Consider the following 57,210-nt stretch of genomic DNA (forward strand, 5'->3'; position numbering starts at 1 on the left):
GGTCGACATGCACTGCGGCGCGAACGCGAACCAGACCAGCAGCGACAGCGCGCTTGCCAACGAGAAATTGGCGGCGAGCGCGTGCCCGAGACTCACGATGTCGCCATCGCCGCCACTCACCGCGTAGACCGTGGCCAGCGTCGCAACGGCCGTTTCGCGTGCGGCGAAAGCCGGAATCAGCGAAAGACTGATCTGCCAGTTGAAGCCAAGCGGAGCAAAGAGGTATTGCAGGCCGCGGCCGATGTAGCCCGCGAACGAGTAATCGATGGCCGCCCCCGTGGCGCCCGCCGGCGGCGACGGAAACGTCGACAGAAACCACATCAGCACGGTCAGCGCGAGAATCACGCCGGTCAGCCGCTTGAGAAAGATCGAGCCGCGCTCCCACAGGCCGATCGCGATGTCACGCGGCTTCGGCAGACGATACGACGGCAGCTCCATCAGCAGCGCGTGTTCGACGTGATCGCGGCGCAGGCGCTTCAAGATCCAGCCGACCAGCATCGCGCCGCCAATTCCGGCCACATAGAGCGCGAACAGCACAAGGCCCTGCAGATTGAATACCCCGAATACGTGATGGATCGGAATGAACGCGCCGATCAACAGCGCGTAGACCGGCAGGCGTGCGGAGCAGGTCATGAGCGGCGCGACGAGGATCGTCGCGAGCCGGTCGCGCGGATCCGTGATGCTGCGCGTGCCCATCACGCCGGGAATCGCGCACGCGAAACTCGACAGCAACGGAATGAACGAGCGCCCCGTGAGCCCCACCGAGACCATGACACGGTCGAGCAGAAACGCCGCGCGCGGCAAGTAGCCCGATTCCTCCAGCAGCAGAATGAAGAGGAACAGCACGAGAATTTCCGGCAGAAATCCGAGCACGGTGCCAAGACCGCCGATCACGCCATCGGTCAGGAGGCTACGCAGCGGCCCGTCCGGCAGCCACGCGCCGACCTCGGTACCGAGCCACCCGAAGCCGTCGCCGATCGCATCGGTCATCGGCTTGCCCACCGAATAGACCGCCTGGAACACGAGAAACATCACGAGCGCCAGGATCATCAACCCGAACACCGGATGCAGCGCGACGCGATCGATCGCGTCGTCGCGCGCATCGGTCGCGCGCGGCATCGTGACGGCCGCCGCCAGGAGCGCACGGACTTCGGCGTGTAAATCGGCGTGGTCCTGCTGACCGCTCGAAGCCGGTGCGGACGACGGCTTCTCGAGCGGCCCCATTCGATCCATCGAATCGATCAGCGCGCCGGCGCCGCCGCGCCGCACGGCCACCGTCTCCACGACCTGCACGCCGAGCCGGCGTTGCAGCTCGGGCACGTCGATGACAATCCCGCGCCGGGTGGCGGCGTCCATCATGTTCAGCGCCAGCAGCACGGGCAGCCCGAGCCGTTTGACTTCGAGCACGAAACGCAGATGCAGACGCAGATTGGTCGCATCGGCGACACAGACGATCAGATCCGGCACCGCCTCGCCCGGATAGCGTCCGAGCAGGACGTCGCGGGTGATGCGCTCGTCGGGGCTGGTCGAGTCGAAACTGTAGGCGCCCGGCAGATCGAGCACTTGAACGTGGCGGCCGGAAGGCGTGGTGAACCGCCCTTCCTTGCGCTCCACGGTGACACCGGCATAGTTCGCGACCTTCTGGCGCCCGCCGGTGAGTTGATTGAACAGCGCGGTTTTGCCGCAGTTCGGATTGCCGACGAGGGCGATACGCAGGTTGGCCGCGCTCATACGCTCGATGCCTCCCGAACGCTCACGCGGCTGGCTTCGGCACGACGCAGCGCGAACCGCGTGGAGCCGATCTGGATCAGGATCGGATCGGCGCCCCACGGCCCGCGTGCGACCACCCGCACCGGTTCGCCGGAGACGAACCCGAGATCGCGCAGGCGCTGCGCAATCGAATCGGATGCATGAACATCCTGAACGTGCTCCACCACGGCGGGAGCACCCTTTGGCAAGTCGGACAGGCGCATCGGAATTTTTTGAATGGAAATAAGAACCGTTCTCATTATATAGAGTGATCGGTCCCGATGCATCCTAAATGTAAGGTCGGAAGGCGTCGCGCATCACGCTGCCGACCGGCAGCGTCGTCAGTGTTGCTCGAAGCGATCGAAACGCTTGTCGGTGTAGCGCTCCTCGCCCGCGAGATCGGTCACGCGGGCGGCCGGCGGCCCGCGCCGCAACCATTCGAGCATCAGGTCGACCTGATTGGCCGGACCTTGCAGCATCGCTTCGACCGAACCGTCGTCCAGATTCGCGACCCAGCCGGTGATGCCGAGCGCATGCGCTTGGCGCACCGTCGCGTGCCGAAAACCCACACCCTGAACGACACCGCGCACACGGACATAATAAGTTTCAATTCTTGTGTTTAAATCGGGCCCAGTCATACCCGCATCTCCTGCGTATCCATTCCGCCCGCATTTTAGTCGTGCCGCAGCGACCCTGCCGGAGGATGAGATAAAGCGAACGGCGCCATCAATGACGAGAACGCCGTTGAAACTGTCAGCGCGATTAATACAACGAAAGCAGCCGCATCCAGCCAATCAAGATCAAGAAAGACGCAAACGTAAAAGCAAAATTCATTTCGGCGAGCACTTAAGTAAATCAAAGCGGCGGTCGTAAACAGTTTACGCATCTTCTTTTCGATCGCGCGGGGGGACTTCACGGTGGCTGCACAAGACCACGCGGTAGGTGTCAGCCGCATCCGGATGGTCAAAAGCTGGTTCGAAGAACACAACACGACCATTCTGACGGTCGCGTTGTGCGCCATTGCCGTTGGGATGGTCGCGTTTGCCGCAAGCCAGATCTTCGCCGCGCGCGAAGTCGCGGACGCACAGTTGACGCAGGTGCTGCACGTGCGCGACGACGTCGAAGGGCTCGAATCGCTTTACGCGGAAGCCGATGCCGATTTTCTGCGCTTGCTCGACAACCCCGCATCGCACGCCGTGCCGTGGACAGTCGAGCGGCTCGAGCGCGCCACTCGCTATTTCAGCGATCTTTCCGACGCGTTCGCACAAGACCCGCAACGCGCGCGCGAAATCGACGCGCTGCGCGCAGCGACCAGCGAATGGCAACGCCAGCTCGCCCAGACGACGCTCACCGCGAGCACCCAAGGCGACACCGTCTCCCTCGAGCGGCAGGCGCTCGGCGAAGTCAACGAGACGCGGCACCGCCTCGCCGTCGGCGTCGCCTCGCTCGACCCGGCAAGCGAACTCTCCACCAGCGCCCGCGCGAGTCTTTCCGCGCGCCGCCTCGCCTCCGAGCGCACCGCGTTCGCGGCGGCCGCCGCGGCGGCGTTCGTGCTGCTCGTCTATGGCTTTCTCGCGAATCACCGTCTCGGGCTCGAGCGCGCACGCGTGCGCATCGTCGCCGAGGAAGGCGAGGCGCGCTTTCGCGAGTATTTCGAAGAGCATCCGCTGCCGATGCTGATCTACGACGTCGAGACGGCGACGATCGCGGCCGTCAACGATGCCGCCGTGCGCCTCTACGGCTATTCGCGCGACGAATTCGAGGGCCTCAGCATCGCCAGGCTGCGGCCCGCCGAAGACGTGGACAGATTCCTCGCGCGCTTCGCCACGTTCGTGGAGACGCCCGGCTCGGTCAGCGGCACGACCGGCGTGCGCTGCCACGTGAAAAAGGACGGCACGCGCTTTTTCGTCGAACCGACCTTCCACTTTCTCCATCACGCGAATCGCCGCGCGTGCTTCGTCGTCGCGGTCGACGTCACCGAAAAGGAACAGGCCAAGGAAGCGGTCCAGCAATCGAAGCAGATGCTCGAAGCGGTGATCGACAGCGTGCCGCAACGCATTTTCTGGAAGGACACGCGCTCTCACTACCTCGGCTGCAACCGCGCGTTCGCGGACGACGTCGGCATCGCCGACGCGTCGAAGATCACCGGTCTCACCGACTACGATCTGCCCTGGCAGAACTTCGCGTCGGTGGCGCGCATGCGCGACCGCGAAGTGATCACGAGCGGCAAGCCGTTGAATGCGTACGAGGAGTTCGCGCCGGCCGCGGGCGGCAACTGGCGCTGGTATCGAAAGACCAAGGTGCCGCTCAAGAACGCGCGCGACGAGGTCATCGGCCTGCTCGCGACTTACGAAGACATCACCGAGCGCAAGGATGTCGAACTGGCGCTGCGCCTGCGCAGCCGCGCGCTCGACGCGATCGTCAACGCCGTGCTGATCACGCGCGCGACCGACAAAGGCAATCTGATCGAATACGCGAACCCTGCGTTCGAGCGCATCACGGGCTACCGGACCGATGCGGTCATCGGCTCCGATTGCCGCTTCCTGCAGGGCAACGATCGCGACCAGCCGGGCATCGAATCGATCCGCCGCGCGCTCGCCGACGAGCGCGAAGTGACGACGCTCGTGCGCAATTACCGGCGCGACGGCACGCTGTTCTGGAATCAGCTCTATATCGCGCCGGTGCGCGACGAAAACGGACAGATCACGCATCACATCAGCGTCGTCAACGACGTCACCGAACTCGTGCAATCGCGCGACATGTTGCGCCATCAGGCGAATTTCGATGCGCTCACCGCGCTGCCGAACCGCTCGCTATTGAACGAGCGGCTCGCTCACGCGATCAAGCATGGCACCGCGCGCGGCACGCGCGTGTCGTTGATCTTCATGGACGTCGACCATTTCAAGGACGTCAACGACAGCCTCGGCCACGGCATCGGCGACGGGCTGCTGCGTGAGATCGCGCAACGCCTGGCCGACTGTGTCGGCACGTCGGATACCGTGGCGCGCTACGGCGGCGACGAGTTCGTGATGGTGATCGTCGAGCCAGGCGAGACCGATCGCCTGACCGACGTGCTCGCGCGCGTCTCGCACGCGTTCTCGCGGCCGGTGTGGATCGACGACACGGAGTTCTACGTCGAGACGAGCGTCGGCATCGCGAGCTTCCCGTCCGACGGCGCCGATGGCGAAACGCTGTTGCGCCGCGCGGACCTCGCGATGTACCGCGCGAAATCGAACGGACGCAATGCGGTGCACCGGTTCGAGCCGGAACTCGGCCGCGTCGCCGACGAACGCCTCGCGCTGTCGCGCCGCATGCGCGCCGCGCTCGCGAACGGCGAATTCCGGCTCGACTATCAGCCGCAAGTCGATTTGCAATCGAACCGCGTGACGGGCGTCGAAGCGCTCTTGCGCTGGCGCGATTCGGAGCTCGGTCCGGTGAGCCCCGCCACCTTCATTCCGATCGCCGAGGAAAACGGCCTGATCGTGCCGATCGGCGAATGGGTGATGCAGCAGGCGTGCTACCAGGCGCAAGCGTGGCAGTCGACGCTGCCGGGGTTGCGGATGTCGGTGAACATCTCGCCGCGGCAGTTCGCGCGCGGCGACATCCTGCGCGTGATCGAGCGCGCGCTGACGCGCGCGGACTTGTCGCCGTCGCTGCTCGAAGTCGAGATCACCGAGGGCGCGCTGATGGCCTACGGGTCGATCGAAATGCTGCGCGCGATACGCGCGACCGGCGTCGATATCGCCATCGACGATTTCGGCACCGGCTACTCGAGCCTGTCCTACATCCGCACGTTCCACGCGGACCGTCTGAAGCTCGACATGTCGTTCGTGCGCGGCATCGGCGTGCACCGCGAGGACGAAGTGATCACGCGCGCGATTCTGTCGCTCGGCCGCGCGCTGGGCTTCAAAGTCGTGGCCGAAGGCGTCGAGACCGACGAGCAGCTCGCGTTCCTGCGCCGCCACGGATGCAACCTCGTGCAAGGCTACCGGTTCGCGCGGCCGATGGTTGCGGCGGACGCGCATGCGTTTATTCAGAGCTTCAATGAAGGGGTGCTTGAATGTAGTTGATGGCGGCAACCGGCTCGCCGTCAAGATCGCTCCTATCGTTCAATCAGCTGCAACTGCCCCTGCCCGGTAAGCTGCGTCTCGCTGCGTACCCTGAGTGCCTCGGACGGCACCCGCGTTTCTATCTCGATCTGCGCGGTGAGATGCCGGCCCCGGGCCGGCCGGCCGTCCGTCACTAGGCCCACACCCTCGCCGGACTCGAATGTCTCGCTCATCTTCGCTGCCTGAGGCACCTGACCGGGTGCGCTGATGCGACCGAGCGCCACGGCGCTGCCGTCGAGGTGCGCCTCGCTGATCTTCATCACATAGTTGCCGCGCTCCGCGAACACGAAGGTGCCGGAAGCGGCCGACGGCGCGTCGAAGCGCAGCACCATCGTGGTGGGCTGCTCGCATGTGATGTTCAGCGTCGCCGTTCGCCTGCCGAGCGACACGCCACCCGCCTCGGGTTTCTGTGCGTCCAGTTCGGTGCGGCTCAGTTGACCGTAGTCGAACCTCGACGTGCTCATCTGCATCTCGCAGTTCGCCGCCTGCGCATGACCGGCCGCCGCCATCGCGATAACTGCGGCCACGCCCAGCGCCGCACGCCGCAACGTGTCCTGCTCCTTGTCTGTGTTCACCATGGCTATTGTCCTCATTGACTGTCCGTCAGGCGCGACACACGGCGCTCGCCTGCTCATAGAATGCTTCGTCATTGCCCTTCTCCGGCAGTTCGAGGGTAAGTTCGCATTGCCGGTCATCGGGCAGCGACACCTTCAGCGCCTCGCCGATCTGTCCGTTGGCCAGGAAAATCTGACCGTTGTCGACCACCGTCGTCACGAACGCATTGTCCGCACCGATCACCGACGACCCCTTGGGCAACGCCTTGCCCTGTTCGTCGGTGGCGCTGACCAGCACGCGGCGCGTGCGCACGACGTCGAACTCGACATTGTTCACCGACCCGCGGCCCGCCTCGACCATTCTGAAACCGTTGCGGATATCGACGTTGCGCGGGAGCGTCTTCGTGTCGAGTTCGATACGGCTGCTTTGGTACGCCGGCAGCTGCGGTATGACAGCCTGGCCGGACATGTCGGTCCAGACCGGCCCATACGGCGTGGACACCTTCACGCCGGAAATGTCGCCCACCGACAGGACGCCGAAGGTGTCCTGGATCGGATACGGCGATGCGGTGATACCCCCGCCGTGCAGCGCAACGCCACCGCGAATCTGGCCCGAGTAGTTCGTGCTCTGGTTGCCGTAGCGTCCCAAGCCCAGGTTGAGCTGCGTGTAGCGCGGCGTAAGCGCGACGTTTCCGGTCAGGTCGGCGCGACCGTCATGGCGTTCGGCCGCCACGCGATAGTTCACATAGTCGTTGACCTTCTCGCTGAGCGCTGCGCCCATCACCGTGCGGTTTTCGCGGCGATTGACGTAGGTGCGCACGTTGCGCTGTCCGAGCGGAATACTGACGTTCAGATAAAACGCGTTGTTCGCGCCGGCTCCGCGCCCGGCTCGATCACGGTCACCCGAGCCGCCCAGCGCGGTCTCAAAGCTGGCGTTAACCGTCGCATATTTGAACGTCTTGCCCCACGATGCGACGAGCCGGTCGGTGTTCGTGCCGTTGAACGGCCGCACCCCCGTGTACGCCAGGTTGATGCCGCCCAACACGGGATCGGACCAGTTGAGCGACGCCGTGTACTGGTTGCGGTAACGCGAATCGAGCCAGCCGCTGCTCGTGTCGATCGTGGTGTCCAGCAGATCGCGATAGCCCGACGTCTGCATGGTGGCCGATACGCTCGCGCTCAGACGCTCGGTCAGTCCGGAACTCAGCGATACGCTTGCCTGGGTGCCATGCGCGCCTTCGCGCGACGCGTTCGAAAACGTGTTGCGCACGCTCGCGGCGGTGTTCTGCCAGAACCGCGCGTCCAGTCCCCAGCCGAGCGCCTGGTAGTCCGTGGAGCCCATCAGACCCGCGCTCGTGACCATCTGCCGGCCCAGCGCCCAACTGCCGGCACCGGTGATCACCCATGGCGCCGGGTTCTTGACATCACCGAGATCGCGGATGCGCCCGGCGGCGAACGAGTAGCCGGGCGGCGCAAGCATGGCGCTGCCGAACGAGGCAGCCGGCACCACGAAGCGGTGCTCGGCGCCGTTCGCTTCCACAACCGTGACATCCAGGTCGGTACGCGAATTCAGCAGCGGAATGCCGGAGAGCGAGAAGGGGCCGGCCGGCACTTGCGTCGAATAGATGAGTGCCCCAGCCTGACGGATCTCCACGCGCGCCTCGGATTGGGCAATGCCTTCGACCCGCGGCCCGTCGTTGCCGCGGGTCGCCAATGCCGTTTCCGGCAGGACCTGCATGCCGGTGAGCGGGGCGCCCGCAAACAGCGGACTGGCGATGTTGATCTGGCCTGCCTGCAGCGTCGAACCATACTGTGCGAACGTACGCTGCGCGTACGCATACAGGTGGTTGAACTGGCCACGTCCGTCGTTGGACGTGTACAGCTGCCGACTACGGAGGACCCAATCGCCCACGTTGACGCCGACGTCGGTGGCGGTGTACAGGTATGTGTTTGCGTTGCCGCCCGTGTGCGAGGACATCGCCATGATGTCGTAGTTGACCAGACCCGCCGTACCGCCGGTGGCGAACCCGGACAGGTTCACCTCGGGAGCCCGGAACGCGTCGGTTGGCACCAGCAGCGAGACTTCCTCGCGCCCGGGCCTCAGGGTGACCTGCGTTTGCGGCCACGCCTCTATGAAGTCGTAACATTGCGTCGCATCGCCGGTCGCGCCCTCGTCGCCACGCGGTACCTGCAGCCCCGCCTTCTCGAGCAGCGCGGCGGTGAAACACAACCCGCCGTTCGCATCGAAGGTGGCGTCCACCAGCCCCGCCTTCATACCGTTGACCACCAGCGTCACGACGTGCGTACCCTCGCGAAAGCGCGGCGCCTCACGGAAATACTCGGCAAGTTTGGGGTCGATGCCGCGCGCGCGCAGCGTTTCGACATCGAACGTGGCGGACTGGCGCTTTTCTGTCCCGCCGTCCTCGCCTGCTGTCTCGCGGGCATCGGCATCGCCCGTCGCCAGACCCAGCCCCAGCGCAATCGCGGACAGGGCAGCGGCCAGAGGACGCAGGCGCGGTGCATCGCGCGGCGTTCGCCGCGTATCGGACGGTGAGCCGGTGTGCATGGCAGTAACCGGGGAACAGGGCAGCGGGAGGGATGCGCTCACGTCAGCGGCTCGCGGCGGCAAGCGGCGCGTCGTAACTATCGACCGAGTAGCCGTACACGGTGGCAGGATAGAGCGTGACCGTGCTGGCACCCGCGTTCGCGCCGGCGGCCGGCACTGAGAGCGATTCGCCCGGCAGGATATAGGTGCGCGGCAGCTCCACTTCGGTGTTGGCCGGCTTCAGGTGAACCTTCTGCGCGAGCCGCACCACGTACGGGCTATCGTTGGCGACCTTCAGTTCGCCACCCTCCGTCGACCACTTCAGCAGCGTCCAGGGCTCGCGGTTCTGCGCGAGTCCCTTCGGGTGGACGATCAGCGGCAGGTTCTGGCGCACCGTGACGTCGATCTTCGCGCCGCCACCCTCGCTCTGAGGAATGCCTTCGAACAGCACGCGCTTCAGGCGTTGCGTTTTGACCGGCTCCTTCGCCTGGCTGATGAAGCGCACGAGCTGTGTGTCGCCGGCCTCGACCCGGACCACCGGAGGGGTGAGCACCACCAGCGCCTCGGAGTCTTCCGGGATGTTTTCGATTGACGAGTACAGCAGGGCTGGCTTGGCGTCAGTGTTCTTCACATTCAGGCTGGTCTCGCCCTGCCCCTCGTCGAGCACGATGACCGACGTTTCCGGCTGCATGCCGGTGGCCGAGGCGGGCCCGGTCATGGTGAAGACCGAGATGGCCGCCAACAGGCCAAGCGTGAGCCGGGCGAGCGGAAGGTTCTTGAGCGGTATCATGTAGGACTCCTGTTATTTTTCGAGTCTGTGCCGCGTCAGAGGCGGCAATCAATCGGCAATAGGGCGCCATCCATTTGATACGGAACCCATATCAACTGGAGCAGTCCTGTTACCGGAAACCTGTCTTGACAGGCACTGGCTGGAAGCGGCTTCGGCGCCAGGTTGTCGCTTGAGTGGCCGGCACGATCGTCGCGGACCATGCCGGCCGGAGGGGGTAGAGGCTTTGCGCTGACGCCCCGGACGTCAGGCGGAGCCTGACGCACCTGCGAGACTTACAGGTAGACCAGCTCCAGCGTGGCCGAACCGTCCAGCCGCACATCGTTTTCCAGTGGCAGCTCCGAACCCTTGTTCAGTACTGTCGCTACGGTGACCGTGCCGGTAAGGTTCTTGTATGCTCCAGGCACGGTCTTGTTGTCCGTGGCAGCCCACGACGTCATGTGGGTGCCCCCAGGGAGCATCCAGGCGCCGGCCATCCATGTCTTGCCCGCGTCAGTGGAACGAACCGTGTCGACGCTCGTGCTGTCACCGGTAAATTCCCGGACCGACATCGTGTAAATGCCGACGTTCTTGCCCGACACCGCACCAAGCCCATGAGATCTCGAGTCGTCCCCGCCACCACCAGATGCTGCCTGCGCACCCGGCACAACAGTTTCCGGGCGGTTATCTGTGACACGAAGCCCGATCTTCATCGGCGAGTCGCAAGTGATCGATAGCGCGAGGTTTTTCTCCGATAGCACGTTAAACTCCGTCTGCTTCAGCGTCGATGCCTTTATGTCACCGTAGTCGACCACGCCGCCGCCGGCGAGGGTCGGCGTACACGCGGCGGGCTTGATCGTGCCGATCACCTTAACTTCGACCGATTGGGCGTGGGCCTGCGTGAACGACATCCCACCGATGGTCGCCAACAGTGTACAAAGAAGGGGGAATTTCATAGAAAGTACCTCCGGTTTTAGAAAAAAATAGCAGTCCGAAGCTGCACCGCAGCGGCGCCTGAATTCACGAAGCTGCAGAACACCCGGACTGCGCAGCCATTTTAATTTGTCAAGCCCGAACCTGATATGTGACAGAGCCAGGTAAAGGCGTGAATTCGCATAGTACTGGTCCGATAAATATCGTCCTGCCATTTCCGGAAACAGGGGTTTTTTTCAGCTTAGCTTGCAATTGCAATCTCCTCGGTATTAAAGAGGCACGACTTCAGAACCATCGCGCCCGACTCCGCCCGCGAACCACTAAGCTCAGCAAGCTGAAATCAGAAAGCCGACTATTTCCCCGAAACCTGCACCAAGCTCAACGCAAGTAAAATCCCGCAACATCCAAAACGGCACACGCGGTCCACACTGCGTGCCGTCGTAAGCCGCCATTCCGAGGAACCCATGGCAGATCAATCGCGAGACCTCGTTCTCGTCACCGGCGCGTCCGGCTTTGTCGGCTCGGCCGTCGCGCGCATCGCGCAACAAAAGGGCTTCGCCGTTCGCGTGCTGGTGCGCGCGACGAGCCCACGCAAGAACCTCGAAGACCTGAACGCGGAAGTCGCCGTCGGCGACATGCGCGACGAAGCCTCGATGCGCGCCGCCCTGCGCGGCGTGCGCTATCTGCTTCACGTCGCCGCCGACTATCGCCTGTGGGCCCCCGACCCCGCCGAGATCGAACGGGCGAACCTCGAAGGCACCGAAGCGACGATGCGCGCGGCGCTCGCCGAGGGCGTCGAGCGCATCGTCTACACGAGCAGCGTCGCAACACTCAAGGTCACGAGCTCCGGGAATTCCGCCGATGAAACCGCGCCGCTCACCGCTGAGAACGCGATCGGCGTCTACAAGCGCAGCAAGGTGCTCGCCGAGCGCGCGGTCGAGCGCATGATCGAGCGCGACCGGCTGCCCGCCGTGATCGTCAATCCGTCGACGCCGATCGGCCCGCGCGACGTGAAGCCGACGCCGACCGGCCGCATCATCGTCGAGGCCGCGCTCGGCAAGATTCCGGCGTTCGTCGATACGGGGCTGAACCTCGTGCACGTCGACGACGTCGCCGCCGGCCACTTCCTCGCGCTCGAACACGGACGCATCGGCGAGCGCTACATCCTCGGCGGCGAGAACCTGCCGCTGCAGCAGATGCTCGCCGACATCGCGGCGCTCACGGGCCGCAAGCCGCCGACGATCAGCCTGCCGCGCTGGCCGCTCTATCCGCTGGCGCTCGGCGCGGAGGCCGTCGCGAAGATCACGAAGCGCGAGCCGTTCGTGACCGTCGACGGCCTCAAGATGTCGAAGAACAAGATGTACTTCACGTCGGCGAAGGCGGAACGCGAGCTCGGCTATCGCGCGCGGCCGTATCGCGAGGGCTTGCGCGATGCGCTCGACTGGTTCCGGCAAGCGGGCTACTTGACGAAGTGAACACGTGAGGAAGACGTGACTCGGTGACGCGGCCGCCGCGCTTTGCGGCGGTCCGGCGTGGTCCGGCATGGCAAACGCACAGCGCGCCGAGCAATTTGTTACAACCTGTGTACGCCGCGCTGCGATCACAGCCCGCGCGCAGCGAGTAAAATCGCGAGTCTTACGTAGAGAAGCCTCGCATGAACCTCCAAGAACAGATCGGCGCGCTCGAAACGGGTGTCGATCAGCTCACCCAGCTCATTCAAACCGCGCTCGCTCAACAAGCGGCGCACGAAGCCTCGGCTGAGCGCGCGTCCGCGGCACCGGCCGCAGGCGCTGACTCCGGCGAAACGGCGCAAGCGGCAGCGGTAGCCGCCGAACCGGCTGCTGATCACGCGACCGCTCCCGCCGCCGACGCGCCGGTTGGCGAACCAGCGCATGCTGTCGAAACCGTCGACGAAAAACCCACGCTGCACGTCGCGCGCCCGGCGCAAAACGAGATCGTGCTGACGGTCGGCGGACAGTCGGTGTCGTTGCATCCGGACCAGGTGGGGGAGCTGATCGAAGAACTGGCGAACGCGCGCGCGTCGATGGTGCCGGAGCCGCCGACGGGCTTGGCGCCCGGCTGGCGTTTCGTGTCGACGAAGAATCCGGTGATGGCCGTGCAGAAGCAATCGAACGGCGATCGTCTCTTGGTGCTGCGCCACACGGGCCACGGCTGGGTGCCGTTCACGTTCTCGCCGGATATGGCGATTCAGCTCTATATGATGCTGACGCAGCGTTGATGGTGTTGAAACGGCGGCAGCGCAGTGCGCGCCGCCGCTATATCAGCCGCAAAACCCGTGCGGCGCTTGCGGCTTACCTCTCCTGCACCGGCGCCTGCACGCGCGCCTTCCACTGACCGCCCTTGCCGCGCCAATAGCGCACCGCGGACCCCACCGTCGCACCGACATAAAACAGCGCGACCAGCGGCAGCAGCGGCGCCCACAGCGGCGAACGCCCGTAGTAGCGCAGCATCGGCGCATACGCGCAGCACATCGCGGCCCATGCGACCCAAGCGGGCCATCCGTACGGACCGAGCACGAGCGCAGCGACCGGCGGCACCAGATAAATCAGCGTCATGCCGATCAGCGTGCCCAGCAGCAGCCACGGCGAATAGCGCAACTGCGTGAACGCGGTGCGCGCGATCATGTTCCAGATCTCGCGCCAGTTGTCGTACGGACGCAGCGACACGCTATGCGCCGCAACGTCGAGCCGTATCGGATGATGCCCTTCGCCGCGATGCTTGATCCGGCTCGCGAGGCTGCAATCGTCGATCAATTCGCCGCGAATCGATTCGATGCCGCCCGCTTCCTCGAGCGCCGCGCGCTTCACGAGCATGCAGCCGCCGGCCGCAGCGGCCGTCTTGTTGCGCGGATTGTTGACCCACGAGAACGGGTACAGCTTCGCGAAGAAGAACACGAACGCCGGGATCAGCGCTTTCTCCCAGAGCGAATCGCAGCGCAGCCGCACCATCAGCGAGACCAGATCGCGCTTCTCTTCGGTTGCGCGCGCAACGAGTTGCGCGACGGCGTCGGCAGGGTGTCCGATGTCGGCGTCGGTCAGCAGCAGGTAGTCGGCCGGCAGGCCGAGCGACTTTACCGCTTCGATACCCTGCGACTGCGCCCAGACCTTGCCCGACCAGCCGGCAGGCAGCGGCTTCGCGGTCAGCACCGTCAGCCGCTCGGGCCGCTGCAGCGACAGCGCGGCGGCACGCGCGGCATCGGCGGTGCCGTCGGTGCTGTGGTCGTCGACGACGATTACATGGAATGCGCCCGGATAGTTCTGCGAGATCAGCGTCGAGACCGCCTTGCCGATCACGTCCGCTTCGTTGCGCGCGGGCACGACGGCGGCGACGGCCGGCCACGCGTCGCGCGGCCCGATCGGCAGCGGCGGCGCCGGACGCGTACGCCAGAAACCGCCGCGGGCAAACAACAGCACACACCAGATCAGGAGCGATATGGCGGACAACAGAAACAGAATTGCGACGGTCATGCGTGGCCCTCGAACGAAAGTGCGCTTACGCCGACGCTGCCAAACAGACGCATTTTCGCCGTGCGCGCCGCGATGATGCACCAATCGAGCGTTTCCAGCACGGGACGTTGGCGAAACACGTCGTAATCGGCCTGCTCGATGCGCTCGAGAATGCGCAGGCCGCCTTGGACGACGCTGCACAGCTCGAGACCGAAGCGCCCCGGCAGACGCCGCGCGAGCGGCGCGCCGCGCACCATCAGCGAACGCGCGTAGGCGATCTCATGCGCCATCAGCGCACGCCAGGCGTCGTTGCACGTGCCGCGCGCGATCTGCGACTCGGTCACGCCAAAGCGCGCGAGATCGGCGAGCGGCAGATAGAGATGCCCGTTGTTCCAGTCGATCGCCACGTCCTGCCACAAGTGGACGAGTTGCAGCGATGTGCAGATCGCGTCGGAAGCGGCGAGGTTGGCGGGGGTGGCGGCGCCGATCAGATGCAGCAGCAAATGCCCGATCGGGTTCGCCGAGCGGTTGCAGTATTCGGCGAGCGCGGCGCGATTGCCGTAGCGGGTGGTGTCGATATCGTGTTCGAACGACGCGACGAGGTCGTAGAACGGCGCCAGCGGCACACCATGTTGCGCGGACACGACAGCCACTTTTTCGAACAAGAGCGGGTGCACGGCGGCGGCACGGCCGTTCGCGGCGGCATCGAGCCCGGCCCGGAAGTCGGCCAGACGGGCGCGGCGCCCGGCGGGACTTCCGCTGCTAACGTCGGCGATTTCGGCCGCGGTGCGCACAAAGTGGTAAATCACGCCGGCCGGCGCGCGCAGCGCCTTCGGGAGCAAAAAGCGCGCGACCGGATCGTGTTCGTAGGGATCGACTTCCATACTGCACATTCTGTAATGCAAGCGAAAGATTCGCTTTCGGCCCAATAGTTTACTGGGTTCCAGGGCACCGTTGCACGGGCGGAGACGACTGCTTGCAAATAGCCGACGACCCTATTAAAGCGCGCCGGACCCGATAGCGGTAGAATGCGCGTTTGGATTCGGTTTGCCGGGATTGCGCCCGCTTTCTTCATACCTGGATTCGGGGCGATACAGTCGTGGCTACCGGCTTGTTCGAGACCCCGCGTCAGTCGGAGTTCCCTAACATATGCGAGTCATCCTTGCTCAGCCCCGCGGCTTTTGTGCGGGGGTCGTCCGCGCGATCGAGATCGTGGATCGTGCGCTGCAACGACACGGTGCACCCGTTTATGTGCGCCATGAAATTGTTCACAATCGGCACGTCGTCGAAAACCTGCGCAGCAAAGGCGCCCGCTTTGTCGAAGAACTCGACGAGGTGCCGCATGGCGCCGTGGCGATTTTCAGCGCGCACGGCGTGGCGCAAAGCGTCGAGCGCGATGCCGAACAACGCGGTCTCGACGTGCTCGACGCCACCTGCCCGCTGGTCACGAAAGTGCACGTGCAGGGCCGCCAGTACGTCGCGGCCGGCCGCACGCTGATCCTGATCGGCCACGCGGGGCACCCGGAAGTCGAAGGCACGATCGGCCAGATTCCCGGCCAGGTGCTGCTCGTGCAGAGCGAGGCGGAAGTGGCGACCCTGCCGCTCGCCGACGATACGCCGCTCGCGTACGTGACGCAGACCACGCTTTCCGTCGACGACACGCGCGGCATCATCGAAGCGCTGATGCGCCGCTTCAAGGACATCGTCGGCCCGGATACGCGCGACATCTGCTACGCGACGCAAAACCGCCAAGCCGCGGTGCGCGAGCTTTCGAAGCAGGTCGACGTGCTGCTGGTGGTCGGCGCGACCAACAGCTCGAACTCGAACCGCCTGCGCGAGATCGGCACCGAAAGCGGCGTGCCGAGCTACCTCGTCGCGGACGGCTCGGAAGTGAAGCCGGAATGGTTTGCCGCGACGCAGACGGTCGGTATCACGGCGGGCGCGTCGGCGCCCGAGGAAATGGTCGAACACGTAATCAGTGCGCTGCGCGCCCTGGGGCCCGTCGAAGTCACGACGATGACGGGCCGTGAAGAAAAAGTCGAATTCAAGCTGCCGTCGAAGCTGGCCGAGCCAGCCGTCGCGCGCGAAGCCTAAGGAGCTCAACCTTGTCTATTCCGCTGCTGCAAAAAGTCCGTGTTGGCTCCTACATCTTCCGCCAGCACTTTTCCGGCAACAAACGCTACCCGCTAGCGCTGATGCTCGAGCCGCTGTTCCGCTGCAACCTCGCCTGCAACGGCTGCGGCAAGATCGATTATCCGGACCCCATCCTGAACCAGCGCCTGTCGCTCGAAGAGTGCCTGGGCGCGGTCGACGAGTGCGGCGCGCCGGTCGTTTCGATCGCCGGCGGCGAACCGCTCTTGCACAAGGAAATGCCGCAGATCGTCAAGGGCATCATCAAGCGCAAGAAGTTCGTCTACCTGTGCACGAACGCGCTCCTGATGGAAAAGAAGATGGACGACTACGAGCCGAGCCCGTATTTCGTCTGGTCGGTGCACCTCGACGGCGATCAGCAGATGCACGATCACTCGGTGTCGCAGGAAGGCGTCTACGACAAGGCCGTCGCCGCGATCCGCGAAGCGAAGCGCCGCGGCTTCCGCGTCAACATCAACTGCACGCTGTTCAACGATGCCGTGCCCGAGCGCGTCGCCGCGTTCTTCGATACGTTGAAGCCGATCGGCGTCGACGGCATCACGGTGTCGCCGGGCTATGCCTATGAGCGCGCACCGGATCAGCAGCACTTCCTGAACCGCGACAAGACCAAGCAGCTGTTCCGCGAGATCTTCAAGCGCGGCAACAACGGCAAGAACTGGTCGTTCAGCCAGTCGGGCCTGTTCCTCGACTTCCTCGCGGGCAACCAGACCTACGAATGCACGCCGTGGGGCAACCCGGCGCGCACGGTGTTCGGCTGGCAAAAGCCGTGTTATCTGGTCGGCGAAGGCTACGTGAAGACCTTCAAGGAACTGATGGAGACCACCGACTGGGACAAGTACGGCACCGGCAACTACGAAAAGTGCGCGGACTGCATGGTCCACTGCGGCTTCGAAGCGACTGCGGTGATGGATACCGTGGCGCATCCGCTGAAGGCGCTGGGCGTGGCGTTGCGCGGTCCGAAGACCGAAGGCGCGTTCGTCAAGGACATCCCGCTCGACAAGCAGCGTCCGGCTGAATACGTGTTCTCGCGTCACGTCGAGATCAAGCTCGAGGAAATCGGGCGTGCGAACAGTGCGAAGAAAACGCAGGCGGTCGCTGCGCATTAAACCGGCAACTCGCACGCTGCGTGCGTGATGAAAGAAAGGGCGCAACGAGTCAACCTGTTGCGCCCTTTTTCATGCCCGCGCCGCTCCGAAAAGCGGCCTCGATCATCGATGGCGCGGCTCCCGAATTCCCTCACCTTACGCCGATCCGGAAGGCAACCATGACACAGCGCATCCTGCTGATGAGCAGCTCCCGCAAAGACAACCTCGGCTATCTGGAGCACGCCGCCGAACAGATCCATACGGTACTCAAACACGAAGCGCGAAAGATTGTCTTCGTTCCGTTTGCCGGTGTCGCATTCGGTTTCGACGCTTATGAAGCGATCGTCAAGCCGACGTTCGAAACGCTCGGCTACGCGCTCGAGTCGATTCATCGCAGCGCGAATCCGACGCTCGCGATCGAGCAGGCGGATGCGATCGCGGTCGGCGGCGGCAATACCTTTGCGCTTCTGAAGCGCATGTACGAGGCCGACATCGTCGATGCGATTCGCGCGAAGGTGCACGCGGGCACGCCTTATATCGGCTGGAGCGCGGGCAGCAATGTGGCATGTCCGACGATCCGTACAACTAACGACATGCCGATCGTCCAGCCGCCGACGCTGCGCGCGCTCGGCCTCGTGCCGTTCCAGATCAACCCGCACTTCATCAGCGGCAAGCCGGCGGGGCACAACGGAGAAAGCCGCGAGGAACGCCTTGCCGAGTTTCTCGAGATCAATGCACCCGAGCAGGTGTTCGCGCTGCCCGAAGGCTCGGCGCTCTACTCGGACGGCACGAACGGCACCGTGCTCGGCGAGCGCGGCGCGTTGCATTTCACAGGCAAGGACGCGATCGTGAAGATCGCCGAAGGCGAGACGTTCCCGCTTGCGCAGATCATCGGCCCCGCTGATCTCGCGGATTGGCCCGCGCTCCGGATCTGAACACCGGCAGGGTCCGGGTCAGCAGCACTTCCCCGCCCCGCCGCCATACCGCGCATCCTGCCGCTCGCGAAAAAACTCCTCATACGTCATCACAGCCCGATCCGGATGCGTCGCGCGCATGTGCGCGACATACGTCTCATAGTCAGGCACCCCGACCATCAGCCGCAGCGCCTGCCCGAGATACCGGCCCGCGTTCCGCACTTCATTTCGCACCTCATGCAGATTGGAAAACATCGCGGGCCTCCGTTTATTGAACCGTCACGCCTGCTTGGTGCGCCGGCATCGCTTCGAACGGCGTCTCATTCGACGTCGGCCGATCGGCGCGACGTGCGCGCATTACCGCGATCACGCCATACACCACCATGCTCACCACGACGAAGATGAAGAGCCCAGCCAGCGCCGCATCGATGTAGTCGTTGAAGATCACGCGCTGCATCTGCTCGATCGACTTCGCGGGCGCCATCACCGTGCCCGCATCGGCCGCCGCCGAGAGCTTCGCCGCATGCGCCAGGAAGCCGATCTTCGGATTCGCATCGAAAATCTTCTGCCACCCCGCCGTCAGCGTACAGATCAAGAGCCACACCGTCGGCACCAGCGTGACCCAAGCAAAGCGGTCGCGCTTCATCTTGAAGAGCACCACCGTGCCAAGCGTCAGCGCAATCGCGGCCAGCATCTGATTCGAGATGCCGAACAGCGGCCACAGCGTATTGATGCCGCCAAGCGGATCAACCACGCCTTGATACAGGAAGTAGCCCCACGCCCCGACGCACAGTGCAGTGGCCACAAGATTCGCCGGCAACGAATCGGTACGCTTGAGCGAAGGATGGAACGTGCCGAGCAGGTCTTGCAGCATGAAGCGGCCCGCGCGCGTACCGGCGTCAACTGCCGTCAAGATAAAGAGCGCTTCGAACAGAATCGCGAAGTGATACCAGAACGCCATCATCGCCTCGCCGCCGATCACTTGATGCAGGATGTGCGCCATGCCGACCGCGAGCGTCGGCGCGCCCCCGGCGCGCGCGATGATCGTCGTTTCGCCGACAGCCTTCGCGGTCGAGGTGAGCATGTCCGGCGTCAGCATGAAGCCCCAGCTCGAGACCGTCTGCGCCACGGCTTCCGGCGTCGTGCCGAGCACGGCCGCAGGCGCGTTCATCGCGAAGTAGATACCCGGCTCGATCACGCAAGCAGCCACCAGCGCCATGATCGCGACGAACGATTCCATCAGCATCGCGCCATACCCGATGAAACGCGCGTTGGTTTCGTTGTCGAGCAGCTTGGGCGTCGTGCCCGACGAAATCAGCGCGTGGAAGCCCGACACTGCGCCGCACGCAATCGTGATGAACAAGAACGGGAACAGGTTGCCCGACCAGACCGGACCGGTGCCGTCGACGAACTTCGTCAGCGCAGGCATCTTCAGTTGCGGCGCGACGACGAGAATGCCGATCGCGAGGCCCAGAATCGTGCCGATCTTGAGGAACGTCGAAAGATAATCGCGCGGCGCGAGCAGCAGCCAAATCGGCAGCACGGAAGCGACAAAGCCGTAGCCGATCAGAATCCACGTCAGCTGCGTGCCGTTGAATGTGAACCAGGCGGCGAGCGTCGGCGAATCGTGCACGTGCTGGCCGTAGACGATCGACGCCATCAACAACACGAAACCGATGATCGACACCTCGCCGATGCGGCCCGGCCGGATGTAGCGCGTGTAGACGCCCATGAACAGCGCGATCGGAATCGTCGCGGCAACCGTGAACGTGCCCCACGGCGAATGGGCCAGCGCCTTCACAACGATCAGCGCGAGCACCGCGAGAATGATCACCATGATGAGGAACGCGCCGAACAGCGCGATTACGCCGGGCACGGTGCCGAGTTCCATCTTGACGAGGTCGCCGAGTGAGCGTCCGTCGCGGCGCGACGAGATGAACAGCACGATGAAGTCCTGCACAGCGCCCGCGAACACGACGCCCGCGAGAATCCACAGCATGCCGGGCGTATAGCCCATCTGCGCGGCCAGCACGGGGCCGACGAGCGGTCCGGCGCCGGCGATCGCGGCAAAGTGATGGCCGAACAGCACGTACTTGTTGGTCGGCACGTAGTCGAGGCCGTCGTTGTGCTTGACCGCGGGCGTCATGCGCAGGCCGTCGAGCTGCAGCACCTTGCTCGCGATGAAACGGCTATAGAAGCGATACGCAATCAAATAGACGCACACCGCGGCGATCACGACCCACAGGGCGCTGACCCGCTCGCCGTGTGCCAGCGCGATGGTGCCGAACGCGAACGCGCCCAATAGCGCGACCGCGATCCAGATAAAACATTGGGAAGCCCGATTCATGGCGTCTCCTAAATTATTATGAGAAACCGGCGTGAGGCGCCGGTATTGCGAAATCACACGCAGGGCAAGCGTGACGCACGGCGCATAGACCGCGTCATGGCCGTGTAGTATTCGCTTTCGATGTAGGCGTCACAAGCGGACAACTACGTAAGCACACTACGTAAAACTACGTAGGCACCACGTTCGCGAGTTCACGAATCGAAGCCAGCCATGAATCTCAAGACGAAGATTTTCCTGCTCGCGATCGTGCCCTTCCTGGTCGCGATCGCCGGCATCGAGTTCGGCGTGCGCCAGCAGGCCACGGCGCTGGCGCAGACGCAGCACGCGACGATGCAGACCGCCTACCTGTCGAGCAAGGAGGTCGAGCTCAAGCACTATGTCGATCTCGCGACGAGCGCGATCGCACCGCTCTACAACGCGAGCGGAGAGAACGCGCGCGACGACGCAATACGGCGTCAGCAAGCGCTCGCGATGCTCGAGAAAATGGATTTCGGCCAGGACGGCTACTTCTTCGTCTACGACATGCACGGCAACTCGCTGATGCATCCGCGCGAGCCGAACCTCGTCGGCCACAACTGGTGGTCGCTGCGCGATCCCGAAGGATCGCTGACGATTCAGCAGTTGATCGCCGCGGCCTCGCGCGGCGGCGGCTATGTGCGCTACGTCTGGCACCGGCCGTCGACGAATCGCCTCGAAGCCAAGCTCGGCTACGTCGTGCCGCTGCCGCGCTGGGGCTGGATGATCGGCACGGGCATTTATCTCGACGACGTGAACACGACCCTCGCACACATCGACGAGCGCGCCTCGGCCAACATCGAGCGCACGATGATGTGGATCGGCGCGATTGCGCTCGCGGGTTTCGGCGTGATCGCGTTGTGCGCGCTCGTCGTCAACGTCAGCGAATCGCGCAGCGCCGACGCGAAGCTGAAGCAGCTCGCGCAGCAGGTCGTCGAATCGCAGGAGAACGAACGGGCGCGGTTGTCGCGCGAGCTGCACGACGGCATCAGCCAGATGATGGTGTCGATCAAGCTGCTGCTCGAATCGGCGCTCGCGCGTTTCGAGCGCGCCTCGAGCCCCGGCGCGCGCGTGCCCGCCGCCGAAGCCGCGCTGACGACGGGCCTCGCGCGCCTCTCCGACACGCTTCGCGAAGTGCGCCGCATCTCGCACGCGCTGCGCCCCGCGATGCTCGACGACCTCGGCCTCGCTGCCGCGCTCGAACAATTGACGCGCGAGCTCGGCGAGGAAACCGGCATCGAACTCGGCTTCACGCAGGTCACGCACACGAACGCGGGCGCGTTGCCCGACGCGGTGAATACGGCGCTCTTTCGCATCGCGCAGGAGGCGCTCAACAACATCGTGCGCCACGCGCAGGCCACGCGCGCGGCGCTGTCGCTCGACGTGTCGGCGCGCGCCGTCACGCTGTCGATCGCGGACAACGGCCGTGGCTTCGACGTCGAACGCGCCCAAGCCGACGCGCGCGGCGGCATCGGGCTGCGCAACATGCGCGAGCGGCTCGAAACGCTGTCGGGCACGCTGTCGCTCGTATCGCAGGCCGGGCATACGGTCGTCACGGCGCGCGTGCCGCTGCCTGACAAGGCACATGCGCGGGCGCATGAACGAATCCACGCGCACGCAGCGGAGCGCGCGTCGCCGAACGCGTCCGCAACATCGAACGAAGGTCCCCGCTCATGAACGAAGCGACATCGCGCGCCGCCGCGAAAATCATCTTGGTCGACGACCATCCCCTCGTGCGCGACGGTCTGCGCTTGCGCCTCGAAGGCGTACCGAACCTGGACGTCGCGGGCGAGGCGGGCAATGCCGACGAAGCGCTAGCGCTGGCCGAAACGGTCGCGCCCGATCTCGTGCTGATGGACGTCGGCATGAACGGAATGAACGGCATCACGCTCGCGGGCATCTTTCACGAGCGATTTCCGGCGATCCGGGTGCTGATGCTGTCGATGCACGACAACATCGAATACGTGATGCAGGCCGTGCGCGCCGGCGCGAGCGGCTACGTGCTGAAGGATTCGCCCGCCACCGAGATCGTCCATGCGATCGGCGCGGTGCTCAACGGCCAGACGTTCTTCAGCGCGGGGCTTGCCGCGCGGATGATTCAGGCAAGCGCGATGCAAACGCCGCTGGAAACGCTGACGCCGCGCGAACGCGACATTCTCGATCTGCTCGCCGAAGGGCTGTCGAGCAAGCAGATCGCGCAATTGAACGGGCTGTCGGTGCGCACGGTCGAGACGCATCGGCTCAACCTGAAGCGCAAGCTCGATATCGACGGGCAGGCGGAGTTGATCAAGTTCGCGGTCGAGCATCGGCGACGGCGGCAATGACACGCTGGTTTTTCGCGGGCTCACTGTGGGCCTGAAGTAAGCGCTGAAGCGCTAACAGCTCTGCATGAGACCGGGCTAGGCGCTAAAGCGCCAAGCCCGGATCGACATCGGGTTGACAAAAAAAGGACGCCGGTCAAGCGTCCTTTTTCGTTCATGGGCTCGATCGCGCTTACATCAACCGGCACCGCGCGCGTTATGCTCCGTCAGGAACTTGATCAGGCCATCGATGCCGCCCTTCGAAATCTGGTCGGCGAACTGACGCTGATAGACCTGGATCAGCCAGGCGCCCATCATATTGATGTCGTAGATCTTCCAGCCGTCGGCCGTCTTTTCCATCCGGTAGTCGATCCCCTGATCGTCGCCGCCCGTGAGCACGTGCGTCTGCACCACCGTATCCTTGGCGCCCGCCGGCGTCGACGACGGCACGAACTTGAACGTCACGTTTTGGTCGCGCAGTTGCGACAGCGACGCGGCATAGGTCCGCACGAGCAGGAGCTGAAATTGCTCGAACAACTGCTTCTGCTGATCGGGCGTCGCCTTGTTCCAGGCATCCTGGCCGACCGCGATGCGGGTCGTGCGCAGGAAGTCGGTGTACGGCACGAAGCGCGTCTGTACGAAGCCGGTAATTTTTGCCATGTCGCCGCTCTTCGCTTGCGGGTCGGCCTTCATCGCGGTGACGGTGCCTTCGACGGCCGTCTTCGCGACGGAATCGGGGCTTGCCTGGGCGAAAGCCGTGCCGGACACGAATGCGGCTGCGAGAAAAGCAATCAGATAACGTTTCATACGCTCGTCGGTTCAGTGAAGAAATGAGCGGCCGCGACTATGAAGCCTGCGGGCGTCGGGCCAGTATACCGGCTTTACCCGATGGCTTTCCCGCGAACTCGCGCGTCAGGGCCGCGCGGGCGTGCAACGGCCAAGGGCGAGCGATTCGCGGCGCAACGGACAGCATCCTGCGCCCATCGGCGGCGCGCCGGTATACTTCGCCTCTTGCCCAATGCCGTCCCCTTTGACAGGGCCCCCTTGCCTACATGCTGAAGTCATCCGTCGTCCGCCTCGTCGCCTGGTCCGTACGCTATCCGGTCTGGGTCATCGTCATCTCGCTGCTGCTCGCGGCGGTGAGTGGTCACTATGTCGTCAACCATTTCAAGATCAACACCGACGTCAGCCGGCTGATCGAAACGGACGAGACCTGGACGGCGCTCGGCGACGCCACCGACAAAGCCTTCCCGCAGCGCGGACAAACGATCCTCGTCGTCGTCGAGGCAGCCGCGCCGGAATTCGCCGACGCCGCCGCGAACGAACTGACCGCCGCACTGCGCAAGCAGCCGAACGAATTCGCGGCGGTCTCACAGCCGTCGGGCGGTCCGTTCTTCGAGCGCAATGGGCTCTTGTTCCTGTCGCCCAAGGAAATCCAAGACACCACTTCGCAGCTCGCCAAAGCCAAGCCGCTCATCAACACGCTCGCGAAAGACCCGAGCCTGACCGGCCTCGCCGACACGCTGACCACCACCCTCCTCTTGCCGCTGCAGCTCGGCCAGGTCAACCTCGGCGACATGGCGAATCTGCTGAACAAGAGCGCGACGACGCTCGACGGCGTGCTCGCCGGCAAGTTCACGGTGCTGTCGTGGCGCGGTCTCGTCGACAAGGACCAGGCCAAGCAGCCGGCCTACGCGTTCATCACCGTGCAGCCCGTGGTCGATTACGGCGCGCTCGAAGCGGGCGCGCGCGGCTCCGAAGCGGTCCGCACGACGGCCACCGTGCTGAACCTGTCGGGCCGCTATGGCGCGCAGGTCCGCCTGACCGGCGAACAGCCGCTCGCCGACGAGGAGTTCGCCTCCGTGGAGCAAGGCGCGCTCGTCAACGCGATCGCCACGTTCCTCGTCGTGCTGATGATCCTGTGGCTCGCGCTTCGCTCGGGCAAGCTGATCGTCGCGGTGTTCATCACGCTGTTCGTCGGGCTCGCGATCACGGCCGCGCTCGGACTCTTGATGGTCGACGCGCTCAATATGATTTCGGTCGCGTTCATGGTGCTGTTCGTGGGGCTTGGGGTCGACTTCGGCATCCAGTTCGGCGTCAAGTACCGCGAGGCGCGCTATAACGACGACGACCTGAACCGCGCGCTCATCAAGACCGCGTACGAAGTCGGCATTCCGCTCACGCTCGCCGCCACGGCGGTGGCCGCGAGCTTCTTCTCGTTTCTGCCGACGGCCTATCGCGGCGTGTCGGAGCTGGGCCTGATCGCGGGCGTCGGCATGTTCGTGGCGTACGTCACGAACATGACGCTCCTGCCCGCGCTCATCAAGCTGTTCAGGCCGGCCGGCGAGAAAGGCTCGCCGGGCTTTCCGCGTCTCGCGCCCGTCGACGATTACCTCGACCGCAACCGCAAGCCCGTGCTGATCGGCACGCTGGTGGTGATCGTCGGCGCGTTGCCGCTGCTCTTGCATCTGCACTTCGACTTCAACCCGCTGCATTTGAAGGACCCGCATAGCGAATCGATGGCGACGCTGCTCGCGCTCAAGGATTCGCCGGAAGCGGGCGTCAACGACGTGACCGTGCTCGCGCCGTCGCTGGCCGCCGCCGACCAAACGGCTGCGCGGCTTTCGAAGCTGCCGGAAGTCGGCCGGATCACGACGCTCTCGAGCTTCATCCCGAGCGACCAGCCGCAGAAGCTCGATCTCATCGATGCCGCCGCGGAAGAACTGTCGCCCGCGCTCACGCAACCCGGCGCGCCCGCGGCGAACGATACGCTGCGCGTCGCCGCGCTCAAGCGCGCGGCGAACCAGCTTTCGCTCGCCGCCGACGACCACCCCGGCCCCGGCGCCGCCGAGGCCAAGCACTTGTCCGAGACGCTGGCGAAGCTCGCCGCCGCCGACCCGGCCATGCGCGACCGCGCTGAAACCGCGATTTCCGAGCCGCTGCGCCTCGCGCTGCGGCAGCTGCAGCTGTTGCTCGAGCCCGAGCAGATCACGCGCGCCAACCTGCCGCCGGATCTCGTGCGCGACTGGGTATCGCCGGACGGCCGCGCGCTCGTCAATATCTCGCCGAAGGTGCCCGCGGGCGTCGATCCGAACGACGACGCGATGCTGCGCCGCTTTGCTCACGCGGTGAAGCAGGCCGACCCGTCGGCGATCGGCGGCCCGATCTCGATCCTGCATTCGGCCGACACGATCATCGAAGCGTTCGCGCAAGCGGCCCTGTGGGCGGTGCTGTCGATCACGCTCTTGCTGTGGCTCACTCTGCGCCGTTTCGGCGACGTGCTACGCACGCTGATTCCGCTGCTGGTTTCGGCGGTTGTCACGCTCGAACTGTGTGTTGTCTTTCACATGCCGCTCAACTTCGCGAATATCATCGCGTTACCGCTCATGCTCGGCGTCGGCGTCGCGTTCAAGATCTACTTCGTGATGGCTTGGCGCGCCGGGCAAACCAGCCTGCTGCAATCGAGCCTCACGCACGCCGTCATGTTGAGCGCCGCGACCACCGCGACCGCGTTCGGCAGCCTGTGGCTCTCGCATCACCCGGGCACGGCGAGCATGGGCCGGCTGCTTGCGCTGTCGCTGTCTTGCACGCTGATCGGCGCAGTGGTATTCCAGCCCGTACTGATGGGCAAACCGCGTGTTAAGCGCACACCGAAGAAAAAGACATTGGGCACTCGATGAATAAGCTGCGAAACACTTCGCTGGCGCTCACCGCCGCAGGCGCGCTCTCCGGTTGCGCCACCGGCCCGAACGCCACGCCTGGCGACCCACTGGAGCCGATGAACCGGGTCATCTTCAACGTCAACGACACGGTCGATCGGACGATCGCCCAGCCGGTCGCGAGGGGCTACCTGAAAGTCACGCCGCAGCCGATCCGCACGGCCGTCAGCAACTTCTTTTCGAACCTCGGCGATGTCGGCAACTTCGCGAACAACCTGTTGCAACTGAAGATCACCGACGCCACCGAAGACCTGATGCGCCTGACGTTCAACACCGTGTTCGGGCTCGGCGGGCTAATCGACTGGGCGACGCCCGCGGGACTGCCGAAGCATCATCAGGACTTCGGCCTGACGCTTGGCCATTGGGGCGTGCCGTCCGGCCCGTATCTGGTGCTGCCGCTGTTCGGGCCTAGCTCGTTCCGCGACGGCGTCGGGCGCGCTGCGGACATCTACGTCAATCCGCTGAGTTTCAGCTCTCTCGATGCGGAGGAACGCGTCCCGCTCTACGTGCTGCAATTCGTGAGCGCGCGCGCCGATCTGCTCGGCGCGACGAACCTGCTCGAGGCGGCGGCGCTCGACAAATACTCGTTCGTCCGCGATGCCTATGTTCAGCAACGCAAAGCGCTGCTGAACCAGGGCGGGACCAAGCCGCCCGCGCTGCCTAACTATGGCGACGAAGGTGAGGCTGCGGCGCCTGCCGAAGCGTCGGGTGCGGCTGCGCCTGCCGCACCGGCTGCTCCAGCCGGTGGCGGCAATGCCCCGGCGAGCGCACCGAGCGGTCAATAAGCAACCGCCGATCGACACGGCGGGTCAGGCAGGCGGCCCCATTGCGGGGCCGCGTTGCGACCCGGCTGCCAAGTGCCTCAGTGCGGCCGCAGCGCCCCGGCCTCACCGAGCGCATGCCGCGCCTGGACAAGCGTCATGCGCGCGGCGCGCGCATCCGCGGCGAGCCGGATCAACGCGCCGAGCTGGGACGGCTGGCGGGCCAGTTCGCGCAGAATCGGCCCGATGGCCGTCGTGCCGTCGTCGCGCAATCCGGCCGTGGCCGCGCGCGGCAGCGTGCGCCACGCAGGGTCGACGATCGCGCGGCACACGATGAACGGCAAGCCGCGCGCTGCCGCGATGGCGCCCGCGATGTGCGATTCCATGTCGACCGCGAGCGCGCCCGTCGAGCGGTGGAGGTGTTCCTTGTCCTGCGCGCTCACGACCGGCGCGGTCACGCCGGCCATCGTGCCGCGCCGCACGCGATCGTGGAGCGGCGTCCCCGCGAGCGCATCCGCGCAGCGCGCCGCCCACGCGGCGTTCGTCGGGATGCGGCCCAAGGGGCCGTCGACGGCATCCGCGATGATGAGCGTTCCCGGTTCCAGACCGGGCGCCAAGCCGCCCGCCGTCCCGAAGCTGACGATGCCGCCGCAGCCGCGCGCGACCGCTTCGGACAACGCGCGCTCGAGCCAATCGGCGCGCGCCGCATAGACCGTTTCGACCCCGTCGCCGCGCGCGATGCGCGCTTCGAACGCCATGCCGGTCACGGCGATGATGGGCAGGGCCGCCATCGGTTGGGCCATGCCGCCTTCGACCGCAGCCGCCGGATCGCGCCGCACCGTCACATCCCGACCGTGACGCGCGTGCTCGCGTCGCGCTTCAGATTCCGGTAACGGGCGAGCGCCCAAAGCGGGAAGAATTTGCGATAGCCGTGGTAGCGCAGATAGAAAACGCGCGGGAAGCCGGTCGCCGTGAAGCGGGTTTCGTCCCAGAGGCCATGCTCGCGTTGCGTCTTCGTCAGATACGCAACGCCGCGCTCGACAGCGGGATGATCGACCTCCCCCGCCGCCATCAGCCCGATGAGCGCCCAGGCCGTCTGCGACGACGTGCTCGACGCCTTCTCGTAGCCGCGATAGTTGAGCTTGTAGCTCGTGCCGTCCTCGCCCCAGCCGCCGTCCTCGTTCTGAATCGAGATCAGCCACTGTGCGGCGCGCTTGATGCGCGGGTCGTCGTGCGGCATGCCCGCGGCGTTCAGCGCGCACAGCGTCGTCCACGTGCCGTAGATGTAGTTCATCCCCCAGCGGCCGTACCAGCTGCCGTCGGCTTCCTGCTCCTTGAGCAGATAGTCGTACGCGCGGCGCGCGGGCTCGCTGGTGCCCGGCATTTCACCGAGCTGCGCGAGCATCGAGAGACAACGCGCCGACACGTCGGCGGTCGGCGGATCGAGCAGCGCGCCGTGATCGGAGAACGGGATGTTGTTCAGGTAGTACTGCGTGTTTTCCGGCTCGAACGCGCCCCAGCCGCCGTCGCTGCTCTGCATGCCGACCACCCACTCGCGCGCCCGCGCAATCGCTTCGCGGTCGACGTTCGATTGCGTGAGCGTCGCGGCGCGATCCATCGCCATCACGACCACGGCGGTGTCGTCGACGTCCGGATAGTGCGGGTTCGCGTACTGGAACGCCCAGCCGCCGGGCCGCACGTTCGGACGGCGCGAGATCCAGTCGCCGCGCACGTTCAGGATCTGCAGCGGACGCAGCCATTGCAGGCCCTGCAGCGCCGCTTGCTCGGCGCGCGGCTCCTCGGTTTCGAGCAGCGCGTGCGCCGCGAGCGACGTATCCCACACCGGCGACAAACACGGCTGGCAGTACGCCTCTTCCTCGCCGATCACGAGCAGCTTCTCGACCGACTGACGCGCAATCGCGCGATTCGGATGATCGGGCGGATAGCCGAGCACGTCGTACATCATCACGGCATTGGCCATCGCCGGGAAAATCGCCCCGAGCCCGTCTTCGCCGTTCAGGCGCTCATCGACGAACGCGACGGCCGCATCGATCGCCTTTTGGCGCGTGTGCCGCGGGAAGAGGCCATCGGTCGCGCGCAGGATGGCGTCGACGCCGCGGAAGAACACGAACCAGCCCTGGCTTTGGTGCTCCGCTCGCGGCAGGAGACCGGTGGAAACCGGCGCGCCCTTGAAGATCTCGTCGATACGGACGCCGCGCGGATTCTTCGCCTTCGGCCGCTTGGCGTTCAACACGAGCAGCGGCACGATCACGGTGCGCGCCCAGTACGACACCTTCGACAGGTGGAACGGGAACCACATCGGCAGCAGCATGATCTCGACCGGCATCATCGGCACCGCATGCCACGGAATCACGCCGAACAGCGCGAGCAGGATGCGCGTGAACACGTTCACGGCCTCCGCGCCGCCGTTCGCGAGAATCGCTTGGCGCGCGCGCTGCATGTGCTCGGCATCTTCGGAATCGCCGGCCATCTTCAGCGCGAAATACGCCTTCACGGTGGCGCTGATGTCGAGCTTGCCGTCGGTGAAGAGCGGCCAGCCGCCGTCGGCGAGCTGGATGCGGCGCAGATAGCGGGCGATCTTCTGTTCGAGCTCGATGTTCGGCGTCTCGCCGAGGTAGTGCACCAGCAGGATGTACTCCGCGGGAATCGTCGCGTCGGCTTCGAGCTCGTAGAGCCAGTGGCCGTCGGGACGCTGCGCGGCGAGCAGCGCGTCGACGGCGCGCGTGACGGCGGCATCGAGCACGGGGTTCGCTTGCGCGCGGGCTGCGGCGCCGCCGGCTTGCGGCGCGGGGGAAGGCGCGGCTTCGGTGACGGCGGCGTCGGTGGCGGCGTCGTTGGCAGGTACGGTGGTCAAATCGTTCATCGGCGGTCCATCGGTTGATTGAGGAGCGTATCGGCGGCCTTCTGGCCCGAACGGATCGCCCCTTCGATCGTCGCGGGCAGGCCAGTGGCCGTCCAGTCGCCCGCGAGTACAAGATTATTCCAGCGCGTTCGCGTCGCCGGCCGCAGCATTTCCTGCGACGGCAGCGCGGCAAACGTCGCGCGTCTTTCGATCACGATCTGCCAGGTCGGCATCGGATCGGCGGGGAGGTTTGCGGCTTTCGCGACCTCGGCCCAAATGGTTTTCGCCAGCGTTTCGCGCGGCGTGTCGAGCAGGCGATCCGCGTCGCTCACCGTGACGGACAAGCGTCCGTCGAACGCGAAAATCCACTCGGCCGTGCCGTTCACCAGGCCCGTCAACGGCGGCAGGCCGTGCGGCGGCTCGACTGCGAAATGGGCATTGACGACCGAGCTGAACGCAGTCGGCGCGCGCACGCCCGGCACGAGCGCTTGCGCGACATCCGCGGAAACCGCCAGCACGACCGACTCGCCGGCCTCGAGCGCGATGCTCGTACCGTCGGCGAAGTTCAGCGCGGCGACGCGAGCATTTGCGGAAAATCCGTCGACCGTGGCGCCTTCGCCGGTTGATCCCTTCGCGGCCCGTTCCTTCGCACCATTGGCGAACACGATCTCGGCAAGACGCGAGCCGAGCTTGATGGCCGCGCCGCCATGCTGGAGCAAACGCAGCGCCGGATCGACAAACGCACTGCCAAGCCCGTTTCTCGCGACGAGCGGCCGGCATGCCTGGCCGCCGGCCGCGAGCGTCTCGCGCGCGAGCGTCGCCGCGAGTTCGGCCGAGCCGTGGCGCGGCTCGACGTTCAGCGCCGCCAAAAAGAGCGGCCGCAGCAAACGGTCCCACAGTATGCCGTCGCAGCGCATCGTCTGCGCCATCGTGCGGCCCGGTTTCGCGAAGAAAAGCGGCGCGAGCGACAGGTAGTCGGCCGGATGCGTATCGGGCACGCGCGCGGCGGCGTCGAAGATCCACAGCGGCAGACGTCCCGGGGTCAGGCGCACGGTCCAGCGGCGGCCGCTCGCGAGATCCACGAACGGGAATTCTGGCTGCGCCGGGCCGACGAGTTCGTCGGCGGCGCCGATCGCGCGCGTATAGCCGAGCGTCGCGTAGTTGCCCGACAGCACGAAGTGATTGCCGTTGTCGATCGTCGCGCCGAGCGTGCCGTCGTAATACGAGCGGCAGCGCCCGCCGGCGTGCTCCGCCGCTTCGTGCAGCACGACGTGCGCGCCGCGCCGCTGCAATTGAACCGCGGCGGCGAGGCCAGCCAGCCCCGCGCCGATCACGTGCACCCGCCTCGCCATCAGAACAAGGCGTAGCGCGCGACGATCCAGAGCAGCCGGCCTTTCGGCTTCACGATCGGCGTGCGCGGCAGGTCGAAGCCGCGTTCGAGCGTGCGCTCGAGCAGCACGCGATAGACGCCCGACATGATGCGCGGCGCGCGCACTTCGCGGCGCGGCGCGGCGTCCATGATCGCGTCGGCTTTCGCAAAGTGGTCGAGCGCGCGTTCGGCGAGCGTTGCGCACACGCGCGGCAGCGACGGATCGTCGGCGATCGCCAGCGGGTTCGTCGCGACGATGCCTTCGCGCGCGAGCAATTCGCGCGGCAGATAGCAGCGGTTGATCGCCGCGTCTTCGTCGATGTCGCGCAGGATGTTCGTCAGTTGCAGCGCGCGGCCGAGGTGATGCGACAGCTCGATGCCGGGTTGCTCGGACATCCCGAATATCCTCACCGATAACCGCCCCGCCGCACTCGCGACGCGGTCGCAGTAGAGGTCGAGCGTCGCATCGTCGGGCGCGCAGATGTCTTCGGCTGCGTCCATCGCCATGCCGTCGATCATCGCGTGAAAATCTTCCCGCTGCAGATCGAACGTGCGGATGTGGCGCGTCAAGGTAGCGAGCGACGCGCGCGGATTGCCGGCGTAGCACGCGTCGATGTCCTCGCGCCAGCGCGCGAGACCGGCGCTGCGTTCGGTGCGCGGCGCGTTGCTGTCGGCGATGTCGTCGACGGCGCGGCAGAATGCGTAGACCTGAAACATCGCGTCGCGCTGCGCGGCCGGCAGAATGCGCATCGCGAGATAAAACGAGCTGCTCGACGTGACGGCGGCGGCGTCGGTTTCTGGATCGTCCACGACGAGATTGGAAACGGCCAAGACGAACTCCGCTGTGGCGCCCTGTTGGGCGATTGATGTCTGAGGTGAAACGGCCCCCGCGCTCACTGCGTGAGCTCCCCCCAAGGGGGCGCTCAGTACGCTTGCGGCGGCCCGGCGCGTACTGAGCGCCAGGCGGTGTGCTGCCAAGTGCCGCGCTTCGGACGTGCGCGGCGCGCCGGCATGGGTGCCGGAAACGGCCAAAAGTATAACAATCTTTGACCCGAGCCGCTGCCGCGACCCGGCTAGACGCGCCTGCGCGCTCGTCCCCTTCGGGCGAAAACGACGTCGTGCCGGACTTCGGCCGCGTTTGTCAGGTGAACGCCACCGACCGGTTACGCCCCTGCCGTTTCGCGCTATAGAGCGCGGCGTCGGCATCGTTGATCAGGACCTCATACGCGCTCACACCGGCGCGCGCGGCCGCGCCGCCCACGCTCGCCGTCACCGGCACGCTCACGCCTTCCACGTCGACCGGCGTGTCGCCGATCGTCTTGCGGATCTTTTCGGCGACGACCATCGCCTCCTGGAGCGTCGTGCACGGCAGCAGCAGCGCGAATTCCTCGCCGCCGAAGCGGCCGAACGTATCCTGCGCGCGGACCGCTTCGCCGACGCGCTGCGCCATCACGCGCAACACCGTGTCGCCGACCACGTGGCCGAACTCGTCGTTGATCGTCTTGAAGTGATCGAGATCGAACAGCAGCACCGAAAAGTCGCCGCCGTAGCGCTGCCAGCGCAGATATTCGTCACGCAGGCGGGCCTCGAAGAAGCGCCGGTTCGCGATGCCGGTGAGGCCGTCGCGGTTCGCGTATTCCTGCAGCTTGACGACCGCCTCTTCGCGTTCGCGCTGCATCACGCTGACGTTGGTCACGTCCGAAATCGTCACGCAGACGGCCACCACCTCGCGCCCGCGCATGAGCGGCATGAACGTGCAGTCTTGCTGCATGAAGTCGACGCCGCCCGTGATCGGCCGGTCATGCTCGAACTTGAACAGATACGGCCGCTGCTCCCACGAGCTGAACGCGAAACTGCCGAGCTGGAACACGCTTTCGAGCTTGCGCGTGAACCATACGCGCGGCAGTTCCGGGAAATTGTCGAAGATCGATTTGCCGACCACTTCGGCGGCCGGCCGTCCGCTGTGGTCCTGCATGAACCGGTTCCACATCAGCACGTTGAAATCGCGATCGACGACGAAGATGCCGAATCCGACCCGCTCGATCACGAGGTCGGAAAGAGAGAGCTCGCTGGGGGCATTCATAAGCTGGAAAGCAGTGCGTCAAGCGCATCGTTCACGCGGCGAATCGAGTCTTCGGTCATCAGCATGACGAGGTGCGCCCGGAAGCTCTGGTCCTCGAGCGCGAAGTTCACTTCGAGCAAGAGCGCGACCTTCCAGGCGAGCACGTCGGCCTGGAACACGTCGTCGAGCGAGATTTTTTCGCCGAGCAGGCCCGGCGGAGAGAAAACCGGCGTGCGGTCGAGCTGGTCGAGAATGCTCGACACGCACGCGCCCGTGAGCACGTTGGCGACGTCGAACATCAGCTCTTTCTGGCTGACCGTTTCATATGAAGATTCGATGTAGGGATCGTTGACGAACGAGCACAACTGCCCGACGCCGCTGCTGCGGCAGATCACGAGCGCCTCGCCCTTGATATCGGAGCGAAAGCCCTGGCGCACGGCCGTCACGGTTTCGTCGATACCGGTCATGTCGCGCAATGCTTCCGCCGCGTCGCTCACCTCGACCACGCGCATGCGCGGCACCGACAGCTCGATGAACGTATCGAGCAGGCGGGCAAGACGCGTCGCCGCCTGGCCCATCGCCAGGTTGGCGATCTCCTGCAACGCGTCGCGCTGTTCTTCGGTGAAGACGTTCTCAGGCATACAACCCGTACTCCTTGAGGATCGGCACGAGGGCCTCGGGGGTCACGGGCTTGGCGACGAACGCCGCGGCGCCGAGGGTTCGGACGCGTTCCTGAGCCAGCGGCTGGATGTCCGCCGAGACGACGATCACGAACGTGTTCAGGTCCTCGTGCTGAAGCGCTTCGAGTACCTGGTAGCCCGTCATGTCGGGCATCGTCAGGTCGAGAAACATTACCGAAGCCTTGCCGGCGCGATACAGCGCGAGCGCTTCTCGGCCGTTCGACGCATATTCGATTTCGACATCCCAGTCGGCTGGCAAGGATTTCGTAAGAACCTTGCGGGCAAGCAGGGAATCGTCGGCGATCACAATCGGCAAAGGCATGGCAGCGTGACAGGTAAACGGAGTTTTCTATGTCGCGTTAACGGCGGCTCGTGTCTGTTCTTTAGCGGAGCGAGGACGTCGACAGGCTGCGACGCAATAGGCGGCGCGCGTGCGGATTGGCCGGGCCCGGTCCTGGGGCGAGGAAACGCGTGCGCGATGCGCGACGTTCGCGCATCTCGTGGCGCCCGGACGTCGCGGGCGTCTATGTCGTAGAAGTGAAGCGGGATTTTGGGAGGAAACGGTTCGAAAAGCAACTCGCCAAATTTCCGGCGATCAAACAAAAATAATATCGCTTTCCCGCTTTCGCGGAACACTTCATACATATCTGTCTGAAAAATGCGTGAAGTATTCTTTTGTGTACGTTTGCGCTGCCGAATTCGTCGCTGTTTGCGGGCACGGCCCGGCCACGCTTGAGGAAAAGCTCGTTCGGCGGGCGCCGTCCGCTCCCGGGAATGGCCGTGGCGGCCGATCCAAGTCGTTTATGATGACACGCACAGCTTTCCTATCGTTCATACGATTCCGACGATGACGTCCCACCGGCCCGACGAGCCTCGCACGAGCCAAGCCGTTCCGAATTGGCAAGAGGAGTCGCCGTATCCGGCCGTCCCCGAACCCGACTTCGCCGTGCGGCGCTTCACGCTGATCGCGCTTCTGATCGCCGCGATCGTGCTGCCGTGCGTGTATGTGGCCGCGTCGGCCTACGCCAATTTCCGCGCGCGCGTCGCCGAAGCGACCGACATCACGCTGCGCACCGTGCGCATCGGCGAGGAGCACGCGCTCAAGGTGTTCGACCTCAACGAGACGCTCGACGCGCGCATCGACGACCTCGTGCGCGGGCTCGGCAACGAGCAGGTGCGCAATCAGGAAGCCACGATCCACGAGAAGCTCAAGACGATCGGCGGCGGCTATCCGCAGGTCGCTTCGGTGTCGATCTTCGGCCCCGACGGCATGCTGCTCGCGAACAGCCGCTATTACCCTGCGCCGCACGCGTCGATCGCCGATCGCGACGATTTCACCGGCATCCGCGACGGCAAGGTGATCGAGAACGTGTCGAAGGTGATGATCGGACGCGTCGGCGCGGGCGAGACCGTGTTCAACACCGGCATCGCCCGGCGCAACGAGGACGGGTCGTTCGCCGGGCTGGTGTCGGTCGCGCTGCGCCAGTCGTATTTCGACGCGTTCTACCGCGAGTTGCTGGGCAACGAGGGCGAAGCGGTCACGATGATGCTCACGCGCGAAGACGGCGCCGTGCTCGCGTCGTACCCGCCGCTGCCGGTCGCGCAGTGGTCGCTGGCGGCGCCCCGCTCGGCGCTCGCGACGGCGCTCGCCTCGGGCAACCGCGACGGCGTCCTGCACACGCGTCCGAACGGCAAGAACGGCGGCGCCGAGATCGTCGCCTACCGGCGCGTCGGCTCGTATCCCGTCTTTGTGTCGTGCGCGTACCGCGAATCCGCGATCTGGGCCGATTGGTATCGCCATCTGATGGTGCTCGTGGTGTCGGTGTTCACGCCGTCGATCGTGCTGTGGCTCGTGATCGGCCTGTCGCTCAAGCGCCTTGCCGCCGAAGAACAGGCGTGGGCGCGCTGGCAGGCCGAGGCGTCGATGCGCCGCTCGATCGAATCCGCCTACCGGCAATCGCGCAAGATGGAAGCGCTCGGCAACCTCGTCGGCAGCGTCGCGCACGATTTCAACAACCTGCTGATGATCGTGTCGGCGAATGTGCAGATTGCGCGCCGGCGCGGCGTCAAGGCGATCGACACGGAGCTGTCGGCGATCGAGCGCGCGTTAAAGGGCGGCCAGTCGCTCACGCGGCAACTGCTCGGCGTCGCGCGCAAGCAGCCGCTGCGCTCCGAGACGATCGAATTCGCGCGCTGGATGGCGGCGAGCCGCGAGCTGCTGCGTGCGTCGCTCGGCGCGAAGGTCGAGCTCGTGATCGACGTGAGCACCAACGTGTGGCCGATCCTCGTCGACGTCGCGGAACTCGAGCTTGCGCTCATCAACATCGCCGTCAACGCACGCGACGCGATGCCCAACGGCGGACGCTTCACCGTGCGTGCGAACAACCTCAGCCTGCGTCACGGCGACGGCTTTCCGCTGACGGGCGACTTCGTCGAAATTTCACTCGACGACACCGGCTCCGGCATGGCGCGCGACGTGCTCGCGCACGCGTTCGAGCCGCTCTTCACGACGAAGCCGAAGGGAATGGGCACCGGCCTCGGGCTGCCGCAAGTGTTCGCGTTCTGCGAGCGCTCCGGCGGGCTTGCCACGATCGATAGCGCGATCGGCGCGGGCACCTCGGTGCGTCTCTATCTCCCGCGCGGCAGCGCCGTGGCGACCGCGGCGCCCGCCGCGGAACCGCGCCGCGAAGAACCTGCCACCACGGGCGGCCTGCGCATTCTGCTCGTCGAGGACAACGACGAAGTCGCTGCGGGTACCGAGGCGCTTCTCGAGATGATGGGCCACACCGTCACCTACGTATTCAACGCGGACGCCGCCTTGCAGCTCGTCGAAGATCCCGCCGCGCCGGTCGATCTCGTCATTTCGGATATCCACATGCCGGGCGCGATGAACGGCATCGATCTCGCGGAAGCCATCGAGGCGCTTCCGTCGCCACTGCCCGTGATCCTCGTGACCGGCTACGCCGAGGAGCTCGAACGGGCACGGAATGTGAACGCGCGCGTGCTGTCAAAACCTTTTGATATCGCGCTGCTCGAAAAAATATTGCAAACGATCCGGCACGAACGCGAGCAACGCGTTCAGCCCGCCGGCAAGCCGGGCTGAACGCAGTCGGACGTTGGCGCGAGCGGCACGGTGCTTGCTGCCCGATCATGGGGCCTGTTCGTACTCGCTGTGGGCTCCGAAGAATCGAGCTGCGCTGGGCGTGGGATCGCAGTAGGCGCTGAAGCGCTAACTGCGGTCGTGCTCTGCATGGGACCGCAGTAAGCGCTGAAGCGCTAACTGCGGTCGACACAGGAGACCGTCATGCAACACACCGTTATCGCGTTATTCGACACCTACCCCGAAGCCGAGGCCGCACGCGACGCGCTTATCCGAGCCGGCTTTGACCGCAACGGCATCGCACTGCAGGCGCGCTGCGAGCCGACTTATGCCAGCGACGCCACCTCGGCCGCTGAAACCACCCCGCCCGCCGACGAAGGCGTGATCGCGAACATCGAGCGCTTTTTCGAAGCGCTGTTCGTGACCGATCCTCGCCCGCACGAAGTCGCGCAGTACGCCGAAGCCGTGCGCCGCGGCGCCGTGATGCTGAGCGCCGACGCCGCCACCGACGCCTACGCCGAACTCGCCCGCTCGATGCTCGAGCGCAGCGGCCCGATCGACATCGAAGAGCGCGCGGCGACCTGGCACGCGCCGGACGATGCCGTGGCCCCTGCCTGGCGCGCCCCTGACGACGATTCCGCCCGCGCCCACTCGCCGCTCGAGGAGCTCGGCATTCGCCGAGCCCCAGCGCGGCCGCGAGGCATCGTGCGCAGCTATCTGCGCCGGACAGCGCCCGCCTCTGGCGCGGAAAGCGCTGCCCCTGACCGCCCCGCGACCGAAGCCTCGGTGACGGCGACGGCGGCCGGCTCCGCGCCGGGCATGGGCGCGATCTTTTCCGCTGGACACAGCGAGCCGAAACGTCCGGCAGCGTCATCGGCACATTTAAGCGCGAGCGCCGCGGCCGAAGGCGCAGCGAACATGCCGGCGGGCGCCGCCGCTCCGATTCCCGACGAATTCCTGCAGTACGAAGAAGATTTCCGCGGCGACTACGAAACCAAGTACGCAAGCGACGGCTCGCGCTACGAGGACTACGAACGCGCGTACCGCCACGGCGCAACGCTAGGCCGCGACGCGCGTTACGCCGAACACCGGTCTTGGGAGGACGTCGAGCCTTACGCCCAGCGCGATTGGGAAGAGACGCATCCGCACAACGCATGGCGTCGCTTCAAGGCGGCGGTGCGCCACGGATGGGAGCGCGTCACGCATCACGATCACCGTGCGTGACGCGCGAAGCGCCTACTTGTGCACGTGCCGCTTCACCCAGCTTTCGAAGCGATGGACGAAGTGCTGCAGGAACTTGAGGGTGTGCTCGTTGGCGACGTTGCCGTCGGCGTCGATCACCCCGTCGGCGTGCTTGATGAACATTTCATGCTGGCCGAGCGTCGCTACGTCGAGATAAGCGAGCACGTTGCGCAAATGCTGCTGCGACAGCGCGGTACCCGTCGCGCCCGGCGACGTTCCCAGCACCGCACCCGGCTTGCCGCCCCACGAGTTCGAGCCCCACGGGCGCGAGCCCCAGTCGAGCGCGTTCTTCAGCACGCCGGGAATCGAACGGTTGTACTCGGGCGTCACGAAAAGAAGCGCGTCCGCGGCTTCAATCCGCTGTTTGAAATGCCGCGCGGCCTCGGGAAAATCGGCGTCGTAGTCTTGCGAATAGAGGGGCAACGAGCCGATGTCGAGGAATTCGAACGCGAAGTCCGCGCTCGTGAGCTTGACGATCGCATGCGAGAGCGCCTTGTTGAACGAGTCGCGACGCAGGCTGCCGACGATAACCGCAATGTTGTAAGCCATTCCTGTTCCCTCACTGATGGTGGTTGGACGAAACGCGCAAACGATACAAGCCTTTTCAATGATGCCAACCCAATACGGGATAAAGGCTTGTTTTTCATGCAATCCAGCTCACGGCCTGCCCGCGATGGGTTTGCGCCACATTTTCCACAAAGTTCTCCACAGAAACTGTGGATAACTTGCCGGCGACCGATGCCGGTTACGCGTGGTTACATCCGTGACGCTTCCGTGGCCGATTCGTGACGGCGCCGCTTGGGAAATGGCGAACTTTGGCGGCGCGTCGCGCCACTCGATGATAGGCGGTCTCCTTTGCATCCGCAGTGCGCCTTCGGGACGTATTGAAACGTGCAAGAGTCGAATGTCCCGGAGAGGGTTCGGGCACGCGGGAAGCCGAAAAAATTTTTCGACGGCGTGTCATAACCGGCCGCGGCCACCGACTCAAGCTCCGGAAGCCAATTTCGTGGCTCCGTCACCCACCCGAGGAGAGTCAAGATGAACAAGCAACTGATCGCCGCTGCCGCATTCACCGCTGTGCTTGGCGCAACGCTCGCGAGCCCCGTCTTCGCCGCCGACAAGGAAAAGTGCTACGGCATCGCCAAGGCCGGTCAGAACGATTGCAAGGGCAACAACCACGCTTGCGCCGGTCAAGGCACCAAGGACATGGACAAGGGCGAGTTCAAGGCGGTCCCGGCCGGCACGTGCCAGCAGATGGGCGGCTCGCTGCAGCCCGGCATGTAAGCAAACGGCACGAGGCGCGGCCAACCTCGCCGATACTGGCAAGATGGGCGGCCGCGCTGCGCGCGCGGCCGTCGCCATTTTCACCCGCGCAAGTCAGCATAAGGACAGGAAACCCACCATGAATCCGCAGCCCCAGCTTGGCGCAGGTCTCGGCCTGCGCGGACCGCACGTCGCCGGCGTGCTCGCGGCGTGGCCATCGGTCGGATGGTGGGAAGTCCATAGCGAAAACTACTTCGGCGGCGGCGAGCCGGTGGCCGCGCTCGAACGCGTGCGCGAGCGCTACGAGGTCAGCCTGCACGGCGTCGGCATGGGGCTCGGAAGTCATAGCGCACCCGATGCGCAACATCTGCAGCGTTTGAAGTCGCTGGTCGCGCGCATCGAGCCTGCGCTGGTCTCCGAACACCTCTGCTGGAATCGCGGCGCGGGACGGTTCTTCAACGACCTGTTGCCGGTGCCGCGCGTCGACGGCGCCGTGCCGCTGATCGCCGCGCACATCGATGGCGTGCAGGAGGCCCTGGGGCGGCGCATTCTGATCGAGAACGTCTCGGCGTATGTCGCATTCGAAGGCGAGACGTGCAGCGAGGCCGAGATGCTGGCCGAGCTCGTCGTGCGCACCGGCTGCGGCGTGCTGCTCGACGTCAACAATCTCTACGTGAACACGCTCAACCTGAAAACCGATCCGCTCGCGGAGATCGCGCGGCTGCCTATCGGCTGCGTCGGCGAAATTCATGTCGCCGGGTTCGAGTGGCTCGACGACGTCGCGATCGATACGCACGGGGCGAGCGTCTGCGATGAGGTATGGACACTGCTCGACGCCGCGCTCGCGCGTTTTGGGCCGACGCCGGTGCTGCTCGAACGCGATACGCACTTGCCGTCGCTCGACGCGCTCGTCGGCGAATACCGGCAGCTCGAAGCACGCGTCGCCGGGGCGCGCGAGCGGGCGATGACGCAATCGCCGACGCTGACGCAGGAGGTGCGCTGATGTCGAACTACAGCGACCTTCTCGACAGCTTCGCCGCCGCGCTCGCGGACGACGCGCGCGCACCGGCCGGACTTACCAGCGCGACGCGCGCGAACATCGGCGTCTATCGCAACAACGTGCGGCTCAACCGCATCGCCGCGCTCGCCGATGCGTTCACGCACGTCGTCACGCTCGTGGGCAGCGATTACTTCCGCTCGCTCGCACGGGCGTATGTCATCGCGACGCCGGCCACATCGGCGAATCTGCACGACGACGGCGCCGGCCTGCCCGCTTTCATCCGCGGCTTCGCACCCGCCGCGGACCTGCCCTATCTCGGCGACGTCGCCGAAGTCGACTGGCTGATGCTGCGCGCCTACTACGCCGACGACAGCACGCCGCTCGATCGCGCCTCGCTGGCCGGGTTGGGACCCGAACGGTTTGCCGCCGCCTCGCTGCGGCTCAGCGCGTCGGTCGGCGTCGCGCGCTCGGCGAAGTGGCCGATCGCCGACATTGTCGCCATGCACGAAGGCGGCCCGACGGCCTCGCTCGATGCGGGCGGGCAAGCCGTCCTCGTCTGGCGCGAAAACTTCGCCGTGCGCTGGCGCGCGATCGGCGGCGACGAAGCACAAGTCGTCGCCGCGTTATTGAACGGCAGCAGCATCGAAAGCGCCCTGTCGCTCGCATCCGGCGATCCGAGTTCGTTGCTCGCGCATCTATTCAGTCATGGACTCGTCCATACCATCAAGGACCCTGAAAATGGAAAACGCTAGTCTCGCCGGCCGCTTGTACGCGCGCTTGGAAGCCCTCGCCGTCGCGTTGCAGCCGCTCGTCGCGCTGGCCGTGCGGCTCTATGTGTTCCGTGTATTCTTCTGGTCCGGCATGCTCAAGCTGCGGGACTGGGGCAGCACCCTGTATCTCTTCACAAGCGAATATCATGTGCCGGTGTTGCCGCCAGCCGTCGCCGCCGTGATGGGCGCGGGCGGCGAGCTGATTTTTCCGATTCTGCTGTTGCTCGGATGGCGCGGACGATTCGCTGCGGCGGGCCTGTTCGTCGTCAACCTGGTGGCGGTGATCTCCTACCCAGGGCTCGAACCTGTGATGATCAAAGACCATGTGCTGTGGGCCGTGCTGATCGCTTACCTCTTCTTCCACGGCACCGGACGCTGGTCGCTCGACGCGCTGCTCAACCGTCCCAGGCCCGCGAAGCTGCGAGAGGGACGCGCTTGACGAGCGAAGCGGCTCGCGCCGCGCACGACGATCCGATCTATCTGGCGCAATTGCGCCGCGATTTGCTGCGCTTTGCGCGCTTGCAGTTGCGCGATGCGGCCGCGGCGGAAGATGCGGTGCAGGAGGCGCTCGCCGCCGCGTGGACGCAAGCCGACCGGTTTGCGGGGCAATCGGAGCACAAGACGTGGGTGTTCGGCATCCTGCGTCACAAGCTCATCGATACGCTGCGTGCGCGGCAGCGGACCGTCAATCTGTCGGCGCTCGAATCGGAACTGGAGTGCGAGTCATTGCTCGACAAGGAGCTCTTCAAGGACAACGGCCATTGGACGCCGCATGCGAAGCCGCGTCCGTGGGCGACGCCGGAAACAGAATTGCAGCGGCAGCAGTTCTGGCGTTTGTTCGAAGCATGTCTCGAACTCCTGCCGGAGCAAATCGGCCGCGTGTTCATGATGCGCGAATTCCTCGAGCTCAAAACCGACGACATCTGCGCCGAGCTCGAACTCACCGCGAATCATTGCAGCGTGCTGATCTATCGCGCGCGGCTCAGGCTGCGCACGTGTCTATCCGAGAAGGGGTTGTGCCAGGAGGACGCGAATGGGTAAATGTAAGGACGTGACGCGTCTGCTGTCGGATGCGCTCGACCGGCGTCTCACAGCGGGGGAATGGCTTGCGATCGGCGTTCATCTGCCGACTTGCAGCGGATGCCGCAATTTTCGCAAGCAGATTGCGCTGTTGCGAAGCGCAGCGCAGGAAGTCAGTGGCGGAGAGCCGGTGACGCCCGACGAGCCGAAGGAATGATGCTTCGTCGGGCGAGTTTTCGCGGGTTGTCGCGATCGCGATGGCTACGATTGGCGTGAGCCCCTAAATCAACACGCTCCACAAAACGAACGTCAACGCAAGCCCCACCACCGAGACGATCGTCTGCAATATCGACCAGACGAACACCGTTTGCTTCAGGTTCAAGCCAAAGTACTCGCGGACCATCCAGAAACCCGCGTCGTTCACGTGGCAGAAGAACACCGACCCCGCGCCGATCGAAAGCGCCAGCAGCGAGCTGTGCATCGCGCTCATGCCGGTGACGACCGGGGCGATGATGCCGGCGGTCGTCGTCGTGGCGACGGTGGCGGAACCGGTGGCCTGGCGCAGCGCGACAGCGATGAGCCACGCAAGCAGGATCAGCGGCACGTGGGCGCTCACCGCGATCTTGCCGATCGTCGCGCTGATCCCGGCGACGACGAGCGCTTGCTTGAGACCGCCGCCCGCACCGATGGTCAACAACAGCACGGCGATCGGCGGCAGGCTCTTGCGCAAAATGCCGCCGACGCGCGTGCGCGGCATCCCGCGCGCCCAGCCTAGCGCCACAACGGCAAACATCACGGTGAGCCCGAGCGCGACGAGCGGCTCACCGAGAAAATCGAGCGCCTCGTAGACGAACGACTTCGGCGCGAGCATCAGTTTGGCGATCGTGCGGCCGAGCATCAGCACGACCGGCATCAGGATGGTGATGAGCGAAATTGCGAAACCGGGCGGCTCGCCTTGCTGAGTGTCCCGCGTAAAGAGCTTGCCCATTTCCTCGGGCTCGGCGACGTCCATGCGCTTCGAAAGCCACATCCCGTAGATGGGGCCCGCGAGCACGGCGGCAGGCAATGCGACGATCAGGCCGAGTCCCAGGGTGATACCGAGATCCGCGTGCAACGCGCTGACGGCAATCAGCGGACCCGGGTGCGGCGGCAGCAGCGCATGTAGCGTCGTCATGCCGGCCAGCGCCGGAATCGCGATGCGCAAGATCGGCTGATTCGAGCGGCGCGCCATCACGAAGATGATCGGCACCATCATGACAAGACCGACTTCGAAGAAGAGCGGCAAGCCGATGATGATCGCGACGAGCGTCATCATCCATGGCAGCGAGCGTGGCGTCGAATGCTTGAGGATCGTCGACACGAGCCGGTCGGCCGCGCCGGAATCGGCCATCAGCGCGCCTAGCATCGCACCCAGCGCGATGATGATGCCCACGTCGCCGAGGATGGCGCCCGCTCCTTTGCTGAATGCGCTCGTGATCGAATCGAGCGGCAGCCCGGCGGTCAACCCGGCCGCAAACGTGCCGATGAGAATCGACAGGAACGGCGCCAGCTTCAGCGCGCTGATGAAAACGATGATGATGGCCAGACCCAGTGCGCAGGAAAGGATCAGCACGGTGTCGTGGGAGGCCCACGGCGCCAACGAAGTTGTCAGTGGCATGCGTTCTTAGTATGGGTTTGACGCTTCGCGCGCGGTGCGCTGGCGTGAGGTGGATGAAACGCTCGGCGAGAGTGGAATGCCGGGCTCAGATTGGCTGACTGACTTACGTACTTGCTTGCTTGCGACGGTCTTGCTCGCGATCGGTCACTGTTCCGGAACGCGTGGAAATCGCGCATGTCGCCTCAGTCGAACAATGTCTGGACAGCCTCCGGCGGACGGCCGATCACCGCCTTTCCATTGCGCACGACGATCGGACGCTGCAGCAGGATCGGATGGGCCGCAATTGCTTCGTATAACTGATCATCCGTCAATTGCGGGTTCGCTAGACCGAGTTCTTTGTATGGGGCTTCAGTGTCGCGAAGCATGTCGCGTACCGAACCGCCCAGCATCCTGTGCAATTCCTTGAGTTGCGCGACGGTTGGCGGATGTTTCAGGTACTCGACGATTTCGACAGACTCGCCGGAGGCGTTAAAGGTGTTGGCAACGAGATCGCATGCGCCTCTCGACTTGGAACAGCGGGGATTGTGATAGATCGTGATCATGAAGTGGGTGCGTCGAAGCGTGAATTTGACTGGCGGCTAATTGTAGCGGGTGGAGGGTTGGCGTGAGGTCGGGAATAGGATCGGGAAGCTGTGCTGGATGGGGGAAGCGGTGCTACGGAATCGCCGCTGATTGCGGGTGATACGGAGAGGGGATGAGTGCGCAGAGGATGATTGGCTTCAGGACGGGTTGAGCAATGTCTGCAGTTGAGCGTTAGCCGGTCAGGACACGGCGGGATAACCAAATACCATTGGTGCGATATCTGTTCCGCTGAATTGACCGGATTTACGCCTGGATTGACTTTATGAATACGACGAGGAGTAGCGCGGGGATATTGCGGACATATCGGCGCCTCAATCCGTCAAATTATCGCGAAGAGAGACATGCAACGGATTTAGCCCAGAACAAATGAGGCAAACCGACCGAAACACGACTGGGCTATTCGAGGGCTAGGTTTCCGCACATGCAAGCAATTAGCTTTCATGAGTCGCCGGTAAGGTCTTGACCTAATGACCGGCAAAGGGTCGAAGAGATGCATTTGGGGCAGGCATCCATTTGGCCCGTCTTGATGTAGAGACATCATCGAGCGCCCCTCAAGAAAACGAGCGATTGCCGGCAACACCTCCGCAAGCCAGTAGGCCATTCGTTGGCGGAGCGTGCTAATTCCGGTTCCTCGCTTCTCGAAACGCCAAGATGCGCTGCCTTGAGGACGCCCGCCAGCGTTTATGCGCATAAATTGACGCGGCACATCGCCGGCGATGCGACAACCCATGCAACACGATTGCTCCCCTAAGCCTCACTGACGCTTCGAATCTCCGCCCGAAAGGGAGACGCGATTAGAACCTAGTAGCGGCAGCAGCAGATATCCGATGCTCCCCGTGTGCACAACGTAACTCACGAACGCACTCTGGGCACAACGTGATTCCCGCTGCCCACTGGCAACGTCATCGAATCGATCGGCAAAGAACGCAGATCTCTACGCGAGCCGAGCAGCATCCCACAGTCGCTCCCCCTCGCTTTATGCGCATAAACATCGTCCAAACGGCCAATTCGTCGTGTCGACACTACGAAATGATTGAAATGAAAATATTTCCCGGTAAAATTCACCAACCTTCTATAAGGGAGCAAAAAAATTGGCAGCGGAAATCGTCGCGGTAACTCAACAAAAGGGCGGGGTCGGTAAAAGCACTATTGCCATGCATCTCGGAGCGGCTTTCCACGAAAAGGGCAAACGCGTACTCGTCGTAGATGCCGACGGTCAAAACACGCTGATTCATTGGGCGAGCGCTTCTTCGGAAGGCGATTCCGGTATCCCATTCCCGGTCGTGAATCTCTCGGAAGCCGGTGGCCAGATCCACCGCGAGATCAAGAAGTTCATCAACGACTACGACATCATCGTCGTCGACTGCCCACCGTCCATCACAGAGAAGGTTTCCGGTGTCGTCCTGCTCGCGGCGTCTATCGCTGTCATCCCCACCTCGTCATCGCCGGCCGACTATTGGTCGAGCGTCGGGCTTGTCAAACTGATCCAGCAGGCCCAGGTGATGAATGAGGACTTGCGCGCCGTGTTCCTGCTAAACAAGACCGAAGAGAAGCGGATGTTGACGCGCGAACTCAAGCGCGCGCTGGAGGAGCTCGGCTTTCCCCTGCTCAAAACGCAAATCCCGACGCGCGAAGCCTATAAGCAGGCAATGGCGCTCGGGCAGACGGTGCTCCAAATGAGCGACCGTGGCGCGAAACTCGCCGCCGTCGAAATCCGAGCCTGTGCGGATGAAATCGCCGCCTTGCTCCCTTGAATTTATGCGCATAAAGGACCCTGAATGAAACCCTCCCAATTCGCCAAAGGCTTCCAAGCGCGCCCCGATACGACCAGCAGCGAGAAAAGAACCGCCCTTGATCGCCTGAATGCGATCGACGGCATTGTCAAAAGCGATGGATCCTCGCCTGCTGGAAAAGCGCCAGGGCGTTCGAGCCAGCCACTCGTCGCGGTACCGCAAGCCAGCGATCCAGCGCTTGACCACGAATCGCCGCAATATCGCGCGTGGCGCATCGAGCACGGCTATGGCCCCGGCCAGGTCATCGAGCTCGCGCTCAAAGCGATTAAGCCGAGCCCGTTTAACCCACGGCACTTCTATCTGAAGTCGTCGATCGCCGAGTTGGCAGTCAACCTTGCGAAGCAGGGGCAGCAGCAGGCCATTCACGTCATTCCCGACTACGACAATCCCGGCACCTACTTCGTCAGCGATGGCGGACGACGCGTTCGAGCACTCAAGGAAGCCAACAAGGAAACAGTCAAGGCCATCGTTATCGATCTGCCGATCGGAATTCAGAGCTACAAGCTCGGCTATGACTTGAACGTTCAGCGCGATTCGCAAACCGTTTTCGATAACGCCGTCGTCTGGAAGCGTTTCCTCGACGACAAGCATTTCCAAAGTCAGAAAGAACTCGCCGAGCACCTCGGCCTCGATGAGTCGACCGTCGCAGTCGCGCTTTCCATTGCGAAGTTGCCGGAAGTTGTGATGCAGGAAATGGTCGCGAGACCGGACCGTTTCGGATCGAACATGGCCTACCAGGTGGGGCGATATCATTCGGCCCGAGGTGTCGACTCCACGCTGCGCCTAATCAACAAGATCCTGTCGGATGATCTGAGCACGCGGCAAGTGGCGGATATCGTAAAGGGCAGGGCGAGCACGCAAGAAAGCGCGAAGCCCGCGGGGCGTCAGCGCTACGCGCAGCGGATGGAAATCAAGCTCGATGGCGTGTCGGTCGGTGACTTGAAGTCTTATGGCGACGACCGGCTCGAGTTGCGGCTGCGCGGGCTGTCGAAGGAGAAACGCGACGACATCCTGCGGCAGATTGAAAATATGCTGCTGCCGAACTAACCGGCCGCCGGAGCGATTTAGGGAATAAAAAAAACGCCGCAAATATGCGGCGTTTTTTTATGCGGCTCGTGGTTGGCTTAGTGTGAACGAAAGCAGGTCGCCGTCGGTCGGCTCACCCCAAGTCTTGCGTGCCAGCCAATCGAAGAATGCCGTCTCGGCGAGCTTCGAATCCAATCCGCGCCGGCGCCAATCGTCGCGCAAATGGGAACCGAGTTCCGGAAGCATGTCCTCCTCGAAGGACTGCCGCGCGAGTTCCTGTTCGGATTCGCCTTGCTCGTCGTAAAGTGCACGTGCTTCCTTGCGCCGATAGGCCGCATATTCGCCAAGCAGGCGCGCCTTCAGATCGTCCGGCGGCACCGCCGCGGCCTTGCCTCCTCCACCGGGCGCCGGCAAAGCATCCACCGGGGGCGCATAGCCCTTCTTCAACGCATCCTTGAAGAGCGCTGGTGCGCTACGCACCGGCGGAAGCGTCGTACTGCGCATACGCTGTTCGGTCATCTGCAGAGCCGCGCGAATCCGGTTCTCCTCGCTATCGGCATACAGCGTCTGCGCTTCTTTGAGCGGAATACCGATCTTGACCATGCGATCGACCAACGTGCTGTCGAAGACATTGGGATGTTCATCGAGCGCGAGCATCGGTTGCTTACGTTCCGTCACACGGAACTGAATTTCGGCAACGCGCCGTCCTTCGCGATGTTCGATCAATTCGACGAAGATATTCGTCACCGCGTTGACTTCCGCGATGGCCGGCCGCAGGTAGTCACGTTTGAAGTACTTATACTCGCGCTTGGCTTCGTCGCCGGCTTCGGTATCCGGTGTACCCGATAGGATCGGCCGCCACCATTCCCACGACTCGCGCATGGTCAAATGGCTGGGGTTGGTCAGGTAACGAACGCAGATTTCGTAAAGTGCAAGGCCGGCGCTGCTGCGCAACTGGCTCTGGAATTGAAGGCTCAAACGCGCGTATTGGACCGGGTCCAATAGCTTCTTCTTGATCTTCGGCGCAAACGAGAATTCGACCCACACGCGGCGCGTCGCGGGATCTTCAAGAATTTCGGCGTCGGCGATCAGCGTCGAGATGCCCCATTTGCGCCCCGGCTTCTGGCTCGAGGTGCCCTGGCTCCATTCGACCTGGACCGACACCATGCGCCGCAGGTGTTCCTTGACTAGCGCCGTATCGTTCGAATCGAAAGCGGAGTTCGCGACGATATCGGAAAGCAGTGCGCGGTATGTGTCGCCCGCCTCATCGGCCTGCTGGGCAACCGCCAGCAGCACGTTGAAGAGCTTGCGCGTAAGGAGCGTGATTTTGCCGCTCTTCGGCTGAATCGCAATCGCTTCGACAGCTTTGCGCAATTCGGCGGAGCTCGGGCTCACCACATCGACATCGGTTTTCTTCGCGCGCTTCGTTGCCATGCGTCGGGTCGAAATGAGATTTTTCGAGAGGATACCGACTGCGGTGAAGCACGTCTATAGGCGCCTTCTCACCGTTTTCCGGTGAAGCGCGTTTACGAAGCACGACTCACTTCGGTGATCTCCTGAAAAAGCTCACCTCACCAAACAACGGTCCCAGCCGAGCATCGTTACCAGCCACTGAACGGCGAGGTATACGTCCTGACGAGAGTCGCAAAAGCTGCTGCGATCGGCTCCCGAATTATCTCACCTGAAAAATTGTCGCAATTTCACGACGAGATTTCGACGCTGACGTAGCTTAGCGGCGCTGTCGCACAGCGACGACCGGTGGCGCGTCTGGTGTCGTATCTTCAAGCTGCAGTCGACAGCATTCGGGGCTCGCTGAGACGACGATCCTCGCATGAGGGCACGACACTGCCGCGAGTCGATTTGAAGCTCACGCTGCAGTCCCGCGGGTATTGGCCCAGCCGAGCCGACCTCTCCACGCTACTGAATCCCGAGCTACGTCCGGCCCGCCATCGCTTTCGGCCCACCGCACGGACCGCCGTTTGAAACCACCACGCCGCCCTTTACCCCATCTCTTGGCCACCCGGATCAGTCATCCGAGCGAGGGCGGTTCGCGTCCAAAGTATGAGCCCGGCTTAATCGAGAGGTGCAGAGCACTCGGATCGAACACTCACCCTATGCCGATCCGCGGCACATCGAGCAAATTACTCCTGTAAATCCTCACCGCTGCACTCGCCCAAAGCAGCTACCAGCCCGGTTTTCCGGGCACATACCCTTTCCAATCGCCTCAAAATAATCCCGAAAAGCCTCACCTTTGGGTCCCAACGTCGCCAAATGAGCTCGACCGCCAAGGGCGAACCGTCCTCCCGCAAAGGCTCACCTTTTGAAGTGCCCAGCGAAAATATTCAATTGCATCCGTGACTTACCTTCCGCAGCTCATGCACTTTCGTGTCAAAGAGCTCCCGTAGAAGCTCACCTTTGGGGAGGCTTCGAGAGGCGGCTGCACTTGCGTCAGAGAATCGCTCGTTCCCGAAAAACCTCACCTTAACTGCGCCGGACAAATTTCGACTCAGCTCACCAATCAAGTTTTACGGGCTTTCCAGCCAGAGTAACCGCCAACTATTCCCGAAAACGCTCACCTATTGCCGTCTTTGGACGGAAATCAGGTCCCGCAAACACTCACCATTGACGTCCACGCGGCCGCAATTCGATCCGCACCGACCGCAAAAAATGCATTCCCGAATAAGCTCACCTTTCGGCGCCAACAGGCATATCGATCAACAAAATCGGCGGTCGACTATGCGAAAAGCAGGGCCCGCCTCCCGGAAAGCCTCACCTTAAGCATCGAATTGCACAAATTTTGTGCAATCCCCCCCTTCGGCTCCCGAAAAACCTCACGTCCACACGGCGTTGACTCCTGCCGCGTCTCACCTCTTGAGATTTCAGCGGGTAAACGGATGCCGAAAACAGGGTTTACGACGTTCCCGAAGGCCCTCACCAGTGGAGTTTCACTCTTAAAGACGGCCACTTTGCTCTGACAGGGTTCGCCCGGCTGCCGGCTCCCGAAAAACTTCACCTTAGCAAAGGGTGTACCTAAAACGGTCGTCCCGAACCCGCTCACGTCCTTTCCCGCACCGGCTCACCGCCGGCCCCGAACCCCATCACTGCTTCATCCTGCAAGACCTCACCACATGTCCCGTAAAGCTTCACCCTATCGGGCTGTCTCCCTTATTCCATAAGGGTTTGGCGTGGCGTTAACGTTTTTAATAAGGTTCAAAGGTGTTTACTTTTATTACTCTCAAGAGCGCCCCGCGAGTTTCTAGCGAAAAAGCATCTTGGCACTCAACATCCCACGTCGTGAAACACACGCCGAAAGGAAAAATTACGACAGAATCTTTTTAAAACAATGAATTACCGCTGGCTCTTCGCTTTGTTTCACGAAAATTTGCCGACTTGACACCCAAAACAGCCAGTCCGGATCGAGAAAAGGCGTCCATTCAACAAAAGTGCAACAGACCCCATCAAGAACGTAGCAAATACTACGTATATTGTTATTATTTCGTTACTCAGACGATACCAACGAACACAACTATGACACTCGACGAAGAACGGCAAGCCATCCGTGGCGAGCTTGAAGCACTACGTGCCAATGGAGCCCGCCGTCAGGAGTTGTCGCTTCATGCGTGTAAGCGCTTGTTTTTCGATCTCGGTATACGTCCGTCGATGGCTGCGGTGCGCGATTTGACCCAGACCGGAAGCGCCAGCGATATCCCGAAGGACATCGACCATTTCTGGGAACGCATTCGGGAAGCGTCGAAAGTTCGGGTCGGCGCCGGCGCCATTCCGAAAGCGCTCGAGGAAAAAGCCGGGGAATTGCTCGGCGAACTATTCCAGATCGCTCGACTTCAAGCGCGCGAAGCGCTGGATCATGAGCGCAGCGAAACGCAGACGTCCGTCCAAGTTGCCGCCGAGCAGATCCGAAAAGCCGAAATTCTCCGTGAGGCGGCTGAAGAAGCGCTACGCCGAGCGGAAGCTCGCATCGACATCGCCTTCGCGCGCGTTCGCGAACTCGAAGCCGAGTTGAGCGCCTCGGCTACTCAACGCTCGAGCCATCAAGAAAATACGCAAAGTGCCATGCATCGGCTGGAAGCCGAAAAAGAGAGCCTGGCCAAGCGACTCGAAACCGAACAGACCACCAACGCTGCATTACGTGACCGAATCGACGCCCTGCACATCGAAATGCGTCAAAGCACTGAGCACTACGCGCAGCAGATCAAAGACGCGATCGCCGAGGCCGAACGACGGGTCAAGCCGATGCTGGTGGAGCTCGATTCACTACGCAACATGGCGGCGACGTACCAGTCCGGCATTCGCGATGCGAGCCGCAAAGAATTCGATTTTATTCAACAGCTTAGCGTTGCCAAAGCGCGCGGCGACAGGCTGGACGGTCAATTGCGCGCCCAGTCCGAAGAGATCGACGCGTTGACGCACGAAGTCGACGCCTTACGTGCTCAGCAGGGCGTCGACCCCGCTCTCGCAGCGCTGCTGTGCTCGCTCGCGGCATCGGGCCGTCTTGGAACGGAAGAACTGAATTCGGTCGGTACCGTGCTTGACGGGTATGTCGTGATTCCGCCGCGCTGCCCTAAATGTGAAGACGGCGAGCCCGAGCTGTCACAGGCTGGCGACGGTTATGAATTGCTGTGCCCGGAGTGTGAGCATTCATCGGGAATTGGCCGATCCCGATTCGAAGCGGTCGCACGCTTTTTGAACGGTCAGGTAGCGCCGTCGGCCGCATAAAGCCACGTGAATCCGCCGCAAAAACGGCTCCTGCTTCGACAGGTGAGGAAATTCGGGAGTCAAAAGGTGAGCTTTTTCGGGGCTTCATGGCGCACCGTGCCTCGCCCCGCCTTGCTTCGCGGATTGCTCAGGCAACCGTTGGCTCGCGCCTCATTGCGTCGACTCGAGTCCCTGCATCGACTCAACCTCCTCGTGCCAGCTCTTCCATGCTCGATGCAATCGATTGACGGACACCATTTGCACGAACCCGAGCCACGCGCCGACCAGCTCGACGGAAGCGCCGCTTTCGAACAAATCGGCCGCGAACGTATTGCGCAAGGTTTGCGGGCTCGCCCTCGCCGTCCTCGTTTGTGAAATGCCGGCCTCGTCGATCAGCGCGTCGACTGCGCGCAGCATCGTCGCTTTATGCATGGGGCGCCCGGACGGCGAGGCCGGAAAAACCAGATTGCCGGCCAGGGCGGACGAACGACGCTCCGCCAACCACGCGTCGAGCACCGCGACGGCGAACGGCGAAAGCCGCGTCCGCCGGGTGAACGCCGGATTCGCCGACTCGATCGTGACCCACGGCTTTCCCGTTTCCACGCAACTAATCGTTAGATCGCGAGCCTCGCCCGTCTTCAGGCCGCCGCCGAGGAAGACCGCGATCAGCGCGCGGTCGCGTTTTTCCCGCCACCGCTGAGCGGACGATATGTCGCCGAGCGGCGAAAACAAATGGCCGACCAGTGCAGCGCGTTCGGCCGAGGTGAGAAACCCCGTTGGTTCGTTGTCGCGCGCGTTGCGCCACGCGGCTTCGCCATCTTGCGCAATAGACCGGGCAGGATTCGTCGACGCGATTTCGATTTCCCGGACATGATCGAGCACCCGCTCGATGAGCCGCAGATACCGGACACGCTGGGGTTTCCGAATCGGCAGTTCGGCGACGAAGTTGGCGATGGTCGCGGTATCGACGGTTTGCAGATCCTTGTGCCGAATCTTGAGCCAATCGAGGAAAGCGCCCCATTGCGCGCGATAGACATCCGCGGACGAACTCCGGAAGTGTTGCTTGGCGAGCCACGCATCGAACGCAATGCTCGGGTTGCGGCGCCAGTCTTCCCGCTGCTGGTCGAAGAGATCGGTATCGGTTGCGTGCGGGTTGGGCGAACTAGACGAATGCGAAGCGACCATCGCTATTTTTCCGTTAGTTGCACACATAAGAAGTGTCGCACGGTAAAGCAAGGCAACCGTGCGACGACGAAAAGCGGCGCCTTATCCGCCCCATGCGGTTTCCCGGCGCGCACCGCCGCCCGCGGTATCCCGTTTGGACGAGCGCTTTTCCTGAGCATCGCGCTGCGCCTCTTCATAGACGGCGACAGCGAACCCAAACGCCGCAGGAAGCGCATTCGACTGGCCGAAGTCCACGACATCGTCGGTCTCGGGATAAGCCATGCCAGCCGGGCGCTGAAACAGCGAAAGCATGATGGGGTCGTGCCGGCTCGCGAAGCCCAGATCGGCAAGCGCCTCCGCCTCGATCGCGTGCAGCAGGCGCCAAGTCAGCGGAACGCCATGCACGATGTAGCGTGCCGCGATATGGCGGACGATGTGCTCGAGATCGCGCGCCGCAGCCTGAAAGCGCAGCGCAGCCAGTTTTTGCTCTTCCATGAAGCGGCTCCTGTCGATCCCGATACTGTACAAACATACAGTGTTCGGCGCAACCTGGCGGAATTGCCAGTTGCCGGGGCCTACCCGTGGATCACGACCAGCAGCGCTTTGGCTTCACCCTTCCCGACATTGCGGATGGCATGCGGCACGTCGGCGACGTAGCGCGCGGTATCGGCGGACTTCAAGCGTTTCGTCGCGCCGTCGGCTTCGATTTCCATCGCGCCCTGCAGCACCGTCAGATGCTCGCGCGTGCCCGGTTCGTGAGCATTCGACACCAGCGCACCGCCCGCCTGCAGCGTCAGTTCATACCACTCGAAGCGGCCGGCCAGCTCGATCGGACCCCACACGCGCAATTGATATTTGGCGTCGTGTCCGTCGAGCGTGGGGATGTCGTGCGGTCCGGCGACGCTGATCGCCTCCGGCGCCTTGGACGCCGTGAACAGCTGATCGAGGCTCACGCCGAGCGCGTTGGTCAAGCGCCAGGCGACGGCGATCGTCGGATTCGCCTTGTCGCGCTCGATTTCGGAGAGCATCGACTTGGACACACCCGCCGCGCGCGACAAGCCGTCGAGCGTCATCTTGCGTTCGTTGCGCAGCCGCTGAATCTGCTCGCCTACGCGCGGAGGCGTGGCGGGCGCGGTTGACGGGGTGGCGGCAGGCGCAGACGCCGCTGCGCGCCGGTTTCCGGAGCTTGCCATTTGGTTTTCAATCGCTTAGAGTTGTTCGCCATACCGAACTTTAGTTCGAAAAAACGAATTTGTCCGGTAAATTCGACGAGCGACTATAACAGCAACAGGCCGCCGGAAACGCCGGAGATCCCGGCTCGCGCGGACCATCGACCCTATCAGGAGCCATTCGATGCGTGAACCCTTTCTCGCCCACCTGCGCAGCACGATCGACCAGATCCGCGCCGACGGGTTCTACAAGACCGAGCGCGTGATCGCGAGCCCGCAGTCGGCCGACGTGCGGCTCGCGAGCGGCGACGGCGTGCTGAACTTCTGCGCGAACAACTACCTCGGCCTCGCGAACGACGCGCGCCTGGTGGCCGCGGCGAAGGACGGGCTCGACCGCGACGGCTTCGGCATGGCTTCGGTGCGCTTCATTTGCGGCACGCAGACCGTGCACAAGGATTTGGAGCAGGCGCTGTCGCAATTCCTGCGCACCGACGACTGCATTCTCTATTCCAGCTGCTTCGACGCGAACGGCGGCCTGTTCGAAACGCTGCTCGACGACAGCGACGCGATCATCAGCGACGAGCTGAACCACGCGAGCATCATCGACGGCGTGCGCTTGTCGAAGGCGAAACGCTATCGCTACAAGAACAACGATCTCGCCGATCTCGAAGCGAAGCTGAAAGAGGCCGACGCGGCCGGCGCGCGCTTCAAGCTGATCGCAACCGACGGCGTGTTCTCGATGGACGGCATCATCGCCGACTTGAAGGGCATCTGCGACCTGGCCGACCGCTACGGCGCGCTGGTGATGGTCGACGACTCGCACGCGGTCGGCTTCATCGGCGAGCATGGACGCGGCACGCCGGAGTATTGCGGCGTCGAGGGCCGCGTCGACATCATCACGGGCACGCTCGGCAAGGCGCTCGGCGGCGCCTCGGGCGGCTATGTCGCCGCGCGCAAGGAAATCGTCGAGCTGCTGCGCCAGCGCTCGCGTCCGTATCTGTTCTCGAACACGCTCACGCCGAGCATCGCGGCGGCCTCGCTCAAGGTGCTCGAATTGCTCGCGAGCGATGAAGGCGCCGAGCTGCGCCGCCGCGTGCGCGCGAACGGCGAGCATTTCCGCAGCAAGATGAGCGCGGCGGGCTTCACGCTCGTGCCGGGCGAGCATCCGATCATTCCGGTGATGCTCGGCGACGCGCAAGTGGCGTCGCGTATGGCGGACGCGCTGCTGAAGGAAGGCGTCTACGTGATCGGCTTCTCGTTCCCGGTCGTGCCGAAGGGCCGCGCACGCATCCGCACGCAGATGAGCGCCGCACATACGAGCGAGCAGATCGATCGCGCCGTCGATGCGTTCGCGCGCGTCGGCCGCGAACTCGGCATTATTCCGGCCCAAGCCTAAACAAGGAGCGCACATGAAAGCACTAGCCAAACTCGAACGCGCTCCGGGCCTGACGCTCACGCGCGTGAAGAAACCCGAAGTCGGCCACAACGACGTGATGATTCGCATCAAGCGCACGGCGATCTGCGGCACCGACATCCACATCTGGAAGTGGGACGACTGGGCGCAAAAGACGATTCCTGTGCCGATGCACGTCGGCCATGAATATGTCGGCGAGATCGTCGAAATGGGCCAGGAAGTGCGCGGCTTCGAGCTGGGCGATCGCGTGTCGGGCGAAGGCCACATCACCTGTGGCTTCTGCCGGAACTGTCGCGCGGGGCGCCGGCATTTGTGCCGCAATACGGTCGGCGTCGGCGTGAATCGCGAAGGCGCGTTCGCCGAATATCTCGTGATTCCCGCGTTCAACGCGTTCAAGATTCCGCCTGAGATCTCCGACGATCTCGCCGCGATCTTCGATCCGTTCGGCAATGCGACGCATACGGCGCTGTCGTTCAATCTCGTCGGCGAGGACGTGCTGATCACGGGCGCGGGGCCGATCGGCGTCATGGCGGTGGCGATCGCGAAGCACGTCGGCGCGCGCAACGTCGTCATCACCGATGTCAACGACTACCGGCTCGAACTCGCGCGCAAGATGGGCGCGACGCGCGCGGTCAACATTTCGCGCGAGTCGCTGCGCGACGTGATGTCGGATCTCCATATGACGGAGGGCTTCGACGTCGGCCTCGAAATGTCCGGCGTGCCGAGCGCGTTCACGGGCATGCTCGAGGCGATGAACCACGGCGGCAAGGTCGCGCTGCTCGGCATCCCGCCCGCGCAAACGGCGATCGACTGGAATCAGGTGATCTTCAAGGGCCTCGAAATCAAAGGCATCTATGGACGCGAGATGTTCGAGACCTGGTACAAGATGGTCGCGATGCTGCAAAGCG

Annotated in this window: 50 protein-coding genes (2 of these 50 running past the window's edge); 23 read left to right on the forward strand and 27 right to left on the reverse strand. The window is 64.1% G+C overall.

What is annotated here, in order from left to right; translation table 11 throughout:
• From feoB to FAZ95_RS23830, 4 genes are all read right to left on the reverse strand, one after another.
• Positions 1-1,731, reverse strand: partial view of a ferrous iron transporter B gene (gene feoB / locus FAZ95_RS23815; RefSeq protein ID WP_137334983.1) — the 5' portion only. Its footprint begins 123 nt before the window's first position; 1,731 of the gene's 1,854 nt are visible here — the first part of the coding sequence; it begins with the start codon at positions 1,729-1,731; its stop codon lies beyond the left edge, outside the window.
• A complete protein-coding gene (locus FAZ95_RS23820) occupies positions 1,728-1,973 on the reverse strand; it encodes a FeoA family protein (RefSeq protein WP_137334984.1) in 246 nt (81 codons plus the stop codon). Before FAZ95_RS23820 ends, feoB begins: the two co-directional genes overlap by 4 nt.
• Before the next feature lie 117 nt (positions 1,974-2,090).
• Positions 2,091-2,387, reverse strand: a complete 297-nt coding sequence (locus FAZ95_RS23825) for an acylphosphatase (protein WP_137334985.1) — start codon at positions 2,385-2,387, stop codon at positions 2,091-2,093.
• Between the two features lie 35 nt (positions 2,388-2,422).
• On the reverse strand, positions 2,423-2,665 hold the full coding sequence (locus FAZ95_RS23830) for a hypothetical protein (protein ID WP_137334986.1): 243 nt from the start codon (positions 2,663-2,665) through the stop codon (positions 2,423-2,425).
• Position 2,666: 1 nt separating this feature from the next.
• Between FAZ95_RS23830 and FAZ95_RS23835 the strand changes: the two genes are divergently transcribed.
• Complete coding sequence (locus tag FAZ95_RS23835) at positions 2,667-5,819, forward strand: sensor domain-containing protein (protein ID WP_137334987.1); 3,153 nt, start codon at positions 2,667-2,669, stop codon at positions 5,817-5,819.
• A gap of 32 nt (positions 5,820-5,851) precedes the next feature.
• Here FAZ95_RS23835 and FAZ95_RS23840 read toward each other — a convergent pair whose 3' ends face one another.
• From FAZ95_RS23840 to FAZ95_RS23855, 4 genes are all read right to left on the reverse strand, one after another.
• Positions 5,852-6,436: a DUF1120 domain-containing protein gene (locus FAZ95_RS23840; RefSeq protein ID WP_137334988.1), complete on the reverse strand. Its 585-nt coding sequence runs from the start codon at positions 6,434-6,436 to the stop codon at positions 5,852-5,854.
• 25 nt (positions 6,437-6,461) lie between these two features.
• The gene (locus tag FAZ95_RS23845; RefSeq protein WP_137334989.1) at positions 6,462-8,978 is read right to left on the reverse strand and encodes a fimbrial biogenesis usher protein; all 2,517 of its coding nucleotides are present in this window, start codon (positions 8,976-8,978) and stop codon (positions 6,462-6,464) included.
• 43 nt (positions 8,979-9,021) lie between these two features.
• Complete coding sequence (locus tag FAZ95_RS23850; RefSeq protein ID WP_137334990.1) at positions 9,022-9,747, reverse strand: fimbria/pilus chaperone family protein; 726 nt, start codon at positions 9,745-9,747, stop codon at positions 9,022-9,024.
• Positions 9,748-10,019: 272 nt separating this feature from the next.
• Entirely contained in the window at positions 10,020-10,679 is a 660-nt protein-coding gene (locus FAZ95_RS23855; protein WP_175425735.1) for a DUF1120 domain-containing protein, read from the reverse strand.
• A gap of 441 nt (positions 10,680-11,120) precedes the next feature.
• On the opposite strand from FAZ95_RS23855, the gene hpnA reads away from it, so the two are divergent.
• Entirely contained in the window at positions 11,121-12,131 is a 1,011-nt protein-coding gene (gene hpnA / locus FAZ95_RS23860; RefSeq protein WP_137334992.1) for a hopanoid-associated sugar epimerase, read from the forward strand.
• Positions 12,132-12,310: 179 nt separating this feature from the next.
• A complete protein-coding gene (locus FAZ95_RS23865) occupies positions 12,311-12,895 on the forward strand; it encodes a hypothetical protein (protein WP_137334993.1) in 585 nt (194 codons plus the stop codon).
• Positions 12,896-12,968: 73 nt separating this feature from the next.
• Here the strand turns inward: FAZ95_RS23865 and FAZ95_RS23870 are convergent, their stop codons facing one another.
• Both FAZ95_RS23870 and hpnC read right to left on the reverse strand, forming a co-directional pair.
• A complete protein-coding gene (locus FAZ95_RS23870) occupies positions 12,969-14,144 on the reverse strand; it encodes a glycosyltransferase (protein ID WP_137334994.1) in 1,176 nt (391 codons plus the stop codon).
• Positions 14,141-15,007, reverse strand: a complete 867-nt coding sequence (hpnC, locus tag FAZ95_RS23875) for a squalene synthase HpnC (RefSeq protein WP_137334995.1) — start codon at positions 15,005-15,007, stop codon at positions 14,141-14,143. The genes FAZ95_RS23870 and hpnC overlap by 4 nt, the downstream gene beginning before the upstream one ends.
• 265 nt (positions 15,008-15,272) lie before the next feature.
• Between hpnC and ispH the strand changes: the two genes are divergently transcribed.
• From ispH to pepE, 3 genes are all read left to right on the forward strand, one after another.
• Positions 15,273-16,217 (forward strand): 4-hydroxy-3-methylbut-2-enyl diphosphate reductase, encoded by a 945-nt coding sequence (gene ispH, locus FAZ95_RS23880; RefSeq protein WP_137334996.1) that lies wholly within the window; start codon positions 15,273-15,275, stop codon positions 16,215-16,217.
• A gap of 11 nt (positions 16,218-16,228) precedes the next feature.
• Complete coding sequence (hpnH, locus tag FAZ95_RS23885) at positions 16,229-17,380, forward strand: adenosyl-hopene transferase HpnH (RefSeq protein WP_137334997.1); 1,152 nt, start codon at positions 16,229-16,231, stop codon at positions 17,378-17,380.
• Positions 17,381-17,538: 158 nt separating this feature from the next.
• Complete coding sequence (gene pepE, locus FAZ95_RS23890; RefSeq protein WP_137334998.1) at positions 17,539-18,294, forward strand: dipeptidase PepE; 756 nt, start codon at positions 17,539-17,541, stop codon at positions 18,292-18,294.
• 18 nt (positions 18,295-18,312) lie between these two features.
• On the opposite strand, the gene FAZ95_RS23895 is transcribed toward pepE, so the two are convergent.
• Together FAZ95_RS23895 and FAZ95_RS23900 are read right to left on the reverse strand one after the other, a co-directional pair.
• Positions 18,313-18,528: a YbdD/YjiX family protein gene (locus FAZ95_RS23895; RefSeq protein WP_137334999.1), complete on the reverse strand. Its 216-nt coding sequence runs from the start codon at positions 18,526-18,528 to the stop codon at positions 18,313-18,315.
• Between the two features lie 13 nt (positions 18,529-18,541).
• Complete coding sequence (locus FAZ95_RS23900; RefSeq protein ID WP_137335000.1) at positions 18,542-20,620, reverse strand: carbon starvation CstA family protein; 2,079 nt, start codon at positions 20,618-20,620, stop codon at positions 18,542-18,544.
• A gap of 210 nt (positions 20,621-20,830) precedes the next feature.
• Here FAZ95_RS23900 and FAZ95_RS23905 point away from each other — a divergent pair, with 210 nt between their 5' ends.
• Both FAZ95_RS23905 and FAZ95_RS23910 read left to right on the forward strand, forming a co-directional pair.
• A complete protein-coding gene (locus FAZ95_RS23905) occupies positions 20,831-22,312 on the forward strand; it encodes a cache domain-containing protein (protein WP_137335001.1) in 1,482 nt (493 codons plus the stop codon).
• Positions 22,309-22,959: a response regulator gene (locus FAZ95_RS23910; RefSeq protein WP_137335002.1), complete on the forward strand. Its 651-nt coding sequence runs from the start codon at positions 22,309-22,311 to the stop codon at positions 22,957-22,959. Before FAZ95_RS23905 ends, FAZ95_RS23910 begins: the two co-directional genes overlap by 4 nt.
• A gap of 174 nt (positions 22,960-23,133) precedes the next feature.
• On the opposite strand, the gene FAZ95_RS23915 is transcribed toward FAZ95_RS23910, so the two are convergent.
• Entirely contained in the window at positions 23,134-23,742 is a 609-nt protein-coding gene (locus FAZ95_RS23915) for an MlaC/ttg2D family ABC transporter substrate-binding protein (RefSeq protein WP_137335003.1), read from the reverse strand.
• Between the two features lie 245 nt (positions 23,743-23,987).
• On the opposite strand from FAZ95_RS23915, the gene hpnN reads away from it, so the two are divergent.
• Both hpnN and FAZ95_RS23925 read left to right on the forward strand, forming a co-directional pair.
• Positions 23,988-26,615, forward strand: coding sequence for a hopanoid transporter HpnN (gene hpnN / locus FAZ95_RS23920; RefSeq protein ID WP_137335004.1), 2,628 nt, complete (start codon positions 23,988-23,990; stop codon positions 26,613-26,615).
• Positions 26,612-27,439, forward strand: coding sequence for an MlaA family lipoprotein (locus tag FAZ95_RS23925; RefSeq protein WP_137335005.1), 828 nt, complete (start codon positions 26,612-26,614; stop codon positions 27,437-27,439). The genes hpnN and FAZ95_RS23925 overlap by 4 nt, the downstream gene beginning before the upstream one ends.
• Positions 27,440-27,516: 77 nt before the next feature.
• Here FAZ95_RS23925 and FAZ95_RS23930 read toward each other — a convergent pair whose 3' ends face one another.
• From FAZ95_RS23930 to FAZ95_RS23960, 7 genes are all read right to left on the reverse strand, one after another.
• Positions 27,517-28,254, reverse strand: coding sequence for a phosphorylase (locus tag FAZ95_RS23930; protein WP_367873255.1), 738 nt, complete (start codon positions 28,252-28,254; stop codon positions 27,517-27,519).
• 2 nt (positions 28,255-28,256) lie between these two features.
• Positions 28,257-30,299, reverse strand: coding sequence for a squalene--hopene cyclase (gene shc, locus FAZ95_RS23935; protein WP_137335007.1), 2,043 nt, complete (start codon positions 30,297-30,299; stop codon positions 28,257-28,259).
• Positions 30,296-31,630, reverse strand: a complete 1,335-nt coding sequence (gene hpnE, locus FAZ95_RS23940) for a hydroxysqualene dehydroxylase HpnE (protein WP_137335008.1) — start codon at positions 31,628-31,630, stop codon at positions 30,296-30,298. The genes shc and hpnE overlap by 4 nt, the downstream gene beginning before the upstream one ends.
• Positions 31,630-32,478, reverse strand: coding sequence for a presqualene diphosphate synthase HpnD (hpnD, locus tag FAZ95_RS23945; RefSeq protein WP_137335009.1), 849 nt, complete (start codon positions 32,476-32,478; stop codon positions 31,630-31,632). The genes hpnE and hpnD overlap by 1 nt, the downstream gene beginning before the upstream one ends.
• 310 nt (positions 32,479-32,788) lie before the next feature.
• On the reverse strand, positions 32,789-33,730 hold the full coding sequence (locus FAZ95_RS23950) for a sensor domain-containing diguanylate cyclase (protein WP_137335010.1): 942 nt from the start codon (positions 33,728-33,730) through the stop codon (positions 32,789-32,791).
• Entirely contained in the window at positions 33,727-34,350 is a 624-nt protein-coding gene (locus FAZ95_RS23955) for a chemotaxis protein CheC (RefSeq protein WP_137335011.1), read from the reverse strand. The genes FAZ95_RS23950 and FAZ95_RS23955 overlap by 4 nt, the downstream gene beginning before the upstream one ends.
• Complete coding sequence (locus FAZ95_RS23960; protein ID WP_137335012.1) at positions 34,343-34,711, reverse strand: response regulator; 369 nt, start codon at positions 34,709-34,711, stop codon at positions 34,343-34,345. Before FAZ95_RS23960 ends, FAZ95_RS23955 begins: the two co-directional genes overlap by 8 nt.
• Positions 34,712-35,236: 525 nt before the next feature.
• Between FAZ95_RS23960 and FAZ95_RS23965 the strand changes: the two genes are divergently transcribed.
• A complete protein-coding gene (locus tag FAZ95_RS23965; protein WP_137335013.1) occupies positions 35,237-37,492 on the forward strand; it encodes a hybrid sensor histidine kinase/response regulator family protein in 2,256 nt (751 codons plus the stop codon).
• Positions 37,493-37,693: 201 nt separating this feature from the next.
• A complete protein-coding gene (locus FAZ95_RS23970; RefSeq protein WP_137335014.1) occupies positions 37,694-38,713 on the forward strand; it encodes a hypothetical protein in 1,020 nt (339 codons plus the stop codon).
• A 12-nt stretch (positions 38,714-38,725) separates the two neighbouring features.
• On the opposite strand, the gene FAZ95_RS23975 is transcribed toward FAZ95_RS23970, so the two are convergent.
• Positions 38,726-39,280, reverse strand: a complete 555-nt coding sequence (locus FAZ95_RS23975; protein ID WP_137335015.1) for an NADPH-dependent FMN reductase — start codon at positions 39,278-39,280, stop codon at positions 38,726-38,728.
• Positions 39,281-39,769: 489 nt separating this feature from the next.
• On the opposite strand from FAZ95_RS23975, the gene FAZ95_RS23980 reads away from it, so the two are divergent.
• From FAZ95_RS23980 to FAZ95_RS24005, 6 genes are all read left to right on the forward strand, one after another.
• On the forward strand, positions 39,770-40,015 hold the full coding sequence (locus FAZ95_RS23980; RefSeq protein ID WP_137335016.1) for a BufA1 family periplasmic bufferin-type metallophore: 246 nt from the start codon (positions 39,770-39,772) through the stop codon (positions 40,013-40,015).
• Positions 40,016-40,133: 118 nt separating this feature from the next.
• Positions 40,134-40,997 (forward strand): MNIO family bufferin maturase, encoded by an 864-nt coding sequence (gene bufB / locus FAZ95_RS23985; RefSeq protein ID WP_137335017.1) that lies wholly within the window; start codon positions 40,134-40,136, stop codon positions 40,995-40,997.
• Positions 40,997-41,746, forward strand: coding sequence for an HvfC/BufC N-terminal domain-containing protein (locus tag FAZ95_RS23990; protein WP_137335018.1), 750 nt, complete (start codon positions 40,997-40,999; stop codon positions 41,744-41,746). The genes bufB and FAZ95_RS23990 overlap by 1 nt, the downstream gene beginning before the upstream one ends.
• Positions 41,733-42,203 carry a DoxX family protein gene (locus FAZ95_RS23995; RefSeq protein ID WP_137335019.1) on the forward strand — a complete coding sequence of 157 codons (471 nt, stop codon included), beginning with the start codon at positions 41,733-41,735 and terminating at the stop codon, positions 42,201-42,203. Before FAZ95_RS23990 ends, FAZ95_RS23995 begins: the two co-directional genes overlap by 14 nt.
• Positions 42,200-42,805 carry an RNA polymerase factor sigma-70 gene (locus FAZ95_RS24000; RefSeq protein ID WP_137335020.1) on the forward strand — a complete coding sequence of 202 codons (606 nt, stop codon included), beginning with the start codon at positions 42,200-42,202 and terminating at the stop codon, positions 42,803-42,805. Before FAZ95_RS23995 ends, FAZ95_RS24000 begins: the two co-directional genes overlap by 4 nt.
• Positions 42,798-43,001, forward strand: coding sequence for a zf-HC2 domain-containing protein (locus FAZ95_RS24005; RefSeq protein WP_137335021.1), 204 nt, complete (start codon positions 42,798-42,800; stop codon positions 42,999-43,001). Before FAZ95_RS24000 ends, FAZ95_RS24005 begins: the two co-directional genes overlap by 8 nt.
• A gap of 63 nt (positions 43,002-43,064) precedes the next feature.
• Here FAZ95_RS24005 and FAZ95_RS24010 read toward each other — a convergent pair whose 3' ends face one another.
• Together FAZ95_RS24010 and arsC are read right to left on the reverse strand one after the other, a co-directional pair.
• On the reverse strand, positions 43,065-44,441 hold the full coding sequence (locus FAZ95_RS24010) for a GntT/GntP/DsdX family permease (protein ID WP_137335022.1): 1,377 nt from the start codon (positions 44,439-44,441) through the stop codon (positions 43,065-43,067).
• A gap of 182 nt (positions 44,442-44,623) precedes the next feature.
• A complete protein-coding gene (gene arsC, locus FAZ95_RS24015) occupies positions 44,624-44,983 on the reverse strand; it encodes an arsenate reductase (glutaredoxin) (protein ID WP_137335023.1) in 360 nt (119 codons plus the stop codon).
• A gap of 1,131 nt (positions 44,984-46,114) precedes the next feature.
• Here arsC and parA point away from each other — a divergent pair.
• Positions 46,115-46,777 (forward strand): ParA family partition ATPase, encoded by a 663-nt coding sequence (gene parA / locus FAZ95_RS24020; RefSeq protein ID WP_137335024.1) that lies wholly within the window; start codon positions 46,115-46,117, stop codon positions 46,775-46,777.
• A 24-nt stretch (positions 46,778-46,801) separates the two neighbouring features.
• A complete protein-coding gene (locus FAZ95_RS24025) occupies positions 46,802-47,863 on the forward strand; it encodes a ParB/RepB/Spo0J family partition protein (protein ID WP_137335025.1) in 1,062 nt (353 codons plus the stop codon).
• A gap of 57 nt (positions 47,864-47,920) precedes the next feature.
• Here FAZ95_RS24025 and FAZ95_RS24030 read toward each other — a convergent pair whose 3' ends face one another.
• Positions 47,921-49,276 carry a replication initiation protein gene (locus FAZ95_RS24030; RefSeq protein ID WP_137335026.1) on the reverse strand — a complete coding sequence of 452 codons (1,356 nt, stop codon included), beginning with the start codon at positions 49,274-49,276 and terminating at the stop codon, positions 47,921-47,923.
• Positions 49,277-51,370: 2,094 nt separating this feature from the next.
• Here FAZ95_RS24030 and FAZ95_RS24035 point away from each other — a divergent pair.
• Complete coding sequence (locus FAZ95_RS24035) at positions 51,371-52,576, forward strand: DNA-binding protein (RefSeq protein ID WP_137335027.1); 1,206 nt, start codon at positions 51,371-51,373, stop codon at positions 52,574-52,576.
• 150 nt (positions 52,577-52,726) lie between these two features.
• Here FAZ95_RS24035 and FAZ95_RS24040 read toward each other — a convergent pair whose 3' ends face one another.
• The 3 genes from FAZ95_RS24040 to FAZ95_RS24050 all read right to left on the reverse strand — a co-directional run bounded on the left by FAZ95_RS24040 (position 52,727) and on the right by FAZ95_RS24050 (position 54,912).
• The gene (locus tag FAZ95_RS24040; RefSeq protein ID WP_137335028.1) at positions 52,727-53,740 is read right to left on the reverse strand and encodes a tyrosine-type recombinase/integrase; all 1,014 of its coding nucleotides are present in this window, start codon (positions 53,738-53,740) and stop codon (positions 52,727-52,729) included.
• Positions 53,741-53,821: 81 nt separating this feature from the next.
• On the reverse strand, positions 53,822-54,214 hold the full coding sequence (locus FAZ95_RS24045) for a DUF2471 family protein (RefSeq protein ID WP_137335029.1): 393 nt from the start codon (positions 54,212-54,214) through the stop codon (positions 53,822-53,824).
• An 80-nt stretch (positions 54,215-54,294) separates the two neighbouring features.
• Positions 54,295-54,912: a helix-turn-helix domain-containing protein gene (locus FAZ95_RS24050; protein ID WP_137335030.1), complete on the reverse strand. Its 618-nt coding sequence runs from the start codon at positions 54,910-54,912 to the stop codon at positions 54,295-54,297.
• A 160-nt stretch (positions 54,913-55,072) separates the two neighbouring features.
• On the opposite strand from FAZ95_RS24050, the gene FAZ95_RS24055 reads away from it, so the two are divergent.
• Entirely contained in the window at positions 55,073-56,284 is a 1,212-nt protein-coding gene (locus tag FAZ95_RS24055) for a glycine C-acetyltransferase (protein WP_137335031.1), read from the forward strand.
• Between the two features lie 13 nt (positions 56,285-56,297).
• Positions 56,298-57,210, forward strand: partial view of an L-threonine 3-dehydrogenase gene (tdh, locus tag FAZ95_RS24060; protein ID WP_137335032.1) — the 5' portion only. Its footprint extends 116 nt past the window's final position; 913 of the gene's 1,029 nt are visible here — the first part of the coding sequence; the start codon lies at positions 56,298-56,300; its stop codon lies off the right edge, out of view.

It is taken from the genome of Trinickia violacea (genome assembly GCF_005280735.1).
GTDB classification, from domain to species: Bacteria; Pseudomonadota; Gammaproteobacteria; order Burkholderiales; family Burkholderiaceae; genus Trinickia_A; species Trinickia_A violacea.

What these genes read in the sequence shown, in the direction of transcription:
- FAZ95_RS23980 (WP_137335016.1), top strand. Translation starts at nt 39,770, where the DNA reads ATGAACAAGCAACTGATCGCCGCTGCCGCATTCACCGCTGTGCTTGGC.
- hpnE (WP_137335008.1), bottom strand. Translation starts at nt 31,630, where the DNA reads ATGGCGAGGCGGGTGCACGTGATCGGCGCGGGGCTGGCTGGCCTCGCC.
- FAZ95_RS23910 (WP_137335002.1), top strand. Translation starts at nt 22,309, where the DNA reads ATGAACGAAGCGACATCGCGCGCCGCCGCGAAAATCATCTTGGTCGAC.
- FAZ95_RS24045 (WP_137335029.1), bottom strand. Translation starts at nt 54,214, where the DNA reads ATGGAAGAGCAAAAACTGGCTGCGCTGCGCTTTCAGGCTGCGGCGCGC.
- FAZ95_RS23825 (WP_137334985.1), bottom strand. Translation starts at nt 2,387, where the DNA reads ATGACTGGGCCCGATTTAAACACAAGAATTGAAACTTATTATGTCCGT.
- FAZ95_RS23955 (WP_137335011.1), bottom strand. Translation starts at nt 34,350, where the DNA reads ATGCCTGAGAACGTCTTCACCGAAGAACAGCGCGACGCGTTGCAGGAG.
- FAZ95_RS24040 (WP_137335028.1), bottom strand. Translation starts at nt 53,740, where the DNA reads ATGGTCGCTTCGCATTCGTCTAGTTCGCCCAACCCGCACGCAACCGAT.
- FAZ95_RS23990 (WP_137335018.1), top strand. Translation starts at nt 40,997, where the DNA reads ATGTCGAACTACAGCGACCTTCTCGACAGCTTCGCCGCCGCGCTCGCG.
- pepE (WP_137334998.1), top strand. Translation starts at nt 17,539, where the DNA reads ATGACACAGCGCATCCTGCTGATGAGCAGCTCCCGCAAAGACAACCTC.
- FAZ95_RS23820 (WP_137334984.1), bottom strand. Translation starts at nt 1,973, where the DNA reads ATGCGCCTGTCCGACTTGCCAAAGGGTGCTCCCGCCGTGGTGGAGCAC.
- FAZ95_RS24005 (WP_137335021.1), top strand. Translation starts at nt 42,798, where the DNA reads ATGGGTAAATGTAAGGACGTGACGCGTCTGCTGTCGGATGCGCTCGAC.
- hpnN (WP_137335004.1), top strand. Translation starts at nt 23,988, where the DNA reads ATGCTGAAGTCATCCGTCGTCCGCCTCGTCGCCTGGTCCGTACGCTAT.
- FAZ95_RS24035 (WP_137335027.1), top strand. Translation starts at nt 51,371, where the DNA reads ATGACACTCGACGAAGAACGGCAAGCCATCCGTGGCGAGCTTGAAGCA.
- FAZ95_RS23895 (WP_137334999.1), bottom strand. Translation starts at nt 18,528, where the DNA reads ATGTTTTCCAATCTGCATGAGGTGCGAAATGAAGTGCGGAACGCGGGC.
- bufB (WP_137335017.1), top strand. Translation starts at nt 40,134, where the DNA reads ATGAATCCGCAGCCCCAGCTTGGCGCAGGTCTCGGCCTGCGCGGACCG.
- FAZ95_RS24055 (WP_137335031.1), top strand. Translation starts at nt 55,073, where the DNA reads ATGCGTGAACCCTTTCTCGCCCACCTGCGCAGCACGATCGACCAGATC.
- FAZ95_RS23845 (WP_137334989.1), bottom strand. Translation starts at nt 8,978, where the DNA reads ATGCACACCGGCTCACCGTCCGATACGCGGCGAACGCCGCGCGATGCA.
- FAZ95_RS23975 (WP_137335015.1), bottom strand. Translation starts at nt 39,280, where the DNA reads ATGGCTTACAACATTGCGGTTATCGTCGGCAGCCTGCGTCGCGACTCG.
- hpnC (WP_137334995.1), bottom strand. Translation starts at nt 15,007, where the DNA reads ATGGAAGTCGATCCCTACGAACACGATCCGGTCGCGCGCTTTTTGCTC.
- arsC (WP_137335023.1), bottom strand. Translation starts at nt 44,983, where the DNA reads ATGATCACGATCTATCACAATCCCCGCTGTTCCAAGTCGAGAGGCGCA.
- FAZ95_RS23950 (WP_137335010.1), bottom strand. Translation starts at nt 33,730, where the DNA reads ATGAATGCCCCCAGCGAGCTCTCTCTTTCCGACCTCGTGATCGAGCGG.
- hpnA (WP_137334992.1), top strand. Translation starts at nt 11,121, where the DNA reads ATGGCAGATCAATCGCGAGACCTCGTTCTCGTCACCGGCGCGTCCGGC.
- shc (WP_137335007.1), bottom strand. Translation starts at nt 30,299, where the DNA reads ATGAACGATTTGACCACCGTACCTGCCAACGACGCCGCCACCGACGCC.
- FAZ95_RS23900 (WP_137335000.1), bottom strand. Translation starts at nt 20,620, where the DNA reads ATGAATCGGGCTTCCCAATGTTTTATCTGGATCGCGGTCGCGCTATTG.
- FAZ95_RS24030 (WP_137335026.1), bottom strand. Translation starts at nt 49,276, where the DNA reads ATGGCAACGAAGCGCGCGAAGAAAACCGATGTCGATGTGGTGAGCCCG.
- FAZ95_RS24050 (WP_137335030.1), bottom strand. Translation starts at nt 54,912, where the DNA reads ATGGCAAGCTCCGGAAACCGGCGCGCAGCGGCGTCTGCGCCTGCCGCC.
- FAZ95_RS23965 (WP_137335013.1), top strand. Translation starts at nt 35,237, where the DNA reads ATGACGTCCCACCGGCCCGACGAGCCTCGCACGAGCCAAGCCGTTCCG.
- FAZ95_RS23850 (WP_137334990.1), bottom strand. Translation starts at nt 9,747, where the DNA reads ATGATACCGCTCAAGAACCTTCCGCTCGCCCGGCTCACGCTTGGCCTG.
- FAZ95_RS23995 (WP_137335019.1), top strand. Translation starts at nt 41,733, where the DNA reads ATGGAAAACGCTAGTCTCGCCGGCCGCTTGTACGCGCGCTTGGAAGCC.
- FAZ95_RS23970 (WP_137335014.1), top strand. Translation starts at nt 37,694, where the DNA reads ATGCAACACACCGTTATCGCGTTATTCGACACCTACCCCGAAGCCGAG.
- FAZ95_RS24025 (WP_137335025.1), top strand. Translation starts at nt 46,802, where the DNA reads ATGAAACCCTCCCAATTCGCCAAAGGCTTCCAAGCGCGCCCCGATACG.
- FAZ95_RS23905 (WP_137335001.1), top strand. Translation starts at nt 20,831, where the DNA reads ATGAATCTCAAGACGAAGATTTTCCTGCTCGCGATCGTGCCCTTCCTG.
- FAZ95_RS23870 (WP_137334994.1), bottom strand. Translation starts at nt 14,144, where the DNA reads ATGACCGTCGCAATTCTGTTTCTGTTGTCCGCCATATCGCTCCTGATC.
- FAZ95_RS23925 (WP_137335005.1), top strand. Translation starts at nt 26,612, where the DNA reads ATGAATAAGCTGCGAAACACTTCGCTGGCGCTCACCGCCGCAGGCGCG.
- FAZ95_RS24010 (WP_137335022.1), bottom strand. Translation starts at nt 44,441, where the DNA reads ATGCCACTGACAACTTCGTTGGCGCCGTGGGCCTCCCACGACACCGTG.
- ispH (WP_137334996.1), top strand. Translation starts at nt 15,273, where the DNA reads ATGCGAGTCATCCTTGCTCAGCCCCGCGGCTTTTGTGCGGGGGTCGTC.
- FAZ95_RS23915 (WP_137335003.1), bottom strand. Translation starts at nt 23,742, where the DNA reads ATGAAACGTTATCTGATTGCTTTTCTCGCAGCCGCATTCGTGTCCGGC.
- FAZ95_RS23960 (WP_137335012.1), bottom strand. Translation starts at nt 34,711, where the DNA reads ATGCCTTTGCCGATTGTGATCGCCGACGATTCCCTGCTTGCCCGCAAG.
- FAZ95_RS23840 (WP_137334988.1), bottom strand. Translation starts at nt 6,436, where the DNA reads ATGGTGAACACAGACAAGGAGCAGGACACGTTGCGGCGTGCGGCGCTG.
- FAZ95_RS23855 (WP_175425735.1), bottom strand. Translation starts at nt 10,679, where the DNA reads ATGAAATTCCCCCTTCTTTGTACACTGTTGGCGACCATCGGTGGGATG.
- FAZ95_RS23865 (WP_137334993.1), top strand. Translation starts at nt 12,311, where the DNA reads ATGAACCTCCAAGAACAGATCGGCGCGCTCGAAACGGGTGTCGATCAG.